The organism is Micromonospora sp. WMMD737 (genome assembly GCF_049179055.1).
In the GTDB taxonomy this organism is placed as follows: Bacteria; Actinomycetota; Actinomycetes; order Mycobacteriales; family Micromonosporaceae; genus Micromonospora; species Micromonospora reichwaldensis.
Genome location: NZ_JBMHMH010000001.1, coordinates 3,998,518 through 4,055,614, shown reverse-complemented (window position 1 = coordinate 4,055,614; position 57,097 = coordinate 3,998,518). Strand labels below are relative to the sequence as shown.

The 57,097-nt window shown below is 74.4% G+C and carries 51 protein-coding genes (2 of these 51 running past the window's edge); 30 read left to right on the top strand and 21 right to left on the bottom strand.

The features are described from left to right. Positions 1-492 carry the final stretch of a phosphoglucosamine mutase gene (gene glmM, locus ACN27A_RS17555; RefSeq protein WP_421454765.1) on the top strand. Its footprint begins 864 nt before the window's first position, so only the last 492 of its 1,356 coding nucleotides appear in the window; the start codon falls outside the window, past its left edge; it ends in the stop codon at positions 490-492. Between the two features lie 25 nt (positions 493-517). On the opposite strand, the gene ACN27A_RS17550 is transcribed toward glmM, so the two are convergent. After that, positions 518-1,264, bottom strand: a complete 747-nt coding sequence (locus ACN27A_RS17550; protein WP_421454763.1) for an ABC transporter ATP-binding protein — start codon at positions 1,262-1,264, stop codon at positions 518-520. Between the two features lie 2 nt (positions 1,265-1,266). Next, the gene (locus ACN27A_RS17545; RefSeq protein ID WP_421454760.1) at positions 1,267-4,101 is read right to left on the bottom strand and encodes an FtsX-like permease family protein; all 2,835 of its coding nucleotides are present in this window, start codon (positions 4,099-4,101) and stop codon (positions 1,267-1,269) included. Positions 4,102-4,198: 97 nt separating this feature from the next. Between ACN27A_RS17545 and ACN27A_RS17540 the strand changes: the two genes are divergently transcribed. Next, on the top strand, positions 4,199-4,804 hold the full coding sequence (locus ACN27A_RS17540) for a PadR family transcriptional regulator (protein WP_421454758.1): 606 nt from the start codon (positions 4,199-4,201) through the stop codon (positions 4,802-4,804). Positions 4,805-4,879: 75 nt separating this feature from the next. Here the strand turns inward: ACN27A_RS17540 and ACN27A_RS17535 are convergent, their stop codons facing one another. Beyond that, complete coding sequence (locus ACN27A_RS17535) at positions 4,880-6,070, bottom strand: pyridoxal phosphate-dependent aminotransferase (RefSeq protein ID WP_421454755.1); 1,191 nt, start codon at positions 6,068-6,070, stop codon at positions 4,880-4,882. Between the two features lie 204 nt (positions 6,071-6,274). Here ACN27A_RS17535 and glmS point away from each other — a divergent pair, with 204 nt between their 5' ends. Next, a complete protein-coding gene (glmS, locus tag ACN27A_RS17530; protein WP_421454753.1) occupies positions 6,275-8,188 on the top strand; it encodes a glutamine--fructose-6-phosphate transaminase (isomerizing) in 1,914 nt (637 codons plus the stop codon). A 67-nt stretch (positions 8,189-8,255) separates the two neighbouring features. On the opposite strand, the gene ACN27A_RS17525 is transcribed toward glmS, so the two are convergent. Together ACN27A_RS17525 and ACN27A_RS17520 are read right to left on the bottom strand one after the other, a co-directional pair. After that, positions 8,256-10,037, bottom strand: coding sequence for an alpha/beta hydrolase (locus ACN27A_RS17525; RefSeq protein WP_421454750.1), 1,782 nt, complete (start codon positions 10,035-10,037; stop codon positions 8,256-8,258). A 104-nt stretch (positions 10,038-10,141) separates the two neighbouring features. Then, the gene (locus ACN27A_RS17520) at positions 10,142-10,438 is read right to left on the bottom strand and encodes a type VII secretion target (protein ID WP_421454747.1); all 297 of its coding nucleotides are present in this window, start codon (positions 10,436-10,438) and stop codon (positions 10,142-10,144) included. Positions 10,439-10,613: 175 nt separating this feature from the next. On the opposite strand from ACN27A_RS17520, the gene ACN27A_RS17515 reads away from it, so the two are divergent. The 14 genes from ACN27A_RS17515 to ACN27A_RS17450 all read left to right on the top strand — a co-directional run bounded on the left by ACN27A_RS17515 (position 10,614) and on the right by ACN27A_RS17450 (position 24,882). Beyond that, positions 10,614-10,982 (top strand): holo-ACP synthase, encoded by a 369-nt coding sequence (locus ACN27A_RS17515; RefSeq protein WP_132230942.1) that lies wholly within the window; start codon positions 10,614-10,616, stop codon positions 10,980-10,982. A gap of 52 nt (positions 10,983-11,034) precedes the next feature. Then, positions 11,035-12,504 carry an NAD(P)H-hydrate dehydratase gene (locus ACN27A_RS17510; protein WP_421454743.1) on the top strand — a complete coding sequence of 490 codons (1,470 nt, stop codon included), beginning with the start codon at positions 11,035-11,037 and terminating at the stop codon, positions 12,502-12,504. A 54-nt stretch (positions 12,505-12,558) separates the two neighbouring features. After that, positions 12,559-13,677, top strand: a complete 1,119-nt coding sequence (gene alr / locus ACN27A_RS17505; RefSeq protein ID WP_421454740.1) for an alanine racemase — start codon at positions 12,559-12,561, stop codon at positions 13,675-13,677. Continuing rightward, entirely contained in the window at positions 13,674-14,765 is a 1,092-nt protein-coding gene (locus ACN27A_RS17500) for an alpha/beta fold hydrolase (RefSeq protein WP_421454738.1), read from the top strand. Before alr ends, ACN27A_RS17500 begins: the two co-directional genes overlap by 4 nt. Beyond that, entirely contained in the window at positions 14,762-15,244 is a 483-nt protein-coding gene (tsaE, locus tag ACN27A_RS17495) for a tRNA (adenosine(37)-N6)-threonylcarbamoyltransferase complex ATPase subunit type 1 TsaE (RefSeq protein WP_151455726.1), read from the top strand. The genes ACN27A_RS17500 and tsaE overlap by 4 nt, the downstream gene beginning before the upstream one ends. 60 nt (positions 15,245-15,304) lie before the next feature. Beyond that, positions 15,305-16,006 (top strand): uracil-DNA glycosylase, encoded by a 702-nt coding sequence (gene ung, locus ACN27A_RS17490; protein ID WP_151455727.1) that lies wholly within the window; start codon positions 15,305-15,307, stop codon positions 16,004-16,006. Positions 16,007-16,035: 29 nt separating this feature from the next. Further along, entirely contained in the window at positions 16,036-16,986 is a 951-nt protein-coding gene (locus ACN27A_RS17485; protein ID WP_421454734.1) for a maleylpyruvate isomerase N-terminal domain-containing protein, read from the top strand. 124 nt (positions 16,987-17,110) lie between these two features. Continuing rightward, entirely contained in the window at positions 17,111-17,788 is a 678-nt protein-coding gene (gene tsaB, locus ACN27A_RS17480; protein WP_421454731.1) for a tRNA (adenosine(37)-N6)-threonylcarbamoyltransferase complex dimerization subunit type 1 TsaB, read from the top strand. Beyond that, positions 17,785-18,246 (top strand): ribosomal protein S18-alanine N-acetyltransferase, encoded by a 462-nt coding sequence (gene rimI, locus ACN27A_RS17475; protein ID WP_421454729.1) that lies wholly within the window; start codon positions 17,785-17,787, stop codon positions 18,244-18,246. The genes tsaB and rimI overlap by 4 nt, the downstream gene beginning before the upstream one ends. After that, entirely contained in the window at positions 18,239-19,285 is a 1,047-nt protein-coding gene (gene tsaD, locus ACN27A_RS17470; protein ID WP_421454727.1) for a tRNA (adenosine(37)-N6)-threonylcarbamoyltransferase complex transferase subunit TsaD, read from the top strand. The genes rimI and tsaD overlap by 8 nt, the downstream gene beginning before the upstream one ends. Before the next feature lie 18 nt (positions 19,286-19,303). Beyond that, complete coding sequence (locus ACN27A_RS17465) at positions 19,304-19,558, top strand: hypothetical protein (RefSeq protein WP_091627865.1); 255 nt, start codon at positions 19,304-19,306, stop codon at positions 19,556-19,558. 103 nt (positions 19,559-19,661) lie between these two features. Then, positions 19,662-21,362 carry an ABC transporter ATP-binding protein gene (locus ACN27A_RS17460; protein ID WP_421454725.1) on the top strand — a complete coding sequence of 567 codons (1,701 nt, stop codon included), beginning with the start codon at positions 19,662-19,664 and terminating at the stop codon, positions 21,360-21,362. Next, entirely contained in the window at positions 21,362-23,143 is a 1,782-nt protein-coding gene (locus ACN27A_RS17455) for an ABC transporter ATP-binding protein (protein WP_421454723.1), read from the top strand. Before ACN27A_RS17460 ends, ACN27A_RS17455 begins: the two co-directional genes overlap by 1 nt. Positions 23,144-23,301: 158 nt before the next feature. Beyond that, positions 23,302-24,882: a Na+/H+ antiporter gene (locus ACN27A_RS17450; RefSeq protein WP_421454720.1), complete on the top strand. Its 1,581-nt coding sequence runs from the start codon at positions 23,302-23,304 to the stop codon at positions 24,880-24,882. A gap of 668 nt (positions 24,883-25,550) precedes the next feature. Here the strand turns inward: ACN27A_RS17450 and ACN27A_RS17445 are convergent. The 7 genes from ACN27A_RS17445 to ACN27A_RS17415 form a co-directional block, all read right to left on the bottom strand. After that, on the bottom strand, positions 25,551-26,288 hold the full coding sequence (locus ACN27A_RS17445; RefSeq protein WP_421454717.1) for a DUF4142 domain-containing protein: 738 nt from the start codon (positions 26,286-26,288) through the stop codon (positions 25,551-25,553). Between the two features lie 213 nt (positions 26,289-26,501). Beyond that, positions 26,502-27,683 (bottom strand): ROK family protein, encoded by a 1,182-nt coding sequence (locus tag ACN27A_RS17440; RefSeq protein ID WP_393166407.1) that lies wholly within the window; start codon positions 27,681-27,683, stop codon positions 26,502-26,504. A 28-nt stretch (positions 27,684-27,711) separates the two neighbouring features. Further along, entirely contained in the window at positions 27,712-28,971 is a 1,260-nt protein-coding gene (locus ACN27A_RS17435; RefSeq protein ID WP_421454714.1) for a sugar ABC transporter permease, read from the bottom strand. Beyond that, the gene (locus ACN27A_RS17430) at positions 28,968-29,792 is read right to left on the bottom strand and encodes an ATP-binding cassette domain-containing protein (protein ID WP_421454712.1); all 825 of its coding nucleotides are present in this window, start codon (positions 29,790-29,792) and stop codon (positions 28,968-28,970) included. Before ACN27A_RS17430 ends, ACN27A_RS17435 begins: the two co-directional genes overlap by 4 nt. Positions 29,793-29,897: 105 nt before the next feature. Next, positions 29,898-30,995: a sugar ABC transporter substrate-binding protein gene (locus tag ACN27A_RS17425; protein ID WP_421454710.1), complete on the bottom strand. Its 1,098-nt coding sequence runs from the start codon at positions 30,993-30,995 to the stop codon at positions 29,898-29,900. Between the two features lie 193 nt (positions 30,996-31,188). After that, positions 31,189-31,668, bottom strand: coding sequence for a Cys-tRNA(Pro) deacylase (gene ybaK / locus ACN27A_RS17420; RefSeq protein WP_357580248.1), 480 nt, complete (start codon positions 31,666-31,668; stop codon positions 31,189-31,191). 97 nt (positions 31,669-31,765) lie between these two features. After that, positions 31,766-32,989, bottom strand: coding sequence for a THUMP-like domain-containing protein (locus ACN27A_RS17415; protein WP_421454706.1), 1,224 nt, complete (start codon positions 32,987-32,989; stop codon positions 31,766-31,768). Positions 32,990-33,238: 249 nt separating this feature from the next. Here ACN27A_RS17415 and groES point away from each other — a divergent pair, with 249 nt between their 5' ends. Next, positions 33,239-33,553 carry a co-chaperone GroES gene (gene groES / locus ACN27A_RS17410; RefSeq protein ID WP_121399825.1) on the top strand — a complete coding sequence of 105 codons (315 nt, stop codon included), beginning with the start codon at positions 33,239-33,241 and terminating at the stop codon, positions 33,551-33,553. A 70-nt stretch (positions 33,554-33,623) separates the two neighbouring features. Next, complete coding sequence (groL, locus tag ACN27A_RS17405) at positions 33,624-35,270, top strand: chaperonin GroEL (RefSeq protein ID WP_421454702.1); 1,647 nt, start codon at positions 33,624-33,626, stop codon at positions 35,268-35,270. 183 nt (positions 35,271-35,453) lie between these two features. On the opposite strand, the gene ACN27A_RS17400 is transcribed toward groL, so the two are convergent. After that, positions 35,454-35,837, bottom strand: coding sequence for a WhiB family transcriptional regulator (locus ACN27A_RS17400; RefSeq protein ID WP_089003203.1), 384 nt, complete (start codon positions 35,835-35,837; stop codon positions 35,454-35,456). A gap of 252 nt (positions 35,838-36,089) precedes the next feature. On the opposite strand from ACN27A_RS17400, the gene ACN27A_RS17395 reads away from it, so the two are divergent. Then, positions 36,090-36,914, top strand: a complete 825-nt coding sequence (locus ACN27A_RS17395; RefSeq protein WP_421454698.1) for a LuxR C-terminal-related transcriptional regulator — start codon at positions 36,090-36,092, stop codon at positions 36,912-36,914. 214 nt (positions 36,915-37,128) lie between these two features. Next, positions 37,129-37,386: a hypothetical protein gene (locus ACN27A_RS17390; RefSeq protein WP_421454697.1), complete on the top strand. Its 258-nt coding sequence runs from the start codon at positions 37,129-37,131 to the stop codon at positions 37,384-37,386. Positions 37,387-37,461: 75 nt separating this feature from the next. Here ACN27A_RS17390 and ACN27A_RS17385 read toward each other — a convergent pair whose 3' ends face one another. From ACN27A_RS17385 to ACN27A_RS17375, 3 genes are all read right to left on the bottom strand, one after another. Continuing rightward, entirely contained in the window at positions 37,462-37,890 is a 429-nt protein-coding gene (locus ACN27A_RS17385; protein WP_421454694.1) for a hypothetical protein, read from the bottom strand. Beyond that, entirely contained in the window at positions 37,878-38,204 is a 327-nt protein-coding gene (locus ACN27A_RS17380; protein WP_421454692.1) for a hypothetical protein, read from the bottom strand. The genes ACN27A_RS17385 and ACN27A_RS17380 overlap by 13 nt, the downstream gene beginning before the upstream one ends. A gap of 582 nt (positions 38,205-38,786) precedes the next feature. Further along, positions 38,787-39,191 carry a DUF5319 domain-containing protein gene (locus tag ACN27A_RS17375; RefSeq protein WP_421454690.1) on the bottom strand — a complete coding sequence of 135 codons (405 nt, stop codon included), beginning with the start codon at positions 39,189-39,191 and terminating at the stop codon, positions 38,787-38,789. A 185-nt stretch (positions 39,192-39,376) separates the two neighbouring features. Between ACN27A_RS17375 and guaB the strand changes: the two genes are divergently transcribed. The 4 genes from guaB (at position 39,377) to ACN27A_RS17355 (ending at position 45,162) form a co-directional block, all read left to right on the top strand. Beyond that, positions 39,377-40,939: an IMP dehydrogenase gene (guaB, locus tag ACN27A_RS17370; protein ID WP_311410773.1), complete on the top strand. Its 1,563-nt coding sequence runs from the start codon at positions 39,377-39,379 to the stop codon at positions 40,937-40,939. Between the two features lie 31 nt (positions 40,940-40,970). Beyond that, positions 40,971-42,089 carry a GuaB3 family IMP dehydrogenase-related protein gene (locus ACN27A_RS17365; RefSeq protein ID WP_311410772.1) on the top strand — a complete coding sequence of 373 codons (1,119 nt, stop codon included), beginning with the start codon at positions 40,971-40,973 and terminating at the stop codon, positions 42,087-42,089. 49 nt (positions 42,090-42,138) lie between these two features. Beyond that, positions 42,139-43,551: a M1 family metallopeptidase gene (locus ACN27A_RS17360; RefSeq protein WP_421454687.1), complete on the top strand. Its 1,413-nt coding sequence runs from the start codon at positions 42,139-42,141 to the stop codon at positions 43,549-43,551. 153 nt (positions 43,552-43,704) lie between these two features. Further along, positions 43,705-45,162: a M1 family metallopeptidase gene (locus tag ACN27A_RS17355; RefSeq protein WP_421454684.1), complete on the top strand. Its 1,458-nt coding sequence runs from the start codon at positions 43,705-43,707 to the stop codon at positions 45,160-45,162. A 6-nt stretch (positions 45,163-45,168) separates the two neighbouring features. On the opposite strand, the gene ACN27A_RS17350 is transcribed toward ACN27A_RS17355, so the two are convergent. Next, positions 45,169-46,293, bottom strand: coding sequence for an LCP family protein (locus tag ACN27A_RS17350; protein WP_421454682.1), 1,125 nt, complete (start codon positions 46,291-46,293; stop codon positions 45,169-45,171). A 136-nt stretch (positions 46,294-46,429) separates the two neighbouring features. On the opposite strand from ACN27A_RS17350, the gene ACN27A_RS17345 reads away from it, so the two are divergent. Both ACN27A_RS17345 and guaA read left to right on the top strand, forming a co-directional pair. Beyond that, positions 46,430-48,127, top strand: coding sequence for an FAD-dependent oxidoreductase (locus ACN27A_RS17345; protein ID WP_421454680.1), 1,698 nt, complete (start codon positions 46,430-46,432; stop codon positions 48,125-48,127). 157 nt (positions 48,128-48,284) lie between these two features. After that, positions 48,285-49,841, top strand: a complete 1,557-nt coding sequence (guaA, locus tag ACN27A_RS17340) for a glutamine-hydrolyzing GMP synthase (RefSeq protein ID WP_421454678.1) — start codon at positions 48,285-48,287, stop codon at positions 49,839-49,841. A gap of 7 nt (positions 49,842-49,848) precedes the next feature. On the opposite strand, the gene ACN27A_RS17335 is transcribed toward guaA, so the two are convergent. After that, on the bottom strand, positions 49,849-50,157 hold the full coding sequence (locus ACN27A_RS17335; RefSeq protein ID WP_357579179.1) for a PspC domain-containing protein: 309 nt from the start codon (positions 50,155-50,157) through the stop codon (positions 49,849-49,851). 144 nt (positions 50,158-50,301) lie between these two features. On the opposite strand from ACN27A_RS17335, the gene ACN27A_RS17330 reads away from it, so the two are divergent. The 3 genes from ACN27A_RS17330 to ACN27A_RS17320 all read left to right on the top strand — a co-directional run bounded on the left by ACN27A_RS17330 (position 50,302) and on the right by ACN27A_RS17320 (position 53,581). Continuing rightward, a complete protein-coding gene (locus ACN27A_RS17330; RefSeq protein WP_357579178.1) occupies positions 50,302-51,249 on the top strand; it encodes an NUDIX hydrolase in 948 nt (315 codons plus the stop codon). A gap of 122 nt (positions 51,250-51,371) precedes the next feature. Beyond that, positions 51,372-52,298, top strand: coding sequence for an NUDIX hydrolase (locus ACN27A_RS17325; protein WP_421454675.1), 927 nt, complete (start codon positions 51,372-51,374; stop codon positions 52,296-52,298). Between the two features lie 362 nt (positions 52,299-52,660). Beyond that, positions 52,661-53,581 carry a CDP-alcohol phosphatidyltransferase family protein gene (locus tag ACN27A_RS17320; protein ID WP_421454672.1) on the top strand — a complete coding sequence of 307 codons (921 nt, stop codon included), beginning with the start codon at positions 52,661-52,663 and terminating at the stop codon, positions 53,579-53,581. Positions 53,582-53,647: 66 nt separating this feature from the next. Here the strand turns inward: ACN27A_RS17320 and ACN27A_RS17315 are convergent, their stop codons facing one another. The 3 genes from ACN27A_RS17315 to ACN27A_RS17305 form a co-directional block, all read right to left on the bottom strand. Continuing rightward, positions 53,648-54,901 (bottom strand): phosphatidylserine decarboxylase, encoded by a 1,254-nt coding sequence (locus tag ACN27A_RS17315; RefSeq protein WP_421454671.1) that lies wholly within the window; start codon positions 54,899-54,901, stop codon positions 53,648-53,650. A 177-nt stretch (positions 54,902-55,078) separates the two neighbouring features. Beyond that, the gene (locus ACN27A_RS17310; protein ID WP_421454668.1) at positions 55,079-55,846 is read right to left on the bottom strand and encodes a hypothetical protein; all 768 of its coding nucleotides are present in this window, start codon (positions 55,844-55,846) and stop codon (positions 55,079-55,081) included. Beyond that, positions 55,843-57,097, bottom strand: the 3' portion of a protein-coding gene (locus tag ACN27A_RS17305; RefSeq protein WP_421454665.1) for a PspC domain-containing protein. It continues 398 nt past the right edge of the window; 1,255 of the gene's 1,653 nt are visible here — the last part of the coding sequence; the start codon falls outside the window, past its right edge; its stop codon occupies positions 55,843-55,845. Before ACN27A_RS17305 ends, ACN27A_RS17310 begins: the two co-directional genes overlap by 4 nt.

Sequence of the window (57,097 nt, the reverse complement as noted above, 5' to 3'; positions counted from 1 at the left end):
AGCAACCTCGGCCTGCGGCTGGCCATGTCCGCGCAGGGCATCCGCCTCCTGGAGACCAAGGTCGGCGACCGGTACGTGCTGGAGGAGCTGCGTGCGTCCGGCCTCGCGCTGGGCGGCGAGCAGAGCGGGCACATCGTGATGCCCGCGTACGCGACCACGGGCGACGGCGTGCTGACCGGGCTGCACCTGATGTCGCGGCTGGCCGCCACCGGCAAGTCGCTCGCGGAGCTTGCCGCCGTGGTGACCAGGCTGCCGCAGGTGCTGATCAACGTCCCCGTCGGCGACCGTACGGTCGGCGCTGCCGCACCCGCCGTCCGGGCCGAGGTCGAGCGGGCCGAGGCGGAGCTGGGCGAGACCGGCCGGGTGCTGCTGCGCCCGTCCGGCACCGAGCCGCTGGTCCGGGTCATGGTCGAGGCGGCCACCGAGCAGGTCGCCCGAAGCGTCGCCGAGCGCATCGCCGAGCAGGTCCGCACCGCCAGCCCGACCGCCTGACCTTTCGCATCGGCCCCCGGCCGGCCTACAGGCGCAGGCCGGCGGCCCGCTGGAAGGTGGCCTCCGGGTCCTCGCCGTCGGTGAGGTCCACGTCCTCGACGACCCGCCCGTCGCCGAGGCGGATCAGCCGGTCGCACCGGGCGGCGACCGCCCGCTCGTGGGTGGCGAGCAGGACCGTCATGCCGTGCCGGTCGCGCAGGTCCAGCAGCAGGTCGAGGATCTGCCCGCCGGTGGTCGAGTCGAGGTTGCCGGTCGGCTCGTCGGCGAGCAGCAGCCCGGGGGAGCCCATCAGCGCCCGGGCGATCGCGACGCGCTGCTGCTGGCCGCCGGAGAGCTGGGCCGGCAGGGCCCGCTCCCGCCCGGCCAGGCCGACCGCGTCGAGCAGCTCCCGGGCCCGGGCGGCGTGGTCGGCCCGGCCCCGGCGGGGCAGCACCGGCACGACAACGTTGTCCAGCACGGTGAGGGCGGGCAGCAGGTGGTAGCGCTGGAAGACGAAGCCGACCCGCTGCCGGTACCGGGTCAGGGCGGACCGGCCGAGCGCGGTGATCTCCTGCTCGTCCACGGTGATCGTGCCGGCGTCCACCTGCTCGATCGCGCCGATCATGTGCAGCAGCGTCGACTTCCCGGAGCCGCTGGGCCCGGTCAGCGCCACCACCGCCCCCGCCGGGATCTCCAGGGACACGTCGTCGACCGCCGTCACCTGCTGCGGGCCGGCCCCGAAGCGCCGGACCAGCCCGGCGATGCGGACCGTGCTGCCCGTCGTCGTCTCCATCGTCACTCCTCCGCGAGCAGTCGGGCGGTCGGCAGCCGGCGCAGCAGCGTGGCCGGGACCAGGGCGGCCACCGAGGTGACCAGGACACCGGCCGCCGCCACCGACGCGGCGACCGCGACCAACGTGCCGGGCAGGGCGCCGACCAGCCAGGCCGCCCCGGTCAGCCCGAGGCCGGCGCCGGCGACCGCGCCGAGCAGACCCAGGGCCAGGCCCTCGTAGGCGATGAGGCGGCCCAGCGCGGCGTCGCTCCAGCCGACCGCGCGCAGGGTGGCCAGCTCGGCGGCCCGGTCCCGGATGTTCAGGTAGAGCACGTCGGCGACCGCGGCGGCACCGAGCAGCACCGTCGCGACGGCGGCCATGGTGTCCGCGCCCCGCACGCTCAGCGACACCGTGTCACCGAGCAGGCTGCCGACGATGGCACCCCGGAACGCGTACCCGGCGGCGGCGACCAGGGTCAGCGCGGCGACCCCGATGGCCAGGGCACCGGCCCCGAGCAGGGTGCGGCCGGGCGTGCGGGCCAGGTTGGCCATGGCCAGGCCGACCAGGGTGCGCGGCCGGCGTACCCACCGGGCCGTCGTCACCGCCGGGCGCAGCGCGGCGGCCGGGTGGGCGCGCGCTGCCCGCAGGGCCGGCGTCAGGCCCGCGACCAGCGCCAGCAGCAGTGCCACCGGCACGGCCAGCAGCGCCCGCCGCCACCCCACGTCGATGCCGAGCGCGGCCCCCAGTGGTACGGCCAGCGCCAGCGCGAGCAGACCGGCGGCCAGCCCGAGGGCGGCCACCTCGCCGAGGATCAGCGCGCCGATCCGCCGGGCCGGCCAGCCCAGGCAGGCGAGCACCGCCAGCTCGGACCGGCGGTCCCGGACGGCTGCGGCGACCGCGTTGCCGAGGAAGAGCGCGCAGACCACCAGCACCAGTACGAAGAGCGCGACGCTCTTGCGGTCCACCGCCTTCGTGATCACCGAGGCGACCCCGAGCGCCGACCACTCCTCGGTCAGCCGCAGCGCCGGCCGGCCGAACGACCCGGCGGACAGCTCCACGGCCTGCGGGGCAGGGGACGAGCCGAGGGTGATGTCGACGTCGAGCCCGGTGACCTGGGCGATCCGCTCGGCGACGAGCCGGACCTGTTCGGCGGCGCGGTCGCTGTAGCCGCCCACGTCGGCGACCCGGACCCGGATCGCGCTGATCGGGGCGGCGAGTTGCGGACTGCCACCGCCCGCCAGCAGCTTCGGCACGCTGGCGAGGCTGGTCAGCAGCAGCGGCGGGGCGGTGAGGTAGCCGGCGGGATTGCCGCTCGGCTCCAGCGGTCGCCCGCCCAGCGCGTCCCGGCTGGCGGCGTCGGCGCCGGCGGCCCGCGGCGGTTCGTACGTCTCCAGCGGGACCTTGCCCAGGTCGCTGAACCCGGTCAGCTTCTGCGGGTCGAAGACCCCCACCGCCCGCCAATGGCGCCAGAGGGGTTTCTTGGGGGTCGACTTCTTCAGCGACAGCTCGCGTAGCGGGCGGGCGCCGACGTCCTCCGTCAGCCAGGGACGCGGGAACGGGTTGAAGTCCTGGTGTCCACCGTAGAGTCCGGGGGCGGCCGGCGGGACCGGACGGACCCGCAGGGTGCCGTCGGGGAGGCGGTCGTACTCCGCGGGCCTGGCCTGCACGATGTCCTGAAGCTGGCCGAAGCAGCAGCCGGTCGGGGTGAGGCCCTCGGCCAACTGGGAACGCCAGCCGGAGACGACGTCGGCGCTGGCTTTCCCGGCGGGGGTCGCCGGTCCTCGCCGCAGTTCCCGCTCCAGATCGGCCAACGGCACGCCGGCGGGGCGCGCGGCGGGCAGCCGCGTGACGTCGACGCGCAGTTCCTCGTCGAGGAAGGGGCGGCTGGTCGTGAGGACCGGGACGGTGGATCCGCCCGCCTCACGGCCAGCGATGACCGAGTCGTCGGGACGGAGCGCCCGCCCCTCGACCACCGTACCGGCGAGGCCGACGAGTCGGTCCTCGGCGGCCGGGTCCACCGCAGCCAGCAGGAAGGGCACGGTCAGGTTGGTCCGGATGCGGAGCCGGTCCGAGGTGGTCACGTCACCCGGGCCGTGACCCTCGCCGTCGGCGAGGACGTTGGCGTGGGCCTCGAACCGGCCGTCGGGCAGCAGCCGCACAGGCATCACGGTCCAGTCCTCCCGCTCCGAGTAGGCGCCCATGCTGCCCATGGCGTACCGCGGGTCGCAGATCGAGTGGGTGCGGCCGTCGGGCAGGACCTCGCGCGGGGAGGCACCACACTGGTCGTGCCAGGGGTAGCGCCGGCCGTCGGTGTAGGTGGTGGCGTCGGAGCTGGAGACCAGGTCGTTGCGGGCATGGATGACCGGGTGTTTGGTGACGTACAGATACCGGGCGCGGCCCGGGGCGGTGGAGAGGCCGCGCTCGGCGACGAAGCGCGGGTCGATCCGGATGACCTGCCGGTCGAGCGAGCGGTCGACGGCGTCGGTCAGGTCCAGCGGGGTCGGCACCGGGGCGGTGGAGTAGCCGAGCATCGCGATGGGGGCGGCGACGTCCACCCCGGTGACCGCCTTCACCTGGTCGTACTGCGCGGTGGTGATGCCGCCGAAGAGGCCGGAGAGGTAGTTGGGCTGGACCAGCCGGCGTTCGGCCTCCAGCGGGGTACGCGTGCCCTTCGGGCGGACCAGGATGTCGTAGGCGGCTTCGGTGTTCCGCTCGACGGAGCCCGTGACGTCGAGGCGGGAGGTGGTGGTGGCGCCGGTCAGCACGACGAACCCGGTGGTCGCCACCAGTACGCCGAGCAGCAGCGCCACCGACCGTCCCGCACGGCCGCGAAGCTGTCTCCAGATGATGCCGAACATGTCGCGCCTCCCCGTGTGCTGAGCACACTGTGCGCGATACATTGTGACAATGCAAGGCCCGGCGGCGGTCAGCCCCCGGGTCGGATCGGAGTAGACGGTGGCGATACAGCACGCGGTCCTGGCCCTGCTCGCCGGCGGCCCCAGCTACGGCTACGAGCTGAAGGGCGCCTTCGAGGAGGCGGTCGGCCCGCAGTGGGGACCGCTCAACATCGGGCACCTCTACCAGATCCTCGACCGGCTCTCCCGCGACGGCCTGGTGGTGGCCGAACGGCAGCCCCAGCCGGTCAAGCCCGACCGGGTGGTCTACGAGATCACCCCCGAGGGCCGGGCCGAGCTGGCGCGCTGGCTCGGCGAGCCCAGCCCGCGCAGCGGCGGGTTCCGGGACGACTTCTTCCTCAAGGTGACCGCCGCGGCCCGCTCCGGCGAGCCGGCCACCGTACGCACGGTGCTCGGCAACCAGCGCGGTCACCTGATGCGGGAGCTGCGCAACCTCGACGGGCTGCGCCGCCGGGCCGACGACCCCGTGGTCGGCCTGCTGCTCTCGGCGGCGAGTCGACACGTCGAGGCCGACCTGGCCTTCGTCGACGACGCCGAGCAGGTGCTGCTCGCCGACGGCGGCGCGGCGCTCGCCCGGCTCCGGGCGCCCCGCTCCGAGGCGGCGCCGCCGGAGCGGGGGACCGGCCCGACCCGGGCGGCCGGCTGACGCTCAGGCGCACGCGTTGCCCGACGCGACCCGACCCGACCCGCGGACGGCGCCGCGCGGCCGGTCGCGGCAGGCTCAGGTCGCGGACAGCCGACGCAGCCGGATGACGGCCTCGGTCAGCACCTCGGGGCGCTTGCAGAAGGCGAAGCGGATCAGGTGCCGACCAGCCTCGGCGTCGTCGTAGAAGACCTGCGTCGGCACGGCTACCACCCCGCACCGCTCGGGTAGGGACCGGCAGAACTCCACCCCGTCCCGCCCGCCCAGCGCGCCGACGTCGGCGGTGACGAAGTAGGTGCCCTCCGGCGGGAGCACCTCGAACCCGGCGTCGGTGAGCCCGCCGACGAGCTGGTCGCGGCGGGCCTGCATGCCGTCGCGGAAGTCGGCGAAGTAGTCGTCCGGCAGGGCCAGCGCCACCGCGACCGCCGGCTGGAGCGGCCCGGCGTTGACGAAGGTGAGGAACTGCTTCACCCGCAGCACCGCCGAGACCAGCGTCGCCGGCCCGCTCACCCAGCCGACCTTCCAGCCCGTGCAGGAGAACGTCTTGCCGGCCGACGAGATGCGCAGCGTCCGCTCCCGCATGCCGGGCAGCGTGGCCAGCGGGACGTGGGGGGTGGACGCGTCGGTGAAGACCAGGTGCTCGTACACCTCGTCGGTCACCGCGTACGCGCCGTGCTCCCGGCACAGCTCGGCGACCAGTGCCAGCTCGTCGGGGGTGAAGACCTTGCCCGTGGGGTTGTGCGGGGAGTTGAGCAGCACGAGGCGGGTGCGCGGGCCGAACGCGGCGCGCAGGGCGGCCGGGTCGAAGGCGTACCGGCCGTCGGCGGCGGGACGCAGCGTGACCGGGCGCCGGACCGCGCCGGCCAGGGCGATCGAGGCGGCGTACGAGTCGTAGTAGGGCTCGAAGCAGACGACCTCGTCGCCCGGCTCGCAGAGCCCGAGGATCGCCGCCGCGATCGCCTCGGTGGCGCCCGCCGTCACCACGATCTCGCCGTCCGGGTCGTACTCCAGCCCCCAGAACCGGCGCTGGTGCGCCGCCACCGCCGCGCGCAACGCCGGGACGCCCGGGCCCGGCGGGTACTGGTTCTGCCCGGTGCGCAGCGCCTCCGCGGCGGCGGCCAGCATCTCCGGCGGACCGTCGGTGTCGGGGAAGCCCTGACCGAGGTTGACCGCGCCGGTGCGCACGGCGAGGGCGGACATCTCGGCGAAGACGGTCGTCCCGAACGGGCGCATCCGGGCCACCAGCGGATCCACGTCGGCGGTCGTCACGCCCGCCAGCCTACGGACTCCCGGCGCGGCTTCAACCCCTGCCGACGGCGGCCCCGACCGCCCGGGACCGTCGCCGGCAGCACCGTCGCCCAGCGGAGCTATGTCACGGAGAGTGCCGCTTCCCCTCCGATCGCTCAAGTTGGGTGATCGTTTACCCGGCTTTCGCGCACGCGCGATGAGTGGAACTAGGTTAGGCTGCGGGACATGTGTGGAATCGTTGGTTACGCCGGCGCGCGCCCGGCGCTCGGCATCGTGCTCGACGGACTGCGGCGGCTGGAATACCGCGGCTACGACTCGGCCGGCGTCGCCATCGTCTGCGACGGCGCGCTGCTGACCGAGAAGAAGGCCGGCAAGCTGGCCAACCTGGAGAAGGTGCTCTCCGAGCGGGCCGCCGAGGATCCCACGTCCTGCGCGGCCAGCCCGATCGGCATCGGCGACGGCACCACCGGCATCGGGCACACCCGCTGGGCCACCCACGGCGGCCCGACCGACCGCAACGCCCACCCGCACCTGGCCCCCGACGGCCGCGTCGCCGTGATCCACAACGGCATCATCGAGAACTTCGCGAAGCTGCGCACCGAGCTGGAGGCCGACGGCGTCCAGTTCACCAGCGACACCGACACCGAGTGCGCCGCGCACCTGCTCTCCGCCGCGCTGGCCGACCTGCGCGCCGCCGGCCACCCCGACGGGCCGCAGCTGCTCGCCGCCGGCATGCGGGTGGTCTGCCAGCGGCTGGAGGGCGCGTTCACGCTGCTCGCCGTCGACGCCGCGGTGCCCGGCGCGGTGGTCGGCGCCCGGCGCAACTCGCCGCTGGTCGTCGGGCGGGGCGACGGGGAGAACTACCTGGCCAGCGACGTGGCCGCGTTCATCGAGCACACCCGGGAGGCGGTGGAGCTGGGCCAGGACCAGATCGTCCTGATCACCGGCGACACCATCGAGATCACCGACTTCGCCGGCCAGCCCGCCAGCGGCAAGGACTTCCACATCGACTGGGACTCCTCCGCCGCCGAGAAGGGCGGCTACGACTGGTTCATGCTCAAGGAGATCGAGGAGCAGCCGCAGGCCATCGCCGACACGCTGCTCGGCCGGCTCACCGACTCCGGCGAGATCATGCTCGACGAGGTCCGCCTCAGCGACCAGGACCTGCGCGACGTCGACAAGATCTTCATCGTCGCCTGCGGCACCGCGTACCACTCCGGCCTGGTCGCCAAGTACGCCATCGAGCACTGGACCCGGATCCCGTGCGAGGTGGAGCTGGCCAGCGAGTTCCGCTACCGCGACCCGGTCCTCGACCGGTCCACGCTGATCGTGGTGATCTCGCAGTCCGGCGAGACGATGGACACCCTGATGGCGCTGCGGCACGCGAAGGAGCAGAAGGCCCGCGTCCTGGCCATCTGCAACACCAACGGCTCCACCATCCCCCGGGAGTCCGACGCGGTCCTCTACACCCACGGCGGGCCGGAGATCGCCGTCGCGTCCACCAAGGCGTTCCTCACCCAGCTCGTCGCCTGCTACCTGATCGGCCTGCACCTGGCCCAGGTGCGCGGCATCAAGTTCGCCGACGAGGTGGCCGCCGTGGTCGCCCAGCTCCAGGAGATGCCGGGCAAGCTGCGCGAGCTGCTGGACCGGATCGAGCCCGTCCGCGAGCTGGCCCGCGACCTGAAGGCCGAGCCGACCGTGCTCTTCATCGGCCGGCACGTGGGCTACCCGGTGGCCCTGGAGGGCGCGCTCAAGCTCAAGGAGCTGGCGTACATGCACGCCGAGGGCTTCGCCGCCGGCGAGCTGAAGCACGGCCCGATCGCGCTGATCGACAAGGGCACCCCGGTGATCTGCATCGTGCCGTCCCCGGTCGGCCGGGGCATGCTGCACGACAAGGTGGTCTCCAACATCCAGGAGGTACGCGCGCGCGGCGCCCGGACCATCGTGATCGCGGAGGAGGGCGACGAGGCGGTCGTCCGCTACGCCGACCACCTGATCTACGTGCCGCGTACGCCGACGCTGCTCGCGCCGCTGGTCACCACCGTGCCGTTGCAGGTCCTGGCGGCCGAGATCGCCGCCGCCCGGGGGCACGACGTGGACCAGCCCCGCAACCTGGCGAAGTCGGTCACGGTCGAGTAGGCCGCGCCGCCCGACGACGGGCCCCGTCCACCCGCGCCCATGGGCGGGGCCCGCCGCGTCGCGCGGGTCAGCGGCCGAGCACCACCCGGGCCATCCCGTCGAGGGCTGGGTTGTCGGGCGCCCAGTAGCCCGTGTGGCCGTGCCGGCCGCTGGGGAACGTACGCCCGCCGAAGCCCGGATGGGACGGGTCCTGCCCGAACCACAGCTCCCGCTCCGGCGCGCCGAGCAGCGCCCCGATCGCCGGGCCGACCGGTGACGCGCCCAGCAGGGACCGGCGGGCCAGCTCGTCCGGCGGCCGGGCCCACCGGATCACGTCGTCCGGCGCGGTGCTCGCCCAGACCTGCCCGGGCGGCACGCCCAGCTCGCCGGCGTGCGCGACCCCCACCCCGGGCGAGCCGACGAAGACCAGCGCGTCGGCGGCCAGCCCGTGGTCGCGGGCGGCCGTGCCGACCACCAGCGAGCCGTAGCTGTGCCCGAGCACGGTCTGCCGGCCCGGCGGCCCGTCGTGGGTCTCCCGCAGCCCCTCCTGGAACCGGTGCAGCGCCGGGCCGGCGTTCTGGGCCTGGCCCGGCCACGCCGCCTCGTGCAGGAAGTCGGGGGCGTCGTAGTCCAGCCAGAGCACCGCCGCGGCCTCCTCCTCAGGGGCGAGGGCGGCGCAGCGGCCCAGCACCCGGGCCGCCCGGCCCAACTCGCCGGGCACGTCGTGCAGGCCGGCGGTCATCCCCGGCACGTAGGTCAGCACCCGGGCCGACCGGTCGGGGTTGCCCAGCGCCACCACCGCCCGTCCCTCGCCGCCCGTGCCCAGCCCCAGCAGGTACGCCCGGGGCTGCTCGTCGCCCGTCAGGCGGGCGGCCAGCGCGTCCAGCCCGGCCAGGGACTTCCCGATCCGCGACAGCCCGGCCAGCTCGACCGGCCCGCGCGGCACCCGCTCCAGCAGCCGTCGCCGCGCGGCCAGCAGTTCCTCCCGCCGGGCCCCGAGCAGCAGCCGGTTGGCCTGGTCGCGGGCGGCCACCGGCACCCCGTCGAGGCGGCCGAGGAGCTCCGGCTCGTGCGCGACGAGCCACCGGCGCTGCGCGGGGCTGAGCCCGGCCCACCAGGCCCGCACGGTGGCCGGGTCGGCGCCGGCCTTCGGGCGGCCGGGCGGCGGCCGCTCGGCCCACCCCGCGCGGGCGGCGCCGGCCAGCGCGTCCAGCCGCCCCGCGGCCTCCCGGTCGGCCGCACCGGCCAGCTCCAGCGCCGCCCGGATCGCCGCGCCCACCTCGGACGCTCCGGCTCCGGACGCTCCGGCTCCGGACGCCCCGGCCCCGGGTGCGCCGGCTCCGGACGCTCCGGCTCCGGACGCGCCGGCCCCGGCTGTCCCGGCCCCGGCTGTCCCGGCCCCGGGCGCGCGGACCACGGGTGCGCCGGCTCCGGACGCGCCCGTCCCGGGGCGTGTGGTCGCCGGTGCGCGGGCGGGGTCGGCGGTGACCCGGCCCTGCCGGTCGACCAGCAGTCCGGCCGCGTCGGCGCGGGCCACCGCGGCGGCGAGCCGGGCCTTGGCGGCGGCCAGCCGGCCGGCGAACTCGGCCAGCACCTGGTCGGCCTCGACCAGGGCGGGGGAGACGGCGGTCAGCTCGGTGCGCAGGGCCGCGAGCCGGGCGTCGGCGGCGACGCCGGCCCCGCCCGACCAGCCGGACCGCAGCACCGCCGCGCCGTCGGCCAGCTCGGCGGCCCGCCGCGCCACCGGGCCGGTCAGCCCCCGCCAGGCCACTCCGGCCGCCCGCCACGCGCCGGGATCGGCCGCCCACAGCTGCCGGTAGCCGACGTCCGCCGCGCGGTCGGCGGGGTGCGCCGGGCGCGTCGGCGGCATAGGACGCGCCGGCGGTGTCGGCCGTGCCGGGGGCGCCGGCGGGATCGGGCGCGCCGCGTGCCCGGCCGGGGCCGACCGAGCCGGCGCCGGGGGTGCCGGCGCGTTCACCGGGGCAGCGCGGTGAGGCGACCGGCCGCCCGGTCGTCCACCGCCTCGTACGCCTCGGCGGCGGAACGGACCGCCCCGGCCGTGTGGGCCACCCGGGCGCCGAGCCCGCCGAACCAGGCGTGCACGGCCGACTCCAGCCCGGCCGACGCCGCCGCGGTCGACCACTCCGGGGCCGGCACCACCAGCCCGGACGTCCCGGCCAGCCCGTGCGCCAGCCGGTACGCGTCGTCGTCGAGCCCGCGCGCGGCCCGGCGCAGCGCGTCCGGTCGTACGGTCAACGGCTCATCGGTCATCCTCGGCCCCCCGCCTCGCGAAAACATCGACGGCCGCGACGCTAGGCGTCGTCCACACCCCCGCGCGAGGCCTGTGGACGACGGCCCGCCCGCGTACGGCCGCGTCGTCCACAGGCGTTGCCGCGCGCGGCGCCGAGGGCTAATCTGCGGCCGCCCGCGCCGGTAGGGTGAGCGGGTGATCGTCGCTGTCGGCATCGACGTCGTCCTCGTCGAGCGGTTCGCCAAGGCCCTGGCACGGACACCGCTGCTCGCCGACCGGCTCTTCACGGAGGCCGAGCGGTGCACCCGCTCCGGCAACCCGCGCTCGCCCGAGTCGCTGGCCGCCCGCTTCGCGGCCAAGGAGGCGGTCGCCAAGGCGCTCGGCGCCCCGGCCGGGCTGAGCTGGCACGACTGCGAGGTCGTGCCGGACCCGGACGGCCGGCCCTGGCTGACCGTCTCCGGCACGGTCGCGGCGGCGGCCACCGAGCGCGGGGTCAACCGCTGGCATCTCTCGTTGTCGCACGACGGCGGGATCGCCTCGGCGATGGTGGTCGCGGAGCGGTGATCGGGGGCGTGCCGGTTCGCGGCGCGCCGGGAGTCGGACGGGACGGGGTGGCATGAGATCGGTGTGGCGGGTCGCGGACGTACGCGCTGCGGAGGCGGGCCTGATGGCCACGCTGCCGCCCGGGACGCTGATGAAGCGCGCGGCGGCCGGGCTGGCCCGCCGCTGCGCGCTGCTGCTGGCCGACCGGGGCGGCGTCTACGCCGCGCGGGTGCTGCTGCTGGTCGGTTCCGGCGACAACGGCGGCGACACGCTCCTCGCCGGCGCGCACCTGGCCCGGCGGGGTGCCGCCGTGTCGGCGCTGCTGCTGGCCCCCGGCCGGGCGCACGCGGAGGGGCTGGCCGCGCTGCGGGCCGCGGGCGGGCGGGTCGTCGACCGGCCACCGGGGACCGTCGACCTGGTGCTGGACGGCATCGTGGGGATCGGCGGGCGCGGCGGGCTACGGGACACCGCCGACCAGCTCGCCGCCAGCCTCGTGCGGCACCGCGGGCGCGACGGCGCACCGGCCGCCGTGGTCGCCGTGGACGTGCCCAGCGGGGTCGCGGTCGACACCGGGGGAGTGCCGTTGACGGCGTCGGGCCGCCCCAGCGCGGTACGGGCCGACGTGACGGTGGCGTTCGGCGCGCTGAAGCCCGCGCTGGTGGTGGGCCCGGCCGCCGCGCTCGCCGGTGAGGTGGAGCTGGTCGACATCGGGCTGGAACCGTGGCTGCGGGGCAGCCCGGCGTTGGGCGTGACCGAGTGGTCGGACGTCGTCGACTGGTGGCCCCGGCTCGGCCCGGCCTCGGAGAAGTACAGCCGGGGCGTGGTGGGCGTCGCGACCGGCTCGGCGACCTACCCCGGCGCGGCCGTGCTCTCCGTCGCGGGGGCGCTCGCCGGCCCGACCGGGCTGGTCCGCTACGCCGGCTCGGCCCGGGCCGACGTGCTGCGCCGGCACCCGTCGGTGATCGCGACCGGCCGGGTCGCCGACGCCGGGCGGGTGCAGGCGTGGGTCTGCGGTTCCGGCCTCGGCACCGGCGAGGAGGCGGCCGGGGAGCTGCGGGCGGTGCTCGCCGCCCCGGTGCCGGTGGTGCTCGACGCCGACGCGTTGACGCTGCTGGTCGACGGCTCGCTCGCCGGCCGGCTGCGCACGCGGGACGCCCCGATCGTGGTCACCCCGCACGACCGCGAGTTCACCCGGCTCTGCGGGGAGGAGCCGGGCGCCGACCGGGTGGCCGCCACCCTGCGGCTGGCCGCCTGGATGAACGCGGTGGTGCTGCTCAAGGGCGACCGCACGGTGATCGGCACGCCGGACGGCCGGGCGTACGTCAACCCGACCGGCACCCCGGCGCTGGCCACTGGCGGCACCGGCGACGTGCTGGCCGGGCTGCTCGGCTCGCTGCTCGCGGCCGGACTGCCCCCGGAGCGGGCGGCGGCCGCCGCCGCGTACCTGCACGGGCTGGCCGGCCGGGAGGCGGCCCTCGGCGGGCCGGTCACGGCGCCCGACGTGGCCGACGCCCTCCGCCCGGTCCTCGCCCGCCTCGGCTGACCCGGCTGCGCCGGCCTCGGCCGGGAGGATCGGCGTGGAAAGTAGGCTGGGGGCATGTGGCAGGCCGAGGTACGCGTGGACCTGGACGCGATCCGCGAGAACGTGAGCCGGCTGAGGTCCGGCACCAGCGCCGAGCTGATGGCGGTGGTGAAGGCCGACGGCTACGGCCACGGCATGGTCCCGGCCGCCCGCGCCGCCCTCGACGGAGGGGCCGACTGGCTGGGGGTCTGCACCCTGGACGAGGCGCTCACGCTGCGCCGGGCCGGGATCGGCGTGCCGGTGCTGGCCTGGCTCCTCGCGCCCGGGCTGCCGCTGCACGAGGGGGTCGCCGCCGGGGTCGACCTCGGCGTCGCCAGCCTGCCCCAGCTCGACGAGATGGTCGCGGCGGGCCGCACGGCCGGCCGCCCGGCCCGACTGCACCTCAAGATCGACACCGGGCTGGCCCGGGGCGGCGCGACCGTCGCCGACTGGCCGGCCCTGCTCGACGCCGCCGCCAAGGCGCAGGCCGACGGCCTGGTCGAGGTGGTCGGGGTGTGGAGCCACTTCGTGTACGCGGACTCGCCCGGCCACCCGACCATCGACCGCCAGATCGCCGTCTTCCACGAGGGGATCGGCATGGCCGAGCAGGCCGGCCTGCGCCCGCGCTACCGGCACCTGGCCAACTCGGCGGCCACCCTGACCCGGCCCGACACCCACTTCGACCTGGTCCGACCCGGGCTGGCCGTCTACGGCCTCTCCCCGGTGGCCGGCGAGCGCTACGGGCTGCGCCCGGCCATGACCGCCCGCGCCCGGGTGATGCTCGCCAAGCGGGTCCCCGCCGGCTCCGGCGTCTCGTACGGGCACACCTACACCACCGAGCGGGCGGCGAACCTCGCGGTGGTGCCGCTCGGCTACGCCGACGGGGTGCCCCGGCAGGCCTCGAACAGCGGCCCGGTGCAGCTCGGCGGCAAGCGCCGGACGATCTCGGGCCGGGTCTGCATGGACCAGTTCGTGCTCGACTGCGGCGACGACCCGGTGGCCGCCGGCGACGAGGTCACCCTCTTCGGCAGCGGCGCCGACGGCGGGCCCACCGCCGACGACTGGGCCGAGGCTGCCGGCACCATCAACTACGAGATCGTCACGAGGTTCGGCAGCACCCGGGTGCCCCGCGTCTACGACGGCGAGCGCCCGTGACGACCCGTTCCCGCATCCCGCTGCCGCGTACCGGGCACGCCAAGGCGGCCATCGGCGCGTTGGCCGCCGTCGGGGTCGCCGCCGCCGGGCTCGCAGCCGGCGTCGCCACCGAACGCGCCCTGGTCCGCAAGCTCAAGGCCGACCCCACCGACCGGTACGCCGGGGAGGTCTTCGGCGAGCAGCGGTACGACGACTCCTTCCGGCTGGAGATGCCCGACGGCACCGACATCCACGTCGAGGTGGTGGAGCCGACCCGGCCCGTGCCCGGCAACCCGACCGTGGTGCTGGTGCACGGCTTCTGCCTCGACATGGGCACCTTCCACTTCCAGCGCAAGCTGCTCGCCGAGCGGGGCGAGCACCGGATCGTCGCCTACGACCAGCCCGGGCACGGCCGGTCGGGGCGGCTGGAGACCGGCGAGTACGACCTGACCGCGCTCGGCCGGACGCTGCGCGAGGTGATCGACCGGACCGCCCCGGAGGGGCCGCTGGTGCTGGTCGGCCACTCGATGGGCGGAATGACCATCATGGCGTTCGCCGAGCTTTTTCCGGAGCTGTTCGGCGACCGGGTCGTGGGCACCGTGCTGATGGCCACCTCGGGCGGCCTGATCGCCGAGACCAAGCTGGTCGCGCCCGCCCTGCTCGGCCGGGTCGGCGCGCCGGTGCTGCACATGGTCGGCAACGTCACCCGCTACGGCGGCCCGGTGATCGACCGGGCGCGCAGGTCCACCACCAACGTGGCCTGGCTGCTCACCCGCAAGTACGGCTTCGGCACCCGCCAGCCCAGCCCGGCCCTGGTGTCGTACGTCGAGACGATGAACTCGCGCACCTCCGCCGACACGGTGACGCGCTACCTGCGGACGCTGGCCACGCACTCCCGGTTCCCGGCGCTCGCCGCGCTGGCGGACACCCCCGTGCTGGTGGTCGTCGGCGACAAGGACATGATCACCCCCGTGACGCACTCCGAGGAGATCGTCCGGCGACTGCCGCACGCCGAGTTCGTCAAGATCTCCGACAGCGGGCACGTGGTGATGCTGGAGCACGCCGACGAGGTCAACGAGGCGCTGGTCCGGTTCCTGGAGGCGCTGTGAGCCACGTCGTGAAGCTGCCGACCGTCGACGACACCCACGAGTTCGGGCGGCGGCTGGCCGGGCTGCTGCGCGCCGGCGACCTGCTGCTGCTGACCGGGCCGCTGGGCGCCGGCAAGACCGCCCTGACCCGGGGCCTCGGAGCCGGGCTCGGGGTGCTCGGGGACGTCACCTCGCCCACCTTCGTGATCGCCCGGGTGCACCGGCCCGACCCGGCCCGGGGCGGCACGGTGGCGCTGGTGCACGCCGACGCGTACCGGCTGGGGGACGCCGCCGACCCGCGCGCCGAGATCGACGACCTCGACCTGGACGCCTCGGTGGACGAGTCGGTGACCGTGGTGGAGTGGGGCGAGGGCCTGGTCGAGCAGCTCGTCGACGCCCACCTGCGGGTACGCGTCGACCGGCGCGACGACGACACCCGGGTGGTCGAGCTGGAGCCGGTCGGTGGCGACTGGGCGCAGCGCCTGACCGCCCTCGGGTGAGCGCTGTCGTACCGGCTGCCTAGAGTGCGCGGGACGGACCCGACAGGCGAAAGGTTGCCGATGCCCGACGACGCCCCCACCCTGGACCTGCCGGCGCTGCTGCCGGAGGACTGGCGTGCCGTGCTCACCCCGCACCTCGACCCGGCCCGCACCGCCGCGCTGGCCGAGTTCGTCGCGGGGGAATATGCGACCCGCACCGTCTTCCCGCCGGTCGAGGACCTCTTCTCGGCCTACCGGCTCTGCGCGCCGGCCGACTGCAGGGTGCTGATCCTCGGGCAGGATCCCTACCACAAGGCGGGGCAGGCCCACGGGCTCAGCTTCAGCGTGCGGGAGGGCGTGAGCGTGCCGCCGTCGCTGCGCAACGTCTTCAAGGAGCTGGGCGAGGACCTCGGCGTGCCGAAGCCGCGCGGCGGCAACCTGAGCGGCTGGGCGGCGCAGGGCGTGCTGCTGCTCAACGCCGTGCTCACCGTCCGCGAGGCGACGCCCGGCTCGCACGCCAACCGCGGCTGGGAGGAGTTCACCGACGCCACCATCCGGGCGCTCGACGCGATGGACTCGCGGGTGGTCTTCCTGCTCTGGGGCGGCTACGCGCGCAAGAAGGCGGCCCTGGTGACCAACCCGCGGCACGTGGTGCTGGAGGCCGGGCACCCCAGCCCGATGAACCCGCGCGGCTTCCTGGGCAGCCGCCCGTTCAGCGCGGCCAACAAGGCGCTCGCCGACGCCGGCCTGCCCACGGTCGACTGGGAGCGCTCCGCCGGCTGACAGCTGCGCACTTTCGCGGTCACCGCGCGGTGACCGTCCGTTGTAGCCTGTGCTGCGAGCGGTCGGTCGGCGCGTACTCCGTGGCGGTGCCGACCTCGCCGGGCAGCGACGCGAGCCGGGAGGCGGCGATGGCGGCGACGGTCAGCGAACAGCGGTGGCGGGTGGCGCGGACGGCGCTGGCGGAGCAGACCGGCCGCTTCCTCGACCTGGTCCGCGCCACCCCACCCGGGGCCATGGCCACCGCCCACTGGTCGACGGCCGACACGCTGGCCCACGTGGGCTCCCTGGCGTGGTACTACGCGTGCCTCGTGGACCCGGACCATCCGCCCCTGCCGGTGCCGGGTCTGCACCGGCAGCTCCCGGACGTCACCGTCGACACGGTGGCGGACTTCAACGACGTGCTGCTGCGGCACCTCACCGAGCGCGAGCCGCAGGTCCTGGCCGACCGGTTGCGGGCCGACGTCGGGCGGCTCCTGGCCGTCTGCGAGGAGCAGCGACCCGACGAGACGGTGCCCTGGCTCGGCGGGGCCCGGGTGCCCCTCGCCGGCCTCTGCGCGCACCTGGTCAACGAGCTGCTCATCCACGGTCACGACGTCGCCCGCGTCGCCGGGCGGCCGTGGTCGCTCCCCGGCCGGGACGCCGCGCTGTTCATGGAGCTGTTCGTGGCCGGCGTGGTCCGGCACGGCTACGGGCGGCTCATCGACGGCGGCGCGCCGCCGAGCGAACGCCCCGTCGTGGTCGAGTTCCGCTCGGCGTACGCGGCCCCGGTCCGGCTCCGGCTGCACCGGGGGCGGATGACGTTCGCCGACCCCGGAGCACCGGTCGACGCCCGGATCGACCACGATCCCGGCACGCTCAACCTGATGATGTTCGGCCGGGTCAGCCGCGCCCGGGCGGTGCTCACCGGCAAGGTGCGCGTCAGCGGGCGGCGCCCCTGGCTGCTGCCGGCCTTCCTGCGCAAGTTCCGCACCCCGAGCTGACCCCGGCCGCCCGTCCCGTCCGCCGATCCCTGGCCCGGCCGCCCGCGCCACCGGCCTCGCCGCTCGTTCCACCCGGCCGGGGCGTGACCGGGGGTGACCACGGGGGCGACTAGGCTGGCTCACCGTGCTCGTACTGGTGGTGGACAGCTCGACCCCCGCGGTGACCGCGGCGCTGGTGGAGGTCGCGGCGGACGGTGTCGCGACCCGCGCGCACCGCTGCACGGTCGACGCCCGCGCCCACGGTGAACTGCTCGCGCCGCAGGTCGACGCCGTGCTCACCGAGGCCGGCGCCCGCCCGGCCGACCTGGGGGCGATCGTCGCCGGCCTCGGCCCCGGCCCGTTCACCGGGCTGCGGGTGGGGCTGGTCACCGCCGCCACCATCGGCCAGGTGCTGGGCGTCCCGACGTACGGTGTCTGCTCGCTGGACGCCATCGGTCACCCGGCGGCCGCCGGCGAGCCGGTGCTGGCGGCGAGCGACGCGCGCCGCCGGGAGATCTACTGGGCGGTCTACGACGGCGCGGGCCAGCGGATCGTCGGCCCGGAGGTGTCCGTGCCGGCGGTCGCCGCCGAGCGCGCCCGCGGCCTGGCCGTCACGGCCGCGGTCGGCGACGGCGCGCACCGGTACGCGGACGCGCTCGGCCTGCCCGTGCGCGACGAGCCCCGCTACCCGGACGCGGGCGTGCTGGCGACCCTGGCCGCCGCGCGCATCCGGGCCGGCGCCCCCTCGAAGGCACTCACCCCGCTCTACCTGCGCCGTCCGGACGCCGTGGCGGCGACCGCCCGCAAGCCGGTACTCCCATGAGTGTTCGGCTGGGGCGGTTCCGGTGGTGGCACGTCGACGAGGTGCTGCCGATCGAGGCGGACCTGTTCGGTGCCGAGCAGTGGTCGGCGGCGATGTTCTGGAACGAACTGGCCAACGGCCACTTCTACCTGGTCGCCACCGGCGACGACGGCGACCTGCTCGGCTACGCCGGGCTCGCCGTGGCCCCGCCCGACGAGGCGTGGGTGCAGAACGTCGCGGTGCGCCGGGACGCCCAGCGGCGCGGCGTCGGGCGGCTCCTGCTGGAGGCGCTGCTCGCCGAGGCCGCCCGGCTCGGCCTCCGCAGCGTCCTGCTGGAGGTCGCGGCCGACAACGCCCCCGCCCAGAAGCTCTACGCGACCTACGGCTTCGAGCCGATCGGCGTACGGCGCGGCTACTACCAACCGAGCAACACCGACGCGCTGGTCATGCAGCGCACGCAGGATGTGAGCGATGACTGACGAACCCCTGATCCTCGGCATCGAGACCTCCTGCGACGAGACCGGGGTCGGCATCGTACGCGGGCACACCCTGCTGGCCGACGCGCTCGCCTCCAGCGTCGAGCAGCACGCCCGCTTCGGTGGCGTGGTGCCCGAGGTGGCCAGCCGGGCCCACCTGGAGGCCATCGTGCCGACCATGGACCGGGCGTTGAAGGAGGCGGGGGTGACCATCGCCGACATCGACGCGATCGCGGTCACCTCCGGCCCGGGGTTGGCCGGCGCGCTGCTGGTGGGGGTGGCCGCCGCGAAGGGCTACGCGCTCGCCGCCGAGAAGCCGGTCTACGGCGTCAACCACCTGGCCGCGCACGTCGCCGTGGACACCCTGGAACACGGCCCGCTGCCCGAGCCGGCGATCGCCCTGCTGGTCTCCGGCGGGCACTCCTCCCTGCTGCTCGTCGACGACCTGGCCCGGGGTGTCACCCCGCTCGGCGCCACCATCGACGACGCGGCCGGCGAGGCGTTCGACAAGGTGGCCCGGCTGCTCGGGCTGCCGTTCCCCGGCGGCCCGTACATCGACCGGGAGGCCCGGGCCGGCGACCCGGCCGCCATCGGCTTCCCGCGCGGCCTGACCGCCCCCAAGGACCTCGCCGCCCACCGCTACGACTTCTCCTTCTCCGGACTCAAGACGGCGGTGGCCCGGTGGGTCGAGGCACGGCAGCGCGCCGGCGAGCCGGTGCCCGTCGCCGACGTGGCCGCGTCCTTCCAGGAGGCGGTCTGCGACGTGCTGGTACGCAAGGCGCTGGACGCCTGCCGGACCACCGGCGTCGAGACGCTGGTGATCGGCGGGGGCGTGGCGGCCAACTCCCGGCTGCGGGCGATGGCCGAGGACCGCGCCGCCGCGTACGGCATCCGGGTCCGGGTGCCCCGACCGGGGCTCTGCACGGACAACGGCGCGATGGTCGCCGCCCTCGGCTCGCACCTGGTCGCCTCGGGTGTCGCGCCGAGCCGGCTGGACCTGCCCGCCGACTCCGCCATGCCGCTGACGACAGTCAGCGTCTGAACCCCGAGGATGGCTGACGTGATCGTGCGGATGTGGGAGGCGCGGGCGGAGCCGTACGGCGCCGCGGACCTGATCACCTGGGTGTGCGACACCGCGCTGCCGGAGTTCGAGCACGACCCGATGCACCTGTCCAGCGAGGTGTTCTCCTCCACCGACCACCGGGTGGTGGTGATCTCCAAGTGGCGCAGCAACCCGCGTCCGCTGCCGGAGCCCCCGGCGACGCTGCTGGCCCGTCCGCCGCACTCCTGGGACTTCACGCAGGTCGACCGCTGAGGCCGGGCCGGCCGGTCGACGACGGAGGACACGTGAGCCGCGGCACGCCGAGGCGGTAATTGGTTGGCGGGGTGACCGGCCCGCCACCTAGCGTCGGTGGGCCATGCGCTTCTCACCGGCCGGTGACCCCGGCGTACCCGACATCCGCTCGGCGACCCGCTACCTCGTGTGGCTGGCCGGGCGGCACAAGGCGCTGCTCTCCGTCGGCATCCTGCTGGGCGTCGTCTGGATGGTCGCCCAGGCGCTGGTGCCGGCGGCCGTCGGCCGGGCCGTCGACGGGCTCACCCGCCGCGACGAGGAGGCGCTGCTCACCTGGGGGCTGGTGCTGCTCGGGTTGGGCGTGTTCCAGGCCGCCGCGGGGATCCTGCGGCACTACTGCGCGGTGCACAACTTCCTCGCCGGGGCGTACCGGACGGTGCAGTTGACCGTGGGCGCGGCGAACCGGCTCGGCGCCGCGCTGCCCCGCCGGGTCTCCGCAGGCGAGGTGGTGAGCATCGGTACGGCCGACATCAGCCAGATCGGCTCGGCCATCGACATCACCGCCCGGGGCGCCGGCGCGATCGTGGCGATCGTGACCGTCGGGGTGCTCCTGCTCGGCGCCTCCGTGCCGCTCGGGCTGGTCGTGGTGCTCGGGGTGCCGCTGCTGATGGCGGTCGTCGGGCTGCTCATCCGACCGCTGCACCGGCAGCAGCAGGCGTACCGGGACTCGGAGGGGGCGCTGACCGCCCGGGCCGGCGACATCGTCTCCGGGCTGCGGGTGCTGCGCGGCGTCGGCGGCGAGCCGGTGCTCTCCGCCCGCTACCGGTCGCGGTCACAGGCGCTGCGCGCCGACGGCCTGCGGGTGGCCCGCATCGAGTCGCTGCTGGAGGCGGCCCAGGTGCTGCTCCCGGGGGCGTTCCTCGTGCTGGTCACCTGGCTGGGCGCCCGGTTCGCGCTGCGCGGCGAGATCAGCGCCGGTGAGCTGGTGGCGTTCTACGGCTACACGGCGTTCCTGGTCAGCCCGCTGCGGCAGCTCACCGAGGCGGTGGACAAGCTGACCCGGGGGCACGTCGCCGCCCGGCGGGTGGTGCGGCTGTTGCGGCTCACCCCGGAACTGCTCGACCCCGCCCGCCCGGCCGCCCTGCCGGACGGCCCCGGCGAGCTGGTCGACGTGGCTTCCGTCGTGACGGTACGGCCGGGCCGGTTCACCGCGCTCGCCGCCACCGCCCCCGAGGACGCGGCGGCGGTCGTGGACCGCCTCGGCCGGTACGTCGACTCGGACGCGACGCTGCACGGCGTACCGCTGCGGGCGCTGGCGCTGGCGACGGTGCGGGAGCGGATCCTGGTGGCCGACAACGACGCGCACCTGTTCACCGGCCCGCTCCGCGCGGAGCTGGACCCGCACGACCGGGCCGACGACGCGACGGTCGAGGCGGCGCTGGCGGCGGCGAGCGCGACCGACATCGTCGAGGCCCTGCCGGCGGGGCTGGACAGCGCGGTCGCCGAGCGCGGCCGGGAGTTCTCCGGCGGCCAGCAGCAGCGGCTGCGGCTGGCCCGGGCGCTGGTCGCCGACCCGGAGACCCTGCTGCTGGTCGAGCCGACCAGCGCCGTCGACGCGCACACCGAGGCCCGCATCGCGGACCGGCTCGGCGCCGCCCGGGCGGGCCGGACCACCCTGGTCTGCACCACCAGCCCGCTCGTGCTGCACCGCGCCGACCACGTGATCTTCGTGGAGGACGGCAAGGTGGTGGCCGAGGGGACGCACACCGCACTGCTCGACGGCGAGCCGCGCTACCGGGCGACGGTCAGCCGGGGGGAGGACTGATGGCCACCGCACTGCCGGTCGCCGACGGGCGCCAGGTGCGCCGCTACGCCCGCACGCTGGCCCGTCGGCATCCGAGAGCGCTCGGGGCCGCGCTCGGCCTGCACGCGCTGGCCGCCGCGGCCGGCCTGGTCGCGCCGTGGCTGCTCGGCGACCTGGTCGAGGGGATCTCCCGGGGCACCTCCGGCGTCACCGTGGACCGGATCGCCCTGCTGATCGCCGGGTTCGTGCTGGTGCAGTCGGTGCTGGTCCGCTTCGCCCACCTGGCGTCGGCCCGGCTCGGCGAGCGGGTGCTGGCCGAGCTGCGCGAGGAGTTCGTCGACCGGATCCTGGCGCTGCCGCTGGCCACCGTGGAGCGGGCCGGCACGGGCGACCTGCTCACCCGGACGTCCCGGGACGTCTCGGCGCTGTCGCGGACGGTCCGGTTCGCGGTGCCGGAGACGCTGATCGCGATCGTCACCGGCTGCTTCATCGTCGGCGCGCTGCTCCTCGTCGACCCGCTCTTCGCGCTGCCCTGCCTGCTCGCGGTGCCGCTGCTGTGGGCCGGCACCCGCTGGTACCTGCGCCGCGCCCCCGCCGGCTACCTGCGGGAGAACGCCGCCTACTCCGACATCACCGACGGCATCAGCGAGACCGTCGAGGGTTCGCGGACCACGGAGGCGCTGCGGCAGCAGGCGCGCCGCCGGGCCCGCACCGACGCCGACATCCGCCGGTCGTACGCGGCCGAGCGCTACACCCTGCGGCTGCGCACGGTGTTCTTCCCGATCGCCGAGATCGGCTACGTGCTGCCGGTGGTGGCCACGTTGATCATCGGCGGCTGGTTCCACCTGAAGGGCTGGGTGAGCCTCGGCGAGGTCACCGCCGCCACGCTCTACGTGCAGGCGTTGATCGATCCGGTCGACCGGCTGCTCTCCTGGCTGGACGAGTTGCAGGTCGGCGGTGCCTCCATGGCGCGCCTACTCGGGGTGGCCGACGCCGACCCGCCGGCCGGCTCCCCGACCCGGCCCGCCGCGGGTCCTGCGGGCCCGCCCGATCCTCCGCCACCGGGGGAGCGGCGGCTCGCCGCCCGGGACGTCCGGTACGCGTACCGGGAGGGCCGGGACGTGCTGCACGGCGTGACCCTGCTGCCGGAACCGGGGGAGAAGCTGGCCATGGTGGGCCCCTCCGGCGCCGGCAAGTCCACGCTCGGCCGGCTGCTCGCCGGGGTGCACGCGCCCCGTACCGGCTCGGTCACGGTGGCCGGCCGGCGGCTCGACGAGCTGCCCCTGTCCGAGCTGCGTACGCACGTCGCCCTGGTCACGCAGGAACACCACGTATTCATCGGCACGCTGCGGGAGAACGTGGCGATGGTGCGACCGGGCGCCGACGAGGCGGCCGTGCGGTCGGCGCTGGCCGCCGTCGACGCGTTGGAGTGGGCCGACGGGCTGCCGGACGGGCTGGACACCGTGGTCGGTGCCGGCGGGCACCCGCTGTCGCCCGCGCAGGCGCAGCAGCTGGCGCTGGCGAGGCTGGTGCTGGCCGACCCGCACACCCTGGTGCTGGACGAGGCCACCTCGCTGATCGACCCCCGCGCCGCCCGGCACCTGGAGCGGTCCCTCGCGGCCGTCCTCCAGGGCCGTACGGTCGTGGCCATCGCGCACCGCCTCTTCTCGGCGCACGACGCCGACCGGGTGGCGGTGGTCGAGGACGGCCGGATCGCCGAGATCGGCTCGCACGACGAACTGGTCGCAGCCGACGGCTCCTACGCGGCCCTCTGGCGTTCCTGGCACGGCACCGGCTCCTGACGCGCCGCGTGCCGTGTCCGTGGCCGTCGATGCCGGCGGGCGGGGGCCTGTTTCCCTGTTCGAGGGTGCCGCGCCGGACCGCCGTACCACGATGGTGGAGCGGCAGGCGACCGGCGCGTACCCGTCACCGTGCCGGCGGCCGGTGACGGGGGTGCGGCGTGGGCGGTCTCGAACTGATCGTGGTGCTGGGCGTCACGGTGCTGGTCGGCACGACCCTCGGCGGACGGTACAGCGTGGCGCCCCCGGTCCTGCTCATCGCGATGGGCGCGCTGCTCGCGCTCCTGCCGCCGCTGTCCCACGTGGTGCTGGAGCCCGACGTGGTGCTGCTGCTGTTCCTGCCGGCGATCCTCTACAAGGAGAGCATCACCACCAGCCTGCGCGAGATCCGCACGAACCTGCTCGCGATCGCGCTGCTCGCGGTGGGGCTGGTGGTCGCGACGATGGTCGCGGTGTCGCTCGTCGTGCAGCGGTTCGGCGTCGACCCGGCCGCCGCCTGGGTGCTCGGCGCGGTGCTCGCGCCGACCGACGCGGCGGCGGTGGCCGGCCTCGCCAAGCGGATGCCGCGCCGGATCCTGACCACCCTGCACGCGGAGAGCCTGATCAACGACGGCACTGCGCTGGTGCTCTTCTCCGTCGGGCTGGGCCTGATCGTGGGCGGCACCGAGCCGGGGCTGCTCGGGCTGACCGAGCGGTTCGTCCTCGCGTCGACCGGTGGCGTAGTCGCCGGCCTGCTGGTCGGCTGGGCGGTGATCCTGCTCCGGCGTCGGCTCGACGATCCACTGCGCGAGGGCGCGCTGAGCGTCCTCACGCCGTTCGTCGCGTTCCTCCTCGCCGAGCTCGTGCACGCCAGTGGCGTCCTGGCGGTGGTGGTCGCGGGCCTCGTGCTGGCGTACGCCGCTCCCCGCGTCATCCGGGCCCGCTCCCGGGTGCTGGCGTACGGCTTCTGGGACCTCGCCACGTTCCTGATCAACGGCGGGCTCTTCGTGCTTCTGGGAATGCAGATCCCGCGCGCCCTGCGCGGGGTGACCAGCCTGTCGGTGATGCGGGCGCTGGTCATCGCGGTGGTGGTGACCGTCGTGGTCGTGCTGACCCGGATGGTGTGGATCCACCTGGCGGCCTTCGCCTTCCTGGTCGTCGACCGCCAGGCGGCGGAGCAGGACGAGCGGGTCGACTGGCGGGTGCGGACGGCGGCCGGGTGGGCGGGGTTCCGGGGCGCGGTCTCCCTCGCGGCCGCCCTCGCGGTGCCGGTGACCACGCCCACCGGCACACGTGTGCACGAGCGTGACCTGATCATCTTCGCCACCGCCGTGGTCATCCTGCTGACGATGCTGATCCAGGGCACCACGCTGCCCGCCGTCGTCGGGTGGGCGGGCCTGGTCGGCGACACCCGGCGGGTCGGCGAGCTGCGGCTGGCCCGGGTGCGGGCCACCGAGGCAGCGCTGGCGGTGCTGCCCGAGGTCGCGGACCAGCTCGGCGCGGCGCCGGACGCGGTCGACCGGATCCGGGCGGACTACGAGCAGCACCTCGACGACGTCCGCGCCACCGACGACGAGAGCCGGGCGGCGGAGCAGGCCCGGGACCTCGACCGGCGGCTGCGGCTGGCCGTGCTCGAACACAAGCGGCGCGAGATCACCAGGCTGCGGGACACGAACGAGATCGACGACATCGTCCTACGGGAGCTGCAGGCCGTCCTCGACATCGAGGAGATCCGCCTGCTGGGCCCGGAGGTCAACGAGTAGCCGTGCCCGGCCGTCGCACCAGGGCGTGCGGGCGGGCCGGGCGGACGTGCCGGCGTGCGGGCGTGCCGGGGCCTGCGGGTCGCGCGGGCGTGCCGGGGCGTGCGGGTGTGCGAGCCTGCCGGCCTGCGGGCCGCACCGGCATGCCGGCACGCGGCCGACCGCTGTGCGGACCCTGTCGCTGATGACTCAACGTGATGGCGCTCGCGAGGGGCCGTAAATATCACGCACGGTAGTCGACTGTGCCTGGCTTCCAAGCGCGAGCGGCCTCGTTTCAGCGCTTACCCCCGCTGACCAGCACTTTCTTTTCGCGATCATCGAGCCGGCCGATTGTGCTCACGCGCCCTTTGCTCTGCAGCCGCGGATGCACCAGCCACCGTCCGTAGCTGGTGCGTGGATGGCTGCAGAGCAAAGGAGGCGAGGCGAGTGCCCGGTGGCGACGGCGTGACACCCCTGGCGATTACCGAAAGTGACGTCGGCGGCCGGGCTGCGAACAGGAGGACGTAAAGCAGGACCGCGAACAACCAGGCAGCCACACCGCCCAGCCGCCACACCGCTGAGCTGCCAGGCCGCCACACCGCCGCACGCCACACCGCCGCACCGCCAGGGCGCCAGGCGCCCCTGCGGTTCGGCGGCCTTCCGGTCCGTGGCCGCCGGGAGGACCGCCGCGGTCAGGTGCGGCGCAGGATGCGGTACGTGGCGACGCCTCCCGTACCGAGCGCGGCGAGGAAGACCAGCCAGACCACCGTGCTGCTGACCCCGATCGGCGGGCCCGAGTTGGCGGAGGCGGCGGCGAGCAGGCCGTCGTCGCCGGGGGCGGGCAGGGCGGCCGGCGGCAGTTCCGGCCAGCGCACCAGCCCGGTGCTCTCCAGCATCTGCATGTGGTGCAGGACGAACCGGTTGGCGTCGTCGGCGAGCTTGCGGATCACCGGGTCGCGGGTACTGGCGCGGACCGCCCCGATGACCGGGAAGATCTTGCCGTGGGCGACCCGGAGCCGGGTGACGAAGATCTGGTCGAAGCGGGCGCCGGAGGCGTTCTGCATCTCCGTCAGCCAGCCCTTCTGTTCGGCCGTCGGGTCGCTCGGGATGCTCGCCCCGAGCTTGTTGGCCGCCTCGACCGTGAGCCGGTCCAGTTCCTCGTGCTCGGTGGCGATGCCGGCGCCGATCTCGCGTACCTTCGCGCTCTGCCCCTTGTCGGCGGCCAGCTGCCCGGCCGGCATCTCCCAGAGCCCGGCCAGGCGTACCCCGTTGAGCAGGGCGGCGTCGGCCGCGTTGAGCTGTTGACCGCCCGGCGCGGCGACGGCCACGCCGGGCAGCACCCCGAGCCCGGCGGCGACCGTGACGAGCAGCGCGGCCAGGCGACTACTGCGGTGTCCCTGTCGGCGACGGGCGGATCTGAGCGGTGTCATGTCCGTGGTGTCTCCTCGGTCCGGTCCGAAACGAGTCCGGGCCGGGCGACGCCTCCGCCTTCGCCCGTCCGCGCACTGGTACGGACGGACCGACCGATCGGTTCACCGGACCCACCCGCTCCGGCACCTCTCCACCATTCGTCGGCCCGGCACGGCACGGCACGACCGCGGCGCGGCACGACCGCGGCACGGCACGGCAAAGGGCGGGGCCGGTCAGCCGACGTCGAGGGGGTCCGCCAGCAGGCGTTCGAAGGCCAGTTCGGCGGCGCCGATCAGCGCCGCGTCGTCCCCGAGCTTCGGGGTGCGCAGCCGGACGTGCTCCAGGCAGGCGGGCAGGGCCATCGAGTTGAGCCGACTGCGGACCTGGGCCGCCGCCGCGAGGTAGAGGTCCCGCATGCCGCCGCCGAAGATGACCATCTCCGGGTTGAAGATGTTCACCAGGTTGGCCACCCCGAAGCCGAGCCAGTCGCCGGCCTGGCGTACCGCCGTCTGCGCCCGCAGGTCGCCCCGGTCGGCGGCGTCGAAGACGGCCAGCAGCGCGTCGCGGCCCCGCGCGTCGGAGTGACCGGCCGCGCGCAGCAGCGCGTGCTCGCCGATCTCGGTCTCCCAGCAGCCCCGGGAGCCGCACTCGCAGGGCGCGCCGTCGCGGACGACCACCATGTGGCCGACCTCGCCGCCGTAGCCGCCGTGTCCGGTCAGCCGGCGCCCACCGGCGATGATGCCGGCGCCGACGCCCACGTCCCCGTACAGGTAGATGACGTTGTCGCAGCCCGCCGCCGCGCCCCGGGCGTGCTCGGCGAAGGCCGCCACGTCGGCCACGTTGCCGACCGTGACCGGCACGTCGCAGCCCAGCTCGGCGCCGAGCGCCGCGCCGATCGGCTCGTCCACCCATCCGGTGGTCGGGCCCAGCCTGACCAGCCCGTCGTCGCGGCGGACCATGCCGCAGACCGCGACGCCCGCGCCGACGCAGACGGCGTCCGCCGGCGCGCTCTGCTGCATCTCCTTGACCGCCCCGGCCAGCAGCGGGGCGGCCTCCGCGGCGGTCAGGCCCCGGGGGCGGTCCAGCTCCCGGCGGTCGAGCACCGCGCCGCCGAGACCGATCCGCGCGGCGCGCAGCCGGTCCACCTCGATGCTGTACGCGTACGCGTGCACCCGGTCCGACTCGGGCCGGACGACCAGCGACGGTCGCCCGGCCCGGCCGGTCTCCTTCGGCGTCCCCTCGCTGACCAGCCCGGCGCCGGCCAGGTCGGCGGTCAGCGCGCCGATGGTGCTGCGGTTGAGCCCCAGCGTGGTGGTGAGCTCGGCACGGGTGGTGGCTCCGTGCACGTGCACGTACCGCAGCAACGCGCCCAGGTTCTGCCGGCGGATCTCGTCCTGGCTCGGTCCTGCGCGCATCGCCGTCGTCACTTCCGGTGCCGCGCGGTCAGCGGTTGCCGGTGGCGGTGGAACGCCGGCGGGAGAACGCGTCCACGCTGGCGGCGAGCAGCAGCACCACGCCGGTGACCACGTACTTCACCCCCGAGCTGTATCCCATCAGGCCCATCCCGTTGTCGATGACCGCGACGACCGCGCCACCGAGGACGGCGTCGAGCACCCGGCCCTTGCCGCCGAAGAGGCTGGTGCCTCCGATGACGGCCGCGCCGACCGCGTAGAGCAGTACATCACTGCCGCCTGTGTTGGGGTCCACCGAGTTGGCCCGGCTGGCGGCGACGATGCCGCCGACGGCCGCCATCGAGGAGCAGATGACGAAGACCGAGATGCGGATGCGGTCCACGTTGATGCCGGCGCGGCGCGCCGCCTCCTTGTTGCCGCCCACCGCGTAGACGTGCCGGCCGTAGCTGGTGCGCTGGAGCACGAAGGTCCAGAAGACCAGCAGGATCGCGATGATCGGCACCACGATCGGCACGCCCTTGAGCGAGCTGATCACGACGTTGCGGCTGCGCTCCAGGTTGAGGATGAAGACCGCGACGCCGAGGACGAGCGCCAGCCCGCCGATGCGGGCGAAGACCACCGCGATCGGGTCGGTGACCAGGCCCCGGGCGACCCGCGTACGGTGCCGCAGCAGCTGCACGGCCGCGTAGCCGGCGACCGCCACCGCGGCCAGCAGCCAGCCCAGGACGGGCGGGAGGTTGCGGTTGGCGATGGCCACCAGCACCTCGTCGCGGACGGAGATGTTGGCGCCCTCCTCCATGAGCATCAGCACGATGCCCTGGAAGGCGAGGAACCCGGCGAGGGTCACCACGAAGGACGGGATGCCGATCTTCGCGACCAGGAAGCCGAGGATGGTGCCGATCGCCACGCCGGTGACGATCGCGGCGAGCACGGCCACGTACCACGGGTAGCCGAGCACGGTGACCACGTTGGCGAGGACGGCGGCGCAGACGCCGCTGGCGAAGCCGGCGGAGAGGTCGATCTCACCGAGCAGCAGGACGAAGACCAGCCCCATCGCGATCAGCGTGACCGCCGCGCCCTGGGTGAACAGGTTGGCGAAGTTGCCGGCGCTGAGGAACGTCGGCTGCATGATCGAGAAGACCGTGCAGAGCACGACCAGGCCGAGCACGGCGGGCAGCGCCCCGATGTCGCCGCCGCGGACCCGGCCGAGGTAGTTGCGGACGTGGCTGCCGAGGGTGGCCGGCGGTGTGACGGCCGCCGGGCCGTCCTTGTGCACGACGGTGGTGGTCATCGGACGCCTCCTGGGTTGCTGCCGGCCGGCTCCGCGCCGTGCCCGTTGCCGCCGTTGGCCGGCTCGGTGGCGAGCCCGAGCCCGCCGGAGCGGCCGGCGGTGATCAGCTCGACCACCTGCGAGTGGGTGATGTCGGTGGTCTTCACCTGGGCGACCATCTGGCCGAGGTAGAGCGCGGCGATCCGGTCGGAGACGGCGAAGACGTCGTTCATGTTGTGCGAGATGAGCACCACGGCGAGGCCGTTGTCGGCGAGCCGGCGGACCAGTTCGAGCACCTGGGCGGTCTGCGCGACGCCGAGCGCGGCGGTCGGCTCGTCGAGGATGACGAGCCTGCTGTTCCAGAGCACGGCCTTGGCGATCGCCACGGTCTGGCGCTGGCCGCCGGAGAGGCTGGAGACGTGCTGCCGCAGCGACTTCACGGTCCGTACGCTCAGCCCGGCGAGGGTGTCGGCGGCCATCTGCTCCATCGTCGGCTCGTCGAGCACGATGCCGTTGCGCTTCTCCCGGCCGAGGAACATGTTCTGCACGATGTCGAGGTTGTCGCAGAGCGCGAGGTCCTGGTAGACGACCTCGATGCCGAGGGCGGCGGCGTCACGGGGGCTGTTGATGGTCACCGGCCGGCCGTCGAAGCGGAACTCGCCGGCGTCGGTGGGGTAGATGCCGCTGATGCACTTGACGAGGGTCGACTTGCCGGCGCCGTTGTCGCCGACCAGCGCGGTCACCTCGCCCGCGTGGGCGGAGAAGGCGACGTCACGCAGGACCTGGACGGGACCGAAGCTCTTGTCGATCCCGTGTAGTTCCAGCAGGGGGGTTGCGGACACGGGGGGTCTCCTTCAGGTGGAGGGGAGGTCTCGGATCCCGTCCGGCGCGAACCGCCGCCCGGCACAGGTCCGTGCCGGGCGGCGTGCGCGTGGATCGGGTACGGGTCAGCTGATGCCGGCGTCGGCGCAGAGCTTGGCGTACGCCCCGGCGCAGACCTCGTCCTTGGTGACGAAGCCGTCGGCGATGACGTCCTTGACGTTCTCCTTGAAGATCAGCTTCGGGGTCAGCAGGACCGACGGGACGTCCCGGCCGCCCTCCGGGTCCTTGACCGTCTGGCCGGTCTCCTTCTTCTCACCCTTGGCGACCGCGATGGCCAGGTCCGAGGCGGCCTTCGCCTCCTCCTTGATCGCCTTGTAGACGGTCATGCACTGGTCGCCGGAGAGGATGTTCTGCAGGCCCTGCGGGGTGGCGTCCTGGCCGGTCACCGGGACCTTGCCGTTGAGCTTGTTCTTCTTCAACACCGAGATGGCCGCGTTGCCGAGGCCGTCGTTCGCGGCGAGCACGCCATCGATCTTGCCGCGCTGCTGGGTGAGCATCTGCTCGAAGATGGTGGCCGCCTGGGCGTTGTCCCACTCCGGCACGTTCTGGTCCGGGCCCTTGGTGTACTCCTTCGAGTCGAACTTCGGCTTGAGCACCGAGTCGTACCCGTTCTTGAACAGGGTGGCGTTGTTGTCGGTCGGCGAGCCGTTGAGGTACGCCACCACCGGGTTCTTGGCGCCCTTGTCGGTCAGGCACTTGCTCAGGCCCTCGCCCTGGAGCTTGCCGACGACCTCGTTGTCGAAGCTGACGTAGTAGGTGGCCGAGCCGCCCAGCGTGAGCCGGTCGTAGTCGATGGTCGCCACGCCCTGGGACTTCGCCTTGTCGAGCACGGCCTTGCCGGTGCCCGAGTCCAGGTTGACGATCATCAGGGCGGTGACGCCGTTGGTGATCATCTGGTCGGCGATGGTCTGGAACGCCGTCTTGTCGCCCTGGGCGTTCTGGATGTCGTAGTCGACGCCGGCGGCCTTGAACGCCTCCTCCAGGAACTTGCGGTCCGCGCCCTCCCAGCGGGCGGAGGACTTGCTGTCCGGCAGGATCACGCCGATCTTCGGCTTCTTCTCGGTGGAGCCGCCGGCATCGGAACCGGAGTCGTCGCCGCAGGCGGTCAGGCCGCCGGCGGCCAGCAGGCCCACGGCGGCGAAGGTGAGGAAGCCCTTGCGCATCAGCAGGGTCCTTTCGGGGGTGGGGGATGATGTTGGTTTGTTGTGTCCGGCAACGTATTCCGGTTCGCGCCGTGGGCACAAGAGCGCCGAGGTGGCGAGTTTGTTGTCGGCAGTAACAATTCAGCAACGTCCCTGACACCCGGCCGTCGTCCACCGGGGAGCGCTCTCCCGTCGCCGCCGGGAGCGGCGCAGCTCAGCGGGCCGACAGCGGGGCCGTGACCGCCCCGGTGAGGGCGACGAGGTCCTGCGGGGCGAGCTGGAGCTGGAGCCCGCGCCGACCCGCCGAGACGTAGACGGTGGGATGGTCGAGCGCCGACGAGTCGAGCACCGTGGGCAGCCGCCGACGCTGGCCGAGCGGGCTGATCCCGCCGCGCACGTAGCCGGTGGCCCGCTCGGCGACCGCCCGGTCGGCCATGGCGGCCCGCTTACCGCCGACCGCCGCGGCGAGCGCCTTGAGGTCCAGCTCGCCGGTGACCGGCACGACCGCCACCGTCAGCGCGCCGTCGACCTCGGCGACCAGCGACTTGAAGACCCGCTCCGGCGGCACCCCCAGGGCCGCCGCAACCAGCGCGCCGTAGTGGGGCGCGTCCGGGGAGACGTCGTACGGATGGGTGCTGTGGGCGATCTTCCGCTTCGTCAGCAGCGCGGTCGCCGGAGTGCCCTGTCCCGCCATGACGGTCAAGCTAACCCGACCCCGTACGACCCGCGAGTCGAAAAAGGCCGGCCGCCGCCGGCCCGGGTACGGGCCCGCCGCCGGCCGCCCCCGCGCGCTACCCGACCGGCCGGCAGACCAGCACCGTCGGCGCCCCGGCGACCCGGGTCAGCGCCAGGCTGGCCGCCTCGTCCCCGGTCAGCCGCAGGTCCCGGCGGAGCTTCTCCGGCTCCAGGGCGGACCCGCGCTTGAGGATCTCCACCCGCCCGACCCGGCGCTCCCGCAGCAGCGCCCGCAGCCGCTTGAGCGAGAACGGCAGCACGTCGGTGACCTCCAGGCAGCGGGCGAACGGCGTCGGCGTCGGCGCGTCCGCGTAGAGGTAGGCGATGCTCGGGTCCGCCAGCGTCGCGCCCAGCGTCTCGGCCAGCTCCGCGACCAGGTGCGCGCGGACCACCGCCGGGTCGGGGTCGTACAGGAAGCGGCGCGCCGGGCCGACCGGTGCCTCGGCGTCTCCGGAGCCCGTCACCTGATGGCAGGGGACCCTTCCGCTGCCGGAAGCGTCGACAGGGGGCCCTTCCTTACCGCGCAGCAGGGTGGCGCGGCGGGGGACCTGCGCCAGCTCGCCGCACCACAGGGCCGCCTCGACCAGGTCGCCGTCGACGCTCACCCACTCCGCCTCGGCGCCCGCCGGGATCAGCGCGTGGTCGATGCCGGGCGCCACCTTCACGACGGTGTGCGGCACCCGCTCGGCCAGCCCGACGACGAAGTCCCAGGGCGGCGAGTAGGCGTTCGGGTCGAAGATCCGCCGCCCGGTGCCCGCCTTCCGGCGCGCCGGGTCGCAGAACACCCCGTCGACCCGGTCCACGTCGAACGCCGTGGCGTCGCCGCACTCCACCGTGAACAGCTCGGCCAGCCCGGCCGCCTCGGCGTTCGCGGCGGCCATCGCGGCGGTCAGCGGGTCGGCCTCCACGCCGTACACCCGGATGCCGGCGCGGGCGGCGGCGAGCGCGTCCGCGCCGAGGCCGCAGCCGAGGTCGGCGAGGACGCGCACCCCGGCGGCCCGCAGCCGCTCGGCCCGCCGTGCCGCGACGACGCCCCGCGTCGCCTGCTCCAGCCCGGCCCGGGTGAGGAACATCCCCGCCGCCGCCGGCCCGAACTTGCCGACCGCCCGGCGGCGCAGCTCGGCCTGGGTGAGGGCGGCCGACGCCAGGTCGGCCGGCAGCCCGGCGGAGCGGAGCGCGGCCGCCGCGGTCAGCGGATCGCCGCCGGCCACCCGCGCGGCGGCGGCGAGCGCGGCCGACCCCTCGGGCGTACGCAGGGCGGCGAACTGGTCGAGATCCACCCGGTCATTGTGGTCGGCGGACCCGACGCGCCGGCCGGCGGGTTGGCACTCTCCTTGACGGAGTGCTAGCCGAGGAATAACCTGCGATTAGCACTCTCACCCCGAGGGTGCCAGCTTCCGGGCCTCGTGGCCCGGGCGCTGAACGCCAGGCGGACCGGCACCCGCGACGACGGCCCCGCCCGGTGGCATGTGGCAGATTGACGCCGGTCGGCTCGCCGACCGGTAACGAAACCAGTACCCCAGGAGGGTATGCCCGTGACTACCGCGACCAAGGTTGCGATCAAGCCGCTCGAGGACCGGATCCTGGTCCAGGCGAACGAGGCTGAGACCACCACGGCGTCGGGCATCGTGATCCCCGACACCGCCAAGGAGAAGCCGCAGGAGGGCACCGTCCTCGCTGTCGGCCCGGGCCGGATCGACGACAAGGGCAACCGGATCCCGGTTGACGTCTCCGTCGGCGACACCGTCATCTACTCGAAGTACGGCGGCACCGAGGTCAAGTACGCCGGCGAGGAGTACCTGGTGCTCTCCGCCCGCGACGTCCTCGCGGTCATCGAGAAGTAAGCAACCGATCAGTGTCGTCGCCCCGGTCCGGCTCGCCGGGCCGGGGCGACGTCGCTTCGAAGGGACATTCATGGCGAAGATCCTGAGCTTCTCGGACGACGCCCGGCACCTGCTCGAGCACGGTGTCAACGCCCTCGCGGACGCGGTCAAGGTCACCCTCGGCCCGCGCGGGCGCAACGTCGTCCTGGACAAGAAGTTCGGTGTGCCCACGATCACCAACGACGGCGTGACCATCGCCAAGGAGATCGAGCTCACCAACCCCTACGAGAACCTCGGTGCGCAGCTGGTCAAGGAGGTGGCGACCAAGACCAACGACGTCGCCGGCGACGGGACCACCACCGCCACCGTGCTGGCCCAGGCGATGGTCCGCGAGGGCCTGCGCAACGTCACGGCCGGCGCCAACCCGGCCGGCCTCAAGCGGGGCATCGACGCGGCGGCCGCCAAGGTCTCCGAGGCGCTGCTCGGCCGCGCCGTCGAGGTCGCCGACAAGAAGTCGATCGCGCACGTCGCGACGATCTCCGCGCAGGACGCCACGATCGGCGAGCTGATCGCCGAGGCGATGGAGAAGGTCGGCCGCGACGGTGTCATCACCGTCGAGGAGGGCTCCGCCCTGCACACCGAGCTGGACGTGACCGAGGGTCTCCAGTTCGACAAGGGCTTCATCTCGCCCAACTTCGTCACCGACATGGAGTCGCAGGAGTCGGTCCTGGAGGACCCGTACATCCTGATCACGACCCAGAAGATCTCGGCGATCGAGGAGCTGCTGCCGCTGCTGGAGAAGGTCCTCCAGAACAGCAAGCCGCTGCTGATCATCGCCGAGGACGTCGACGGCCAGGCGCTGTCGACGCTGGTGGTCAACTCGATCCGCAAGACCCTCAAGGTCTGCGCGGTCAAGGCCCCCGGCTTCGGTGACCGGCGCAAGGCGATGCTCCAGGACATGGCGATCCTCACCGGCGCCGAGCTGGTCGCGCCCGAGCTGGGCTACAAGCTCGACCAGGTGGGCCTGGAGGTGCTCGGCACCGCCCGGCGCGTGGTGGTCGACAAGGAGAACACCACGGTCGTCGACGGCGGCGGCAAGTCGAGCGAGGTCGCCGACCGGGTCGCGCAGATCCGCAAGGAGATCGAGGCCTCGGACTCCGACTGGGACCGGGAGAAGCTCGCCGAGCGGCTGGCCAAGCTGTCCGGCGGCATCGCGGTCATCAAGGTCGGCGCCGCGACCGAGGTCGAGATGAAGGAGCGCAAGCACCGCATCGAGGACGCGATCGCCGCGACCAAGGCCGCGGTCGAGGAGGGCACCGTCCCCGGCGGCGGCGCCGCCCTGGTGCAGATCCTGCCGGCGCTCGACGACGACCTCGGCTTCACCGGGGACGAGAAGGTCGGCGTCTCGATCGTGCGCAAGTCGCTGGTCGAGCCGCTGCGCTGGATCGCCCAGAACGCCGGCCACGACGGCTACGTCGTGGTGCAGAAGGTCGCCGGCAAGGAGTGGGGCCACGGCCTCGACGCCGCCACCGGCGAGTACGTCGACCTGGCGAAGTCCGGCATCGTCGACCCGGTGAAGGTGACCCGCAACGCGGTCACCAACGCGGCGTCGATCGCCGGCCTGCTGCTCACCACGGAGAGCCTCGTGGTGGAGAAGCCGGAGAAGGCCGAGCCGGCCGCCGCCGGTGGGCACGGCCACAGCCACGGCCACGGCCACCAGCACGGCCCGGGCTTCTGACCCTCGCCGTACGCCCAGTCGGGGCGCACCGTCCGTGTGACGGTGCGCCCCGACGCCTTTCGGCGGGCCAGGGGCGTGACCGGCGGCCGGCCGGTGCCCCGTGGACCGGGGCGGGAACGCCGCGACGCCGCGCCCCCAGGGTGGGGACGCGGCGTCGGGGTGGGCTTCGAGAAGGCGGCCGGTTCAGGCGATCTTGCGCTGGGCGGGGACGGTCGACCGGTGCGGCTGGCCGAGGCGGGCCTCCAGTCGGGCCACGTCGACCCGGCTCTGGCGGCGGTCGGCCAGGTCCTCCCAGCCGACGGCGAGCAGCCGCAGCCGCTCCGACTCGCTGAAGCCGCCCCAGACGCCGTACGGCTCGCGCACGGCGAGGGCGTGGGCGGCGCACTCGGCCCGCACGGGGCAGGCGCGGCAGACGGCCTTCGCGCCGGACTCCCGGCGCAGGCGGGACGAGCCACGCTCGCCGTCCGGGTGGAAGAACTGCGCGCTGTCCCGGCCCCGGCAGGCACCGAGCCGCTGCCAGTCCCAGAGGTCGACGATGGGTCCGGGCAGTCTGCGTACGTTCGACATCAGCACCCCTCCTCCCGCGCGGCACCGCGCAGATCCTGGTGAATCGGCGTCCGGGCGACGGTCCGCGCAGGCGCGCCGTTTCCGGCCTGGGACCTCCGTACCCGAGCTGTCGCCGGCTCACACACCTGTGATCGAAAACTTCCGGCAACTAGCGGCATATGCCCCACTTGTCGGAAAAGTTCGGAGGATTGCCCGAACCCCCTCGCGACCCGACCCGGTCATGGTCTGCTCTTGGACGGAGAGGAGACCACTGTGCGTACGGTTCTCGTGTGCGTTCGGACACCGCTCGCGGCGCAGCATCTGGCGTCCGCGGCGGCACGGCTCGGGCTGTCCGCCGTGGTGCGGACGGCTGTCTCCGATCCCGAGGTGATGTTGCGGCTGGCCGAGCGCCCGGCCGACGTGGTGCTCGCGGACACGGCCCTCACCCGGCCGGACAGCGCGGGCTTCGTCCGGCGGGTGCTCGCCCGCGCGCCGCAGGCCTCCGTGCTGCTGCTCGGCACGGAGGAGCCGGAGGCCGCCGCGGCCACCATCAGCGCGGGTGCCCGGGGCCTCATCCAGGGCGTCGACCAGGACCTGACCAGCGCGGTGGCCAAGGCCCTGCTGCTGCTCTCCTCGCCCGGCCGGGCGGCCCGACGCCCGGCCACCGACCCGGCCCGGGACACCGCTGCGGTCGGCGGTCCCGCCCGTACCGGCCCGGCCGGCCGGTCGCCGGCCGAACCGGGGTCCGGCTGGCAGACGACGGGCCCCGACGGTCCGGGTGGCACCCCGACGGTGGTGCCGGCGCAGCGCGGCGACGACCCGGCCGAGCCCGCCGACGAGCCGGCCGAGGCCACGCCCCCCGGGCGGCGTTCCGGGCCCGGCCCGCGCGGCGGCCGGTCCCAGGTCGGGCTCACCGAACGCGAACTCCAGGTGCTGCTGGGCATGGCGGAGGGCAAGAGCAACGCCGAGATCGGCCGGGAGCTGTTCGTCTCGGAGGACACCGTGAAGACCCACGCCCGGCGGCTGTTCCGCAAGCTCGGCGCGCGGGACCGCGCGCACGCGGTGGCGGCCGGCTTCCGCGCCGGCCTGGTGGCCTGAGTCGCACTCCGCGGCGCTGCGGCGAGTCGTCCGTGGACCGGACCCGCAGGCCGGAGGGTGCCGGGGCGTGCGGGGCGTGCCGAGGCGACGAGATATTCAAGGTCATCATCCGTACGCCGAGCCGTGGCGCCCCTTATCGAATGGTCACCAGGGTACGATGGGTCGTCGAGAATTGCCGAGGAGGCGCTCTACCTCTTGCAGAAGCGGATTGCGAATGGCTGGTCGCAGCTTCTTGAATGACAGCGGACGCGGAAAGGTCTCGTTGACGAAGAAGATTGTCGGAGCATCGCTTGCTGCCGCAGGGCTGCTGGTTGCCGGCATCGCCATCTCCGGAGCCCTCCCGGATGCCGGGGGAGGGGTCAGCGTCCACGAGGTGGACGATTCTCCGCAGGACGTCCGCGAGGTCTGGACGCCGGAACGCCTCGAGGACGCCGAGCTGTCGAACCCGATGCCGGGGATCACGAAGGACTAGGCCGACGGTCCTGCGTCCGACCGCGCCGTGGGGACCTGCCCGAGGGATCGGGCAGGTCCCCACATGTCGTCGTGGTCAGCTGTTGACGGCGTTGATGATGGAGACCGCCGTGCTGCCGTGGTTGGCAGAGAACATGTAGTTGTCGATGTAGTTCCCGTTGCTGTTGACGTTGCGATGGCTGTTGACGCCGACGATCCGGGGGCCGCCGCTCGTCCCGATGCCGGCCGCCATGGGCCCGCCGCTCGACCCACCGCCCATGTCGCAGTTCATCCTCAGCCGGTCGTCAAGGGGGTTGAGGTTCGCGGCGTCGACGATGTTCCCCTCGCAGAACATCATGTATTCGCCGTCTGCGAAGTCGGAGTCGGGCCTGTTGTAGCCGATCACCGGGTAGCCATACGAGCGGGCGTTGGTGAACGCGGTCCCTCCACCGAACGTGTAGCCCCAGCCTCCGACCCGGCCCTGGAGGTCCAGCCCGTCCTCCGGAACGACGATCATGGCTCCCATGTCGGAGTCCTTAGGTCGGCGCCGTTGATCCAGTCGTTGGACGCGATGATGCTGAGTCCGAAGTACCAGCCGAACGGGTCGGACCCGTTCGAGTACGCCGGGATGAAGACGTGGTTGGCGAACCATCCCGCGTCACCGCCTGACCCCTGGTGAAGGCAGTGGGCCGCCGTCCACACGGCGTTCCTCGTGGTGGAGGTGATGGAGGTCCCGCTACAGGAGGAAAACTCCGTCTCGGCCTGGTTGGAGAAGAAGATGCGGCCCACCGCCGACTGCGGCTGGACGTAGGAGTTGGAGACGCGCTGGGAGACGCTCACCGCGAGGGGCGAGATCGAGGACGAGGACGAGGGCCGGGGCGCCCAGTTGTCCGTGGCACCGCGTGGGCCGTGGCCGTCGGAGCCGTCTCCGCCTTCGCCCGGGGGGCTTCCGCTCCGGGCTTCGGCGCGGCGCCGGGGCGGACCACGGGGGTGTCGGCGGGATTCCTGGCCGCTCTCTCGAGGCGTTCGGGGGTCCAGAACGCACGGAGCGCCTGAGGGGTTCTCCGGTCGGCCTGCGTCCTGACGGTGACGTCGGCCCGCTCGACCCGCTCCTGTTCCGGCGCCGCCGTGGCGGGGCGGGAACGAGCAGCGCGCCGGCGATCATGGCGGCTGCCGCCACGACGGGGAGGATCAACTGCCTCTTCGGACGATGCGTGAGTGGCTGATGCAGGAACTCTCCGATCGGGGGTCGGCGCGTCCGCGGGCAGCCACACGGAGAGGACTCCGAGTGCCCCCGCAGACGCTTCTCAACTCGGCCCAACCACCTCAACATTCCGCCAGGCATCGATCAACGGAGATATGGAAACCGTGAAGTGGATCACGGAAAGCTACCGCATGATGACCTTGGGTGATGTTCTCCGCTCAGCGATCGGGCTCCTCGTCGGTGCCCTCGGTCAGCGTGTCGTGCACCCCGTCGGCGTAGCCGCGGGCGTAGTCCCAGGTGACGTAGTGGTCCGGGTCGGGGTCGTAGGCCGGCTCGTGCACCCGGGGGCGCCCCGAGCTGAGCAGGTGGCGCAGGTTTCCCCGCAGCAGGTCCCAGTCGAAGTAGTGCGGCTCCCGGCAGTCCTCGCACTCGATGACCAGCCCGCGCACCCCGATCGGCGCCAGCAGCGCCTGGTAGATCTCCAGGTCGGCGAGATCCTCCAGCACGTCCTGACGCTCGACGTCGGTCAGCGGGTCGAGCGGGGCGTCGTCGCCCGGATCGTGCAGGCCGGCGGCCGGATCAGCCGGGTCGCCGTTGAAGGGGTCGATGGGCTCGTCGTGCACCCCCTCACCGTAGACCCAACGCCAGGGCCGCGTCCGCCCCCGCCACCGGTGACCTGGGCTGCCACCGCCCGGGGACGGCCCGTGCCGGTGGGTACGATGGGACGACGCGCCCGTCACCCGGCGTGTGCCGGTGCCCGCCCGCGCCACCTCGCTGAAGCCCGTCCGAGCAGCTCAGGGGAGCAATCGTGGAATTTTCGCCCAGCACCGATCTACCGGCCGGCGCCGACAGCGGCGAGCTGGGCGGCCACCTGCCGGAGCTGCCCGCCGGCTCCGCCCGGGTGGTTCCGCTCGGATTGACCTTCGACGACGTGCTGCTCCAGCCGGGCGAGTCGGACGTCGTGCCCAGCCGGGTCAACACGGTGACGAAGCTGACCCGCAACATCAGCCTGAGCATCCCGCTGCTCTCCAGCGCGATGGACACGGTGACCGAAGCCCGGATGGCGATCGCCATGGCCCGCCAGGGCGGCATCGGCGTGCTGCACCGCAACCTCTCCCTGGAGGACCAGGCGCTCCAGGTCGACCTGGTGAAGCGCTCCGAGTCCGGCATGATCACCAACCCGGTGACCGCCAGCCCCGACGACACCCTGCGCGACGTCGACGCCCTCTGCGGGCGCTACCGCATCTCCGGCGTGCCCGTCGTGGACGGCGAGGGCCAGCTCGTCGGCATCGTCACCAACCGCGACATGCGGTTCGTCTCCGACCCGGCCACCCCGGTCCACCAGATCATGACCCGTACCCCGCTGGTCACCGCCCCGGTCGGGGTGCGCAAGGAGGACGCGCTCGACCTGCTGCGCCAGCACAAGGTCGAGAAGCTGCCGATCGTCGACGACTCGGGCCGGCTGCGCGGCCTGATCACGGTCAAGGACTTCACCAAGAGCGAGCAGTACCCGAACGCCACCAAGGACGACGCCGGCCGGCTGCGGGTCGCCGCCGCCGTCGGGGTGGGCGACGACGCCTACAAGCGGGCGCGGGCGCTGGTGGACGCGGGCGTCGACGTGCTGATCGTGGACACCGCGCACGGCCACCAGCGGGCGGTGCTGGAGATGGTCGCCCAGCTCAAGAAGGACGTCACCATCGACATCGTCGGCGGCAACGTCGCCACCTACGCCGGCGCCCGGGCGCTGGTCGAGGCGGGCGCCGACGGCGTGAAGGTCGGCGTCGGGCCGGGCGCGATCTGCACCACCCGGATCGTCGCCGGGGTGGGCGTACCGCAGATCACCGCGATCATGGAGGCCGCGCGGGCCGCGCGGCCGGCCGGCGTCCCGGTCATCGGCGACGGCGGCATCCAATACTCTGGCGACATCGCCAAGGCGCTCGTCGCGGGCGCCGACACGGTGATGCTCGGCAGCCTGCTGGCCGGCTGCGAGGAGAGCCCCGGCGAGCTGATCTTCATCAACGGCAAGCAGTACAAGGCCTACCGGGGCATGGGCTCGCTCGGCGCGATGCAGTCCCGGGGCCAGGGCAAGTCCTACTCCAAGGACCGCTACTTCCAGCAGGACGTGCTCGCCGAGGACAAGCTGGTCCCCGAGGGCGTGGAGGGCCAGGTGCCCTACCGGGGCCCGCTGTCCGCGGTCGCCCACCAGCTCACCGGTGGGCTGCGCGCGGCGATGGGGTACGTCGGCGCGGAGAGCATCCCCGAGCTGCACCGCCGCGGGCAGCTCATCCGGATCACGGCGGCGGGGCTCAAGGAGAGCCACCCGCACGACATCCAGATGACGGTCGAGGCGCCCAACTACCACTCCCGCTGACCATCCCCCCCTGCGACAACTGGAGTCCCCCATGCGTGACGTGGTCGAGATCGGGCTGGGCAAGACCGCGCAGCGCGGTTACCACCTGGACGACATCGCCATCGTGCCGAGCCGCCGGACCCGGGACGTCGACGACGTCTCCACCGCCTGGCAGCTCGACGCGTACCAGTTCGGCATCCCCTGCGTCGGGCACCCGTCGGACGCGACGATGAGCCCGGCCTCCGCCGTCCGGCTCGGCCAGCTCGGCGGCCTCGGCGTGCTCAACGTCGAGGGCCTGTGGACCCGCTACGAGAACCCGACCAAGGTCCTGGAGGAGCTGTCCGGGCTCGACGAGGACGCCCGCGCCACCAAGCGGCTCCAGGAGGTCTACGCGGAGCCGATCCGCCCCGACCTGATCGCCGAGCGGGTCCGCGAGCTGCGCGCCGGCGGCGGCACCGTGGCGGTGCGGGTCTCCCCGCAGCACACCCTGGCGCTGGCCCCGGTGATCCTCGACGCCGGCGTCGACATCCTCGTCATCCAGGGCACCATCGTCTCCGCCGAGCACGTCTCGACCACCGACGAGCCGCTCAACCTCAAGGAGTTTATCGCCGACCTGGACCTCCCGGTCGTCGTCGGCGGCTGCACCGACTACAAGACCGCGCTGCACCTGATGCGTACGGGGGCGGCCGGCGTCATCGTCGGCATCGGCGGCGACGAGTGGTCCACCACCGAGTCGGTGCTGGGCATCCGGGTGCCGATGGCGACCGCGATCGCCGACGCGGCGGCAGCCCGCCGGGACTACCTCGACGAGACCGGCGGCCGGTACGTGCACCTGATCGCCGACGGCGACATCCAGACCTCGGGCGACATCGCCAAGGCGCTCGGCTGCGGCGCCGACGCGGTGATGCTCGGCGAGCCGCTGTCGCTCTGCGCCGAGGCGCCGGCCGGTGGCGCCTGGTGGCACTCCGCCGCCAGCCACCCGTCGCTGCCCCGGGGCGCGTTCGAGACCGCCGGCGACCCGCTCGGCTCGATGGAGCAGCTGCTCTTCGGCCCGGCCGACGAGCCGGACGGCCAGCTCAACCTCTTCGGCGGCCTGCGCCGCGCGATGGCCAAGTGCGGCTACCGCGACCTGAAGGAGTTTCAGAAGGTCGGCCTGGTCCTCGACCGCTGACCTGCGCAAGCAGCACCACCCGCACCGGCCGCGCCGATAGGCTCGGCCGGTGCGTCGTACCCGCCGTCGGATCCGCCCCGCGCTCGCCGTCGCCGTCGTCGCGGCCCTGGTGTTCGCGGCCTGCACCGACGGCGGCGACGAGCGGGGCGGCTTCCGGCCCGGGGCGGCCGACCTCGGCGACCCGTACGTCCCGGGGGCCGGCAACGGCGGCTACGACGTCGCGGGCTACCGGCTCGCGGTGCGCTACGACCCGGCGACCGACCGGCTCGCCGGGCGGGCCGCGCTGACGGCCACCGCGACCACCGGGCTGTCCCGGTTCAACCTGGACCTCGCCGGGCTGGACGTGTCGCGGGTGGCCGTCGACGGCCGACCGGCCGGGTCCGCCCGCGACGGCGACGAGCTGGTGGTCACCCCGCGCGACGGCCTTGCCCGGGGCGCCCGGTTCGTCGTCGAGGTGGACTACTCCGGCGTGCCGGCGGCCAGGGCCGACGGGCAGCTCGGCAGCGGCGGCTTCCTGCACACCGACGACGGCGCGATCGCCCTCGGCCAGCCCTGGTCGGCGGCCACCTGGTTCCCGGTCAACGACCACCCGTCCGACAAGGCCACGTACGACGTCGAGGTGACCGTCCCGGACGGGCTGGCCGCGCTGAGCAACGGGGTGCCGGGGGAGCGGACCAGCGCCGGTGGCTGGACCACCTGGCGCTGGGCCGAGCGGTCGCCGATGGCCAGCTACCTCACGACCCTGGTGATCGGCGACTACCGGGTGCGCAGCGGCACGCACGCCGGTAAGCCGATGGTCACGGCGGTGCCGGCGAGCCTGCCGGAGAACGGGCCGGAGGCCGCCTCGCTGGCCCGCACCGGCGAGATCGCCGACTTCCTGGCCAGCCGCTTCGGGCCGTACCCGTTCGACTCCTACGGCGGCGTCGTGGTCACCGACGCCCGGATCGGCTACGCGCTGGAGACCCAGTCCCGGCCGGTCTACGGGCCGGGCTTCTTCCGTGGCGGGCGACCCAACCCGGGAGTGGTCGCGCACGAGCTGGCCCACCAGTGGTTCGGCAACAGCGTGGCGCTGAGCCGGTGGAGCGACATCTGGCTCAACGAGGGTTTCGCCAGCTACGCGGAGTGGCTGTGGGAGGAGCACGACGGCGGTCGCACCGCGCAGCGCAACTTCGAGCTGGAGTACGCCGCGACCGACTGGTCCCGGCCGTCCGTCGACCCCGGACGGTCCCGGTTGTTCGGCGCGGCCGTCTACAAGCGCGGCGCGCTCGCCGTGCACGCGCTGCGCCGCACGGTCGGCGACGAGACGTTCTTCCGCGTGCTGCGGACCTGGACGGCCGAGCGGCGCGACGGCAACGCCACCACCGACGACCTGATCGCCCTGGCCGAGCGGGTCGCCGGCAAGCCCCTGCGCCCGTTCTTCGACGCCTGGCTCGTCGGCGGGAGCGCCCCCGCCCTGCCCTGACGCGGCTGCCCGTCGGCGCTCGGTAGGCTGCGGCCGGACCCGGCGGCACCGCCTGCCCGCCCGCCCCGTGCGGCGGGGCCGGCGGCACCGGCCGGCGCGGGTCCACCACGCTCGCCGGTGGGGCAGCCGGCGACGCAGGGAGGAGAAGAGGCGATGACGCTGTCGCGGCGGACGCTGTGCGCGGGCACCGGCCTGCTACTGGCCGGCATGCTGGGGCTGGCCGGCTGCGGGTCGGCCGAGGAACCGGTTCCGGCCCCGAGCTCGGCCGCGCCGGCCGCGCCGCGCCAGTTCCTCCTCGGGGCGGCCGGCGCCGGCGACGCCTACTTCCCGACCTACGGCAACGGCGGGTACGACGTCAGCCGCTACACGGTCAAGGTGCGCTACGACCCGGCGGAGGACCGGTTGACCGGAAACACCACCGTGCAGGCGGCGGCGACCGGCGACCTGTCCGCGTTCAACCTGGACCTGGCCGGGCTGACCGTGCGGTCCGTGACTGTGGACGGGGCCCCGGCGAAGCACGGCCGCAAGGGCGACGAGCTGGTCGTGACCCCTGCCCGTGGCCTGATCGCGGGCAACGGCTTCGTCGTCGAGATCGCGTACGACGGCAAGCCGGAGCCGCTGCGCAACGAGGTCCTCGGCAGCGGCGGCTTCCTGCACACCGACGAGGGGGCGATCGCGCTCGGCCAGCCCGAGTCGGCGAGCACGTGGTTCCCCGTCAACGACCATCCCTCGGACAAGGCCACCTACGACTTCGAGATCACCGTGCCGAAGGGGCTGACGGCGGTCAGCAACGGTGTGCCGGCGGGAAAGAGCACGACCGGCGACTGGACCACCTGGAAGTGGGCCGAGCGCAGCCCGATGGCGAGCTACCTGAGCACCGTGGTCATCGGGAAGTTCCGGATCACCGAGGGCGAGCACAAGGGACGGCCGGTGTTCCACGCGGTCACCACCGACCTGCCCTCGGGCGCGGCGGACCGGTCGATCGCCGACACGGTCAAGGTGACCGACTACCTGGAGAGCGTCTTCGGGCCGTACCCGTTCGAGGCGTACGGCGGCGTGGTGATCTCCGACGCCCGGATCCGGTACGCCCTGGAGACGCAGAGCCGCCCGGTCTACTCCGCGAGCTTCTTCTCCCGCGGCGAGAACACGGCCGTGGTCGCCCACGAGATGGCGCACCAGTGGTTCGGCAACAGCGTGTCGTTGGCGAGGTGGCAGGACATCTGGCTCAACGAGGGCCTGGCCACGTACGCCGAGTGGCTGTGGGCCGAGCACGACGGCGGGCGCACCGCCCAGCAGGAGTTCGACGACCGGTACGCGGGCTCCTCGGGCCAGGTGTGGCGGACGCCGCCGGGCGAGCCGGGGGTGCCGAACCTGTTCAGCGAGTCGGTCTACCAGCGCGGCGGGATGACCGTGCACGCGCTGCGGGTGGCCGTCGGCGACAAGGCGTTCTTCGAGATCCTGAAGACCTGGGCGGCGCAGAAGCGCGACGCGAACGCGACCACGGCCGAGTTCGTCGCGCTGGCCGAGCGGGTCTCGGGCAAGCAGCTCGACGACCTCTTCGAGGCGTGGCTGTACGGCAAGCAGCGGCCGGACCGTCCCGAGCGGATGTGACGGCGCTCAGCGCGTGACGCGCAGCTTCGGGTTGGCGGCGAGGTAGGCGTCGGCCCGGCCGGCGCGCAGCTCGGTGAGGAACTTCCGCCCGGTCTGCGTGAGCTCCTCGCCCCGGTAGGCGCTGCCCCTGCCGACGCCCGCGCCGGGCAGGTCGACCAGCACGAACCTCTCCGGCGTGAGCCCGCCGAGGGCGTACGCGACGTCCACGACGCGCGGCCCGCCCGCGTAGACCAGGGTGTCGCCGAGCGCGTCGACCACCTGCTGGACGCGTTCCGGCTGCCGGGCCAGGTCCTCGCCGAGGATCTTCGTGGCCAGCGCCTTGATCAGCTGCTGCTGGTGGCGCTGCCGGGCGTAGCCGCCGCCGGTGGTGTAGCGCTGCCGGGCGTAGTCCAGCGCCTGCCAGCCGGTGAGGTGCCGCTCGCCCTTCTCGTAGACCATCTGTGGCCCGGTGTAGCCGCCACCGCCCGGCGCGGGCTCCCGGTGCCGGCCGTCGGGGCGGCGGTGCAGCGAGACCACCCGCTGGTCGACGTAGAGGTCCACCCCGCCGAGGCTGTCCACGAGCCGGTCGAAGCCGTTGAAGGTGAGCACCGCGCCGGCGTCGAAGCGCAGCCCCGTGTAGCCGCTGACCGTGCTGCGCAGCAGCTCGTACCCCTGGGCGGTGCTCGGCTGCTTCGGCTTGCCGGGCACCCGGCTGCCGTAGCTCATCGCGTGGGTGAGCTTGGTCCTGCCGCCGCGGTAGCCGGCCTTCGGGAAGGCCGGGATGTCGACCAGCAGGTCGCGGGGGAGGGAGAAGAGGTACGCCCGGTCGAGTCCCTTCGGCACGTGCAGCACCAGCACGGCGTCGCCGTGCGGCTCCCAGCCCGGCACGCTGACCCGGGTGTCCACCCCGACGAGCAGGAGGTTGAGCGGGCCGGTGATGCCGGCGCCCGGCGTCGCGGTCGGGCTCGGGCTCGGGGTGGGGCTTGCCTGCGGCGTCCCGGTGGAGCCCGTCGGCCCGATCGCGCGCCGCGGCCCGTCGTCGCGGACGAGCCGGGTGACCACCAGGGCGCCCACGGCCACCAGGACCACCGCCGCCAGGGCGGCCAGCCCCAGCACCCATCGTGGGCGTGGTGCCCCTGTCCGCTGAGTCATGCGACACCCCCGGTGATGACAACGCCTCGACGGGGGCGCCGGGTTGTGGGCGGGCGCCTCCGGGATCGTGGACCGGAGCATGATCCCGCGAAATCGGGCGCTGGCGCGATGGCTACCGAGCGGTAATGATGCGGTCATGCGGTACGACGTGCTCGTCATCGGGTCCGGCTTCGGCGGCAGCGTCACCGCGCTCCGGCTGGCCGAGAAGGGCTACTCGGTCGGGGTGCTGGAGGCCGGGCGTCGCTTCGCCGACGACGAGTTCCCGCAGACCTCCTGGCGGCTGCGGCGCTTCCTGTGGGCGCCCCGCCTCGGCTGCTACGGCCTCCAGCGGCTCACCCTGCTACGTCCGGCCGACCGGAAGGCCGGCGGCGGGGTGCTGGTGCTCTCCGGCGCCGGGGTCGGCGGCGGCTCACTGGTCTACGCCAACACCCTCTACGAGCCGCTGGACGCCTTCTACACCGACCCGCAGTGGCGGGACGTCACCGACTGGCGCGACGAGCTGGCCGGCCACTACGACCAGGCGAAGCGGATGCTCGGCGCCACCACGTACCCGCTCGTCACCCGCGCGGACCGGGCGATGCGGGCGGTGGCCGACCGGATGGGGGTGGGGCACACCCACCACGCCACCCCGGTCGGCGTGTTCATCGGCCGCCCCGGCCAGCGGGCCACCGACCCCTACTTCGGTGGCGCCGGGCCGGAGCGCACCGGCTGCACGCACTGCGGCGCATGCATGACCGGCTGCCGGCAGGGCGCGAAGAACACGTTGGTCAAGAACTACCTCTGGCTGGCCGAGCGACTCGGCGCGCGGGTGCACCCGCTGACGACGGTCACGGCCGTGCGCCCGGCCGACGGCGGCGGGTACGCGGTGCACACGGTGCGTACGGGGGCCTGGCTGCGCGCGCGGCGGCAGGTGATCCACGCCGACCAGGTGGTCTTCGCGGCCGGCGCGCTCGGCACCCAGCGGCTGCTGCACGCGATGAAGGCGGAGGGTGCCCTGCCCGCGCTCTCGCCCCGCCTCGGCGAGCTGACCCGGACCAACTCGGAGGCGATCCTCGGCGCCTCGGTGCCCCGCCGGCAGGCCCGCGCCCGGGGGCTCGACTTCACCGAGGGGGTGGCGATCACCAGCTCGTTCCACCCCGACCCGCAGACCCACGTCGAGCCGGTCCGCTACGGCCGCGGCTCGAACGCGATGGGCCTGCTCCAGTCGCTGCTGGTCGACGGCGGGCCGCGCCGGGTCCGCCGTTGGCTGGGGATCCTGCTGCGCCAGCCCGGCACGGCGGCCCGGCTGCTGTCGGTGCGCGGCTGGTCGGAGCGGACGGTGATCGCCCTGGTCATGCAGTCGGTGGACAACTCCCTGACCACCCGGCTGCGGCGCGGCCCGTTCGGCCGGCACCTGGTCTCCGGGCCGGGTCACGGCGCGCCCAACCCGACCTGGATCCCGGCCGGCAACCAGGCGGCCCGCCTGCTGGCCGAGGAGATCGGCGGTACGCCCGGCGGCGCCCTGACCGAGCCGTTCGACATCCCGATGACCGCCCACATCCTCGGCGGAGCGGTGATCGGCGCCACCCCGGCCGACGGCGTGATCGACCCGTGGCACCGGGTGTTCGGCCACCCGGGGCTGCACGTGGTCGACGGCGCGGCGGTCTCGGCGAACCTCGGGGTGAACCCGTCGCTGACCATCACCGCCCAGGCGGAACGCGCGATGTCCTTCTGGCCCAACAAGGGCGACGCGGACCCGAGGCCGCCGCTCGGTGCGCCGTACCGCCGGCTGGAGCCGGTGCCACCGCGCCGCCCGGCGGTGCCGGCCGATGCCCCCGGCGCCCTGCGCTGCTGACCGGGCCAAAAAGCGCATACATGCCTAATGGTTCCCGCCGGAAGGGCGGCGGCACGGCGGACCGCCCGTACGGTGGCCGACGTCACCCCCGCCGCGACGGCGGCGTGGGGGCGGACCGGCGGGGGACGCGGCGGCGTCGTCGGTAGGATTTGCTGCCATGAGCACGCCTCGCCCCGTCCTCGTGGTGGACTTCGGAGCCCAGTACGCCCAGCTCATCGCGCGTCGGGTGCGTGAGGCCAACGTCTATTCCGAGATCGTGCCGCACTCGATGCCGGTCGCCGAGATGCTGGCGAAGGACCCGGCGGCGATCATCCTCTCCGGCGGCCCGTCCAGCGTCTACGCCCCGGGCGCCCCGCAGATCGACGCCGGCATGTTCTCCGCCGGGGTGCCGGTCTTCGGCATCTGCTACGGCTTCCAGGCGATGGCCCAGGCGCTCGGCGGCACGGTGGCCCGCACGGGCAACCGCGAGTACGGCGGCACCCCGCTGCGTCCCCGCCTGCTCGACCCGGGCGTGCTGCTCCGCGACCTGCCGGCCGACCTGCCGGTTTGGATGAGCCACGGCGACTGCGTGACCGAGGCCCCCGAGGGCTTCACGGTCACCGCCGAGTCGGCGGGGGCGCCGGTCGCCGCGTTCGAGGACGTGGCCGGCCGCCGGGCCGGCGTGCAGTTCCACCCGGAGGTCGGGCACACCGCGCACGGCCAGGAGATGCTGCGCCGCTTCCTGTACGACATCGCCGGCATCGCGCCGACCTGGACGCCCGAGAACATCATCGACGAGCAGGTCGCCCGGATCCGGGAGCAGGTCGGCGACAAGGAGGTCATCTGCGGCCTGAGCGGCGGGGTCGACTCGGCCGTCGCCGCCGCGCTGGTGCACAGGGCCGTCGGCGACCAGCTCACCTGCGTCTTCGTCGACCACGGCCTGCTGCGCGCCGGCGAGGCCGAGCAGGTGGAGAAGGACTACGTCGCCGCGACCGGCATCAAGCTCAAGGTCGTCGACGCGGCCGACCGGTTCCTCGGCGCCCTGGCGGGGGTGACCGACCCGGAGCAGAAGCGCAAGATCATCGGTCGGGAGTTCATCCGGGTCTTCGAGGCCGCAGCGCGGGAGGTCGCCGCCCACGGCGACGTCGAGTTCCTCGTCCAGGGCACCCTCTACCCGGACGTGGTGGAGTCCGGCGGCGGCACCGGCACCGCCAACATCAAGAGCCACCACAACGTCGGCGGCCTGCCGGAGGACCTGAAGTTCGCGCTGGTCGAGCCGCTGCGCACGCTGTTCAAGGACGAGGTCCGGGCGCTCGGGCTCCAGCTCGGTCTGCCCGAGGCGATGGTCTGGCGGCACCCGTTCCCGGGCCCGGGCCTGGCCATCCGGATCATCGGCGCGGTCGACCGGGAGCGGCTCGACCTGCTCCGGCGGGCCGACCTGATCGCCCGCGAGGAGCTGACCGCCGCCGGCCTGGACCGGGGCGTCTGGCAGTTCCCCGTCGTGCTCCTGGCCGACGTGCGCAGCGTCGGCGTGCAGGGCGACGGCCGCAGCTACGGGCACCCCGTGGTGCTGCGGCCCGTCTCCAGCGAGGACGCCATGACCGCCGACTGGTCACGGCTGCCCTACGAGGTGGTGGCGCGGATCTCCACCCGGATCACCAACGAGGTGGCCGAGGTCAACCGCGTGGTGCTGGACGTCACGAGCAAGCCGCCCGGCACGATCGAGTGGGAGTGACCGCGCCTCACGCCGCCGGCGGATAGGTCGGCGGCGCCACGGTCGGCTGTGCCACCGTGGGCGGCGGGGCCTGCGCCGGGTGCGGCCAGGCGGGCGCGTCGGCCGGCTCCTCGGGCATCAGGAACCACATGATCGGGTACGCGAGCAGCGCGAGTCCGCCGGTGAGCAGGCCGGCGACCGCGAAGACCACCCGGACCAGGGTGGGGTCGACGGCGAAGTACCGGCCGAGGCCGCTGGCCACTCCGGCGACCATCCGGTCCGTGACGGGGCGACGGAGCTGCTTGTACGGGGGCTGGGGAGGGGCGGTGTAGGTCATGTCTCCACGGTCCGCGCCGGTCGTCGGGCCGTCCTCGGTGACCGCCCGGATCCCTACCCTGACCCGTCCCTGAGGCGCGAGCATTCAGTCAGGAATCTGACTCTTTTCGATGGAGGCAACCCGGGCCGGGGAGAATTTCCCCCCGTGACCACCATGCTGGAGCCGCTCCGCAGGATCGCGGCATACGCAGTTTGTGCTGATTCAGTCGGCCGGGTGTTGCTGGTCCGCGCATCGGAGCGCTCGGGCACCCCCGGCACGTGGTCGCTGCCCGGCGGGGCGGTCGACCACGGTGAGGACCCGCACCACACCGTCGTGCGGGAGACCGCCGCCGAGACCGGCCTCTCCGTCACCGTCGCGGGCCTGCACGACGTGCTCGCCGACATGCGGGCGCTGCCGGAGCGGGGCATCACCATCCACACCGACCGCCTGATCTACCAGGTCTCGGTCCGGGGCGGGACGCTCGCCGACCGGGTCGACCGGCCCACCGACCTGGTTCGCTGGTTCACCCCGGCGGAGGCCCGCGAGCTGCCGTTGCGGTCGTTCACCGCGCGCGCCCTGGGCCTGCCCGCCTCGTCCGCCGACATCGTCCCGGACGAGGCGCCGGAGTTCCCCTCGTTCTACGCCGTGCCCGGCCCCGACGGGCTGCACCGGGCCCAGCGCTTCGCCGCGTACGCCGTGGTGACCGACCCGGACGACCGGGTGCTGCTCACCCGCGTCTCCGACGGCTACCCGGGCGCGGGCTGCTGGCACCTGCCCGGCGGCGGCACCGACTACGGCGAGCAGCCCGGCGCCGCCCTGATCCGGGAGCTGGTCGAGGAGACCGGGCAGACCGGGCGCCTCGTCGAGCTGCTCGGGGTGGCCAGCCACCGGGACGCGGCCTCCCTCGGCCCCGAGGGCTACCCGATCGACTGGCACGGCGTCCGCGCCTTCTACCGGGTCGTGGTCGACAAGCCGGCCCCGCCCACCGTCGCCGACGTCGGCGGCTCCACCTGCGAGGCCCGCTGGTTCGGCCGCGACGAGCTGGGCGCCCTCCCCACCGACCGCCTGACCGAGGTGACGGCGGAAGCCGTCCAGGCCGCCCGCCTGGCCTGACCGCCCGTCCCCGGTTCCCCCTGTTCGTTGATCATGAGGTCGACCGGGCGGCGCGCCGGATCCGCTGCGGCTAGCCTCATGATCGACGGAACGGGTCGGCGCGGGCGGGGGAGTGCGGGCGGGTGGAACAGCGACGGCGGGTCGGCGCGTACGGGGTGTGCCGGGGCTCGGACGGGCGGGTGTTGCTGGTCCGGGGTTCCGCCCTGTGCCCGGTCCCGGGCGTCTGGCAGGTGCCCGGCGGAGGCCTCGAACACGCGGAGCATCCGGCGCACGCGGTGGTCCGCGAGTTCGCCGAGGAGACCGGCCTCGCGGTGGAGGTGACGGGGCTGCGGGCGGTGTCCGCCGACGTGACGACCTTCCGTGCCGCCGGCGTCGCGGTGCACACCGACCGCGTGGTCTTCGACGTCGTCGCGCGCGGCGGCGAACTGCGGCCGGAGCAGGCCGGCGGCACCGACGAGCTGGGCTGGTTCACGACCGACGAGGCGGCGGCGGTGCCGCTCATGCCGTTCACCGCCGAGCTGCTCGGCGTGCCCGTGTCGCCCCTGCCGTCCGATCTGCCTCGTTCGTCGGCGACCGAGCCCGCCGCCGCGCTCCCGTCCGACCGGAGGCAGCGCTTCGGGGCGTACGGCCTGGTCACCGACCCGGCCGGCCGGGTGCTGCTCACCATGATCGCCGACGGTTACCCGGGCGCCGGCCGGTGGCACCTGCCCGGCGGCGGGACCGATCACGGCGAGCAGCCGGTCGCCGCGCTGCTGCGCGAGCTGGTCGAGGAGTCCGGCCAGCTCGGTCGGGTGGTCGAGCTGATCGGTGTCGACAACCTGCACAACCCGGCCGCGCTGGGCCCGGAGGGGCGCCCGCTCGACTGGCACGGCATCCGGGTGCTCTACCGGGTGGCGGTGGACGCGCCCACGCAGCCGCGGGTGACCGAGCTCGCCGGCGGCTCCACCGCCCGCGCCGGCTGGTTCACCCCGGAAGAACTCGCCGGGCTGCCGCTGAGCGGGATCGCCGCACTGGCGCTGGCCAATGCGCCTACCGGCGAGCGTCCGTAACCGGACATCGGTGCCTCCGGCACCCGCTCACCGAGCCGGCGGAGACGGGGTCCGGTACATTCGATGTGGGGTTGGTGGAGGAAACGGGCGATGGAGCCCGAGATGGGAATAAGAGAGCGGTACGCGCGGTTAGACCAGATATGAGTACCGCCGGCAGCTATCGCCAACCCCCGTTCCCCTATGCGATGGTGTACTCCGCAAAACGGCTGCCGGGCCAGAAAGGTCCGGCACGAGACAGCCGGACGGCCGCCCTCGCGACGGTAAACCGATCCGGTGATGGAGGAAACGTGCCGAGAGCCCCATGGCGCCGGCGTCGTACCACTGACAGTCCGCGTCCCGCAGGGCGTCGTTGGGCGGGCCCGTTGCGCCGCAGCAGCACGCTCGCCCGGCAGGTGCTGCTGGTCCGGGTGGGGCGCCGCGACGGCGACCTGCACGCGACCAGCGACCTCTCGATGCCCGAGCACCGCTACGCCGACCGGCCGCGACGCCGCTACGAACTCACCCGGGTCGAGCGCGCCGACGTCGCCTCGATCGTCCCGGTCAGCCCCGCGCTCGGCCCCACGACCCCGGTCGACGACGACTCGACGATGTCGATCCCGCTGCTTCCGGGCGAGCGTACGGTCGCCCGCCGGATGAAGTTCGCGGTGGTCAACGCCTGCACACTCAGCAGCCTGATGCTCGGCATGCTGGCCATCTTCCTGGCCATGCAGGGCGAGGTGCGCGTCGCCGCGCTCTGCCTGATCGCCTGCGTCGTCTTCGACGGCCTCGACGGCGCGCTCGCCCGCAAGTTCGGCGTGGCCAGCCCGTTCGGGGCGCAGATGGACTCGCTGGCCGACATGTGCTCGTTCGGGCTCGCCGCCCCCGTGGTGGTCTACGCCTCGCTGGCCGGTTCGGTCTCCACGCCGGCCGCCGCGGTGGCCTGCGCCCTCGTGGCGGCGTGCGCGGCGATCCGGCTCGCCCGGTTCAACGTCTCGCCGAAGGACGGCCGGTTCTTCTGCGGCGTCCCCACCACCATGGCCGCCGCAGTGCTCGCCCTGACCGTCGCCATCGGGCTGCCCGTGCCGGGCATCGTCCTGGTCGCCGGCGTGGCGCTGCTCGCCTTCGCCATGGTCTCCAGCTTCCCCTACGCGAAGCTGGCCCGGCTGGTGAAGCTGCCGCCGTGGCTGTGGCTGGCCCCGGTGATCGGCGCGTTGATCGACATCCGGCTCACCTTCGCCCTGATCGTGGTCGGTTACCTGGTCAGCGGCCCGGTGCTCTGGCTGCGTCAGCGCCGCACCGCCTGACACACGTACGCGAGAAGGGGCACCGCGATCGCGCGGCGCCCCTTCTTCGTGTCGTCCGGCCGGGCCTCAGCGCCAGCGGGCGATGACGGTCGAGCCCCCGACGACCTTGTCCCCGGGGCCGACCAGCGGCTCCGCCGCGTCCGCCGGCAGGTAGACGTCGGTGCGCGAGCCGAACCGGATCAGGCCGAAGCGCTCGCCCCGGGCCAGCAGCGCGCCGATCGGCGCCCGCTGCACGATCCGCCGGGCGATCAGGCCCGTGCGCTGCGCCACGACCACCGTCCCGCGCGCGGTGTCCAGCACCGTGTACGCGGCCACGTTGTGCTCCGCCGCCGGCTTCATCGCGTTGACGAAGCCACCGTCGGCGACGAAGTAGTCGACCACCTTCCCGGCCACCGGGGAACGGTTGACGTGCACGTCCAGCACCGACAGGAAGACCGCGATACGCAGCCACTCGCCCTCGCCGAAGCGCTCGTCGTGCAGCCGCTGCACGGACAGCACCCGACCGTCGGCCGAGGCGACGACCGCCGAGGAGTCCTCCGGCACGTCGCGCTCCGGGTCCCGGAAGAAGGCGGCGACCGGGGCGGCGGCCAGGGCCGGGAGCAGCCAGAGCTTCGACTTCGGCCGGGTCGCCCGGGCCACCGCGGCCAGGCCCAGCGCGATGCCGGCCGCGGCCACCCCGTTGGAGTCGATGTGCATGCCACGGGTCAGCGGGACGCTGGACGGCCGGTACGCCGGCGCCAGCCGGGCCGCCGACGCGGCGTCGGCCGGGGTGTAGCGGAGCCGGTACACCCGCAGCGGCGGCGTGTTGCGCAGCACCAGGTCGACCCCGACGCCGTACAGCGCGCCCTGCCGGTCCAGCTCGGCGGCGGCGCCCGCGGTACGCCCCGGCGTCGCGGTCGTGGCCACGCTCAGCACCGCGCCGTCGGCGAGGTACTTCGTCAGGCCCTCGATGGCGGCCCGGGTCTCGTCTGCCGTGCCGGTCAGCGGCTCCGCGGCGACGACCACCGCGGCCGGCTCGGCCTCGGCGAGGGTGTCGACCACGCGGACCCGGTCGGCCACCCAGCGACCCTGGGCGGTGACGTGCTCCCGGAGGGCCGCCGGGGAGGTCGACCCGGCGGGCACCAGGGTGAGGGTGTCGCCGGGCAGCAGCGCGTCGATCGCCGCGGTCAGCACCGCGGACTCGGGCGTCGCGCCGACCAGCAGCGCGGCCTTCGGATCGTTGATCCGGGCGAGCTCGGAGACGAGGGTACGGGCGGCTCGCTCGCCGGTGCGGACCGGACCGGACCGGCCGAAGGTGCGCACGGCGGGGGACTGCGTCATGTCGGACGGACTCCTGACGGGTAGAGACGGGAATCGCGGCGGGACCGCCACGGCGGCGCGTCCGGCCGGCGCGGCGACCAGGTCGGTGCGGCGGCCAGGTCGGCGCGGGCCGGCCGGCGGAGGCGAGTTCTCCACGGCCAGCATAGGCCGCCGCCGACGACGGCCGCACCGCTGTCGTCAGCCGCGCGGGTGCTCCCCACCGGCCGGCGGCCCGTCGGTCCGCCGGGACAGGGCGTCCTCGTCGGCGGCCCGGTCCTCGACCGCCTCGGGTCGGACGTCGGTGACGGCCTCCGTCGGCCACTCGTCGGCCTCGTCCCCGGCCCGCAGGCCGCCCGTGCCCGGACCGCCCGTCGATGGCGTCTCCGTGGTCGCCCCGCCGGTCGACGGCACCTCCGCCGTCTGTCCGCCGGTCGTCGGCACCTCCGCCGTCTGTCCGCCCGGCGGCCGTCCGGCCGTCGTCGGTGCTCCGGTCGTCGGCGCGGAGACGTCCCACTCGGACCGCGTGCCCCAGTCGGTCGGCTCGCCCCAGTCGGAGCGCCGGCCGCCCCAGGCCGTCGGCTCGTCGGCCGGCGCGGGCCGGTCGAGGTCCCAGCGGGTCGGGTCGATCCCGGTGGCCTGTCGGTCCGTAGCCCGGCCCGCCGGATCCGCACCCGGCGGGGTGGAGACGGGCGCGACGGTGTCCGGGGCGACCGCGTCGGAGGCGGTGGCGCCGGTGCGGGCGGCGTCGGAGGGGGCGTCGCCGGGCGCGGGCGCGCCGCCGGACCGCCCGGAGCGCAGCGCGCCCAGCAGGCCCAGCAGGCCGATCAGGATCAGCGCGCCGGCCAGGAACCAGCCGACCGGCGGGAGGGCGAGCCCGAGCAACTGGGCGAGCAGCCACCACGCGGCGAGACCGAGGAAGATCAGCCCGAAGGCGAAGGACACGATGTCGGTGCGGTGGGCCTTCACCGGGTCACCTCCAGGTTGCCGGCGTTGACGTGGATGTAGAGGCGCAGCGTGCCGCCGCCGGGGCCGTCCGGACCCAGGTCGGTCGTCTCCCGCAGCTCGCCCGCCAGCCCGCCGGAGTGCTTGCCGAAGACGACCGCGTCGCCGGCGTTGACGTCGGCCACCGTGGTGACGTCGACGTTCGGCGGTACCACCACCGTGCACTCGCCGAAGTTGACGGAGACGGTGATCTCGGTGTTCTTCTTGTCGAAGTCGACCGCGCGCAGGTCCAGGACCGTGTCGCCGAAGCTGTTCTCGTACCGCAGGGCGAGGTCGCGGTGGTCGGTGGGCGCCCAGGTGACGTTGCCGTCGACGCCCCGGATCCGGTCGTAGGACTCGGCCACGGTGGCCACCCCGAGCGCGGCGGCGGCCACCACGCCGAGCGCGATGAGCCAGCGGGCCCGGCCGAACCAGGTGCCGACCAGCAGGCCGAGCCCGATGGTGGCCAGCGTGGCCGCGAAGTAGGCCGACGCCCCGATGTCGTAGACGTCCAGCAGGTCGACGACGGCGACCACGCCCAGGGCGAGGAAGATCAGCGAGAACGTCACCGCGCCGAGCGGGGAGCGCTCCTTCGGTCGCTTCGGCGGCTTCGGCGGCTTGCGCGGTGCGGGCGGCACGACGGTCTGCCCGGCGTACGGGCCGTGCGGGGCGAACGGGGGCCGGTAGCCCGGGGGCCGGGGCGGGGGCACCGGGTGGCCCGGTCCCGGTGCGCCCGAGGTCGCGGCGGGCCAGCCGGACGTGGGCGCTGCCGGGGGCCAGCCGACGGTCGGCGTACCCGCGGGTGGACGGGCGGGCGGGGCCGGGGCGGCCGGCGGCCAGGCGGGCAGCTCGGCGGTCGGCGGGGGGACCGGGGCGCTCCAGGCGGGCTGGGCGACGGCCGCCGGCGGGGCCGGGACCGGGCCCGCCCCGGGGGTCACGGCCACGGTCGGCGGGGCCGCGTACGCGACCGGGGCGGGATGGGTCACCGGTGGCACCGGCCCGGGCGGGGCGGTGGGCGCAACGGGCGGGACGGGGCCGGCCGGCGCGCCCTGGGCGGCCCTGTTGTCGCGGTTCAGCAGCAGCGCGCCGCCGATCAGGATCGTGGCGCCGAGCAGCACCGCCCGGAACGCGTCCGTGACGATGTAGCCGAAACTGATCGCGACCAGGATGCTCAGCACGATCACCGTGACCGGGGACATGCTGGACCGGCCCCGGCCCAGCATGGACTCGACGGGA

Bases quoted from the DNA above. Each gene is read 5' to 3' on its own strand.
- ACN27A_RS17510 (WP_421454743.1), top strand. From the start codon at position 11,035: ATGAGATCGGTGTGGCGGGTCGCGGACGTACGCGCTGCGGAGGCGGGC.
- tsaD (WP_421454727.1), top strand. From the start codon at position 18,239: ATGACTGACGAACCCCTGATCCTCGGCATCGAGACCTCCTGCGACGAG.
- ACN27A_RS17440 (WP_393166407.1), bottom strand. From the start codon at position 27,683: ATGCGCGCAGGACCGAGCCAGGACGAGATCCGCCGGCAGAACCTGGGC.
- ybaK (WP_357580248.1), bottom strand. From the start codon at position 31,668: ATGGCGGGACAGGGCACTCCGGCGACCGCGCTGCTGACGAAGCGGAAG.
- rimI (WP_421454729.1), top strand. From the start codon at position 17,785: ATGAGTGTTCGGCTGGGGCGGTTCCGGTGGTGGCACGTCGACGAGGTG.
- ACN27A_RS17520 (WP_421454747.1), bottom strand. From the start codon at position 10,438: ATGACCGATGAGCCGTTGACCGTACGACCGGACGCGCTGCGCCGGGCC.
- ACN27A_RS17400 (WP_089003203.1), bottom strand. From the start codon at position 35,837: ATGTCGAACGTACGCAGACTGCCCGGACCCATCGTCGACCTCTGGGAC.
- ACN27A_RS17425 (WP_421454710.1), bottom strand. From the start codon at position 30,995: ATGCGCAAGGGCTTCCTCACCTTCGCCGCCGTGGGCCTGCTGGCCGCC.
- ACN27A_RS17455 (WP_421454723.1), top strand. From the start codon at position 21,362: ATGGCCACCGCACTGCCGGTCGCCGACGGGCGCCAGGTGCGCCGCTAC.
- alr (WP_421454740.1), top strand. From the start codon at position 12,559: ATGTGGCAGGCCGAGGTACGCGTGGACCTGGACGCGATCCGCGAGAAC.
- ACN27A_RS17350 (WP_421454682.1), bottom strand. From the start codon at position 46,293: ATGACTCAGCGGACAGGGGCACCACGCCCACGATGGGTGCTGGGGCTG.
- ACN27A_RS17460 (WP_421454725.1), top strand. From the start codon at position 19,662: ATGCGCTTCTCACCGGCCGGTGACCCCGGCGTACCCGACATCCGCTCG.
- ACN27A_RS17335 (WP_357579179.1), bottom strand. From the start codon at position 50,157: ATGACCTACACCGCCCCTCCCCAGCCCCCGTACAAGCAGCTCCGTCGC.
- ACN27A_RS17550 (WP_421454763.1), bottom strand. From the start codon at position 1,264: ATGGAGACGACGACGGGCAGCACGGTCCGCATCGCCGGGCTGGTCCGG.
- ACN27A_RS17345 (WP_421454680.1), top strand. From the start codon at position 46,430: ATGCGGTACGACGTGCTCGTCATCGGGTCCGGCTTCGGCGGCAGCGTC.
- groL (WP_421454702.1), top strand. From the start codon at position 33,624: ATGGCGAAGATCCTGAGCTTCTCGGACGACGCCCGGCACCTGCTCGAG.
- guaA (WP_421454678.1), top strand. From the start codon at position 48,285: ATGAGCACGCCTCGCCCCGTCCTCGTGGTGGACTTCGGAGCCCAGTAC.
- ACN27A_RS17545 (WP_421454760.1), bottom strand. From the start codon at position 4,101: ATGTTCGGCATCATCTGGAGACAGCTTCGCGGCCGTGCGGGACGGTCG.
- ACN27A_RS17435 (WP_421454714.1), bottom strand. From the start codon at position 28,971: ATGACCACCACCGTCGTGCACAAGGACGGCCCGGCGGCCGTCACACCG.
- ACN27A_RS17385 (WP_421454694.1), bottom strand. From the start codon at position 37,890: ATGGGAGCCATGATCGTCGTTCCGGAGGACGGGCTGGACCTCCAGGGC.
- ACN27A_RS17390 (WP_421454697.1), top strand. From the start codon at position 37,129: ATGGCTGGTCGCAGCTTCTTGAATGACAGCGGACGCGGAAAGGTCTCG.
- ACN27A_RS17525 (WP_421454750.1), bottom strand. From the start codon at position 10,037: ATGCCGCCGACGCGCCCGGCGCACCCCGCCGACCGCGCGGCGGACGTC.
- ACN27A_RS17355 (WP_421454684.1), top strand. From the start codon at position 43,705: ATGACGCTGTCGCGGCGGACGCTGTGCGCGGGCACCGGCCTGCTACTG.
- groES (WP_121399825.1), top strand. From the start codon at position 33,239: ATGCCCGTGACTACCGCGACCAAGGTTGCGATCAAGCCGCTCGAGGAC.
- ung (WP_151455727.1), top strand. From the start codon at position 15,305: ATGCCCGACGACGCCCCCACCCTGGACCTGCCGGCGCTGCTGCCGGAG.
- glmS (WP_421454753.1), top strand. From the start codon at position 6,275: ATGTGTGGAATCGTTGGTTACGCCGGCGCGCGCCCGGCGCTCGGCATC.
- ACN27A_RS17365 (WP_311410772.1), top strand. From the start codon at position 40,971: ATGCGTGACGTGGTCGAGATCGGGCTGGGCAAGACCGCGCAGCGCGGT.
- ACN27A_RS17315 (WP_421454671.1), bottom strand. From the start codon at position 54,901: ATGACGCAGTCCCCCGCCGTGCGCACCTTCGGCCGGTCCGGTCCGGTC.
- ACN27A_RS17445 (WP_421454717.1), bottom strand. From the start codon at position 26,288: ATGACACCGCTCAGATCCGCCCGTCGCCGACAGGGACACCGCAGTAGT.